Source organism: Polaromonas sp. (genome assembly GCF_035638815.1).
GTDB lineage: Bacteria > Pseudomonadota > Gammaproteobacteria > Burkholderiales > Burkholderiaceae_C > Polaromonas.
In genome coordinates this window covers 285,775-327,344 of record NZ_DASQZG010000016.1, presented here as the reverse complement: position 1 = coordinate 327,344, position 41,570 = coordinate 285,775, and the positions used below count along the sequence as shown (strand labels likewise).

General features: G+C 59.5%; 46 protein-coding genes. 23 read left to right on the top strand and 23 right to left on the bottom strand.

What is annotated here, in order from left to right; translation table 11 throughout:
• The first annotated feature begins 37 nt into the window (after positions 1 to 37).
• Complete coding sequence (gene msrA / locus VE934_RS11800; protein ID WP_324887676.1) at positions 38 to 559, top strand: peptide-methionine (S)-S-oxide reductase MsrA; 522 nt, start codon at positions 38 to 40, stop codon at positions 557 to 559.
• A 169-nt stretch (positions 560 to 728) separates the two neighbouring features.
• Positions 729 to 1,142: a VOC family protein gene (locus VE934_RS11795; RefSeq protein ID WP_324887650.1), complete on the top strand. Its 414-nt coding sequence runs from the start codon at positions 729 to 731 to the stop codon at positions 1,140 to 1,142.
• A 193-nt stretch (positions 1,143 to 1,335) separates the two neighbouring features.
• Here VE934_RS11795 and VE934_RS11790 read toward each other — a convergent pair whose 3' ends face one another.
• From VE934_RS11790 to aztA, 4 genes are all read right to left on the bottom strand, one after another.
• Entirely contained in the window at positions 1,336 to 2,343 is a 1,008-nt protein-coding gene (locus VE934_RS11790; RefSeq protein WP_324887648.1) for a GTP-binding protein, read from the bottom strand.
• Positions 2,344 to 2,467: 124 nt separating this feature from the next.
• The gene (locus VE934_RS11785; protein WP_324887646.1) at positions 2,468 to 3,382 is read right to left on the bottom strand and encodes a metal ABC transporter substrate-binding protein; all 915 of its coding nucleotides are present in this window, start codon (positions 3,380 to 3,382) and stop codon (positions 2,468 to 2,470) included.
• Positions 3,383 to 3,410: 28 nt separating this feature from the next.
• The gene (locus VE934_RS11780; RefSeq protein WP_324887644.1) at positions 3,411 to 4,325 is read right to left on the bottom strand and encodes a metal ABC transporter permease; all 915 of its coding nucleotides are present in this window, start codon (positions 4,323 to 4,325) and stop codon (positions 3,411 to 3,413) included.
• A complete protein-coding gene (gene aztA / locus VE934_RS11775) occupies positions 4,325 to 5,101 on the bottom strand; it encodes a zinc ABC transporter ATP-binding protein AztA (protein WP_324887674.1) in 777 nt (258 codons plus the stop codon). Before aztA ends, VE934_RS11780 begins: the two co-directional genes overlap by 1 nt.
• Positions 5,102 to 5,376: 275 nt before the next feature.
• Between aztA and VE934_RS11770 the strand changes: the two genes are divergently transcribed.
• The 7 genes from VE934_RS11770 (at position 5,377) to VE934_RS11740 (ending at position 9,422) form a co-directional block, all read left to right on the top strand.
• Entirely contained in the window at positions 5,377 to 5,892 is a 516-nt protein-coding gene (locus VE934_RS11770; protein WP_324887642.1) for a Fur family transcriptional regulator, read from the top strand.
• Entirely contained in the window at positions 5,889 to 6,545 is a 657-nt protein-coding gene (locus VE934_RS11765) for an ABC transporter ATP-binding protein (protein ID WP_324887640.1), read from the top strand. The genes VE934_RS11770 and VE934_RS11765 overlap by 4 nt, the downstream gene beginning before the upstream one ends.
• On the top strand, positions 6,542 to 7,744 hold the full coding sequence (locus VE934_RS11760; protein WP_324887638.1) for an ABC transporter permease: 1,203 nt from the start codon (positions 6,542 to 6,544) through the stop codon (positions 7,742 to 7,744). Before VE934_RS11765 ends, VE934_RS11760 begins: the two co-directional genes overlap by 4 nt.
• Before the next feature lie 15 nt (positions 7,745 to 7,759).
• The gene (locus tag VE934_RS11755) at positions 7,760 to 8,008 is read left to right on the top strand and encodes a hypothetical protein (protein ID WP_324887672.1); all 249 of its coding nucleotides are present in this window, start codon (positions 7,760 to 7,762) and stop codon (positions 8,006 to 8,008) included.
• Positions 8,009 to 8,058: 50 nt separating this feature from the next.
• A complete protein-coding gene (locus tag VE934_RS11750; RefSeq protein ID WP_324887636.1) occupies positions 8,059 to 8,691 on the top strand; it encodes a DUF3299 domain-containing protein in 633 nt (210 codons plus the stop codon).
• 9 nt (positions 8,692 to 8,700) lie between these two features.
• The gene (locus VE934_RS11745) at positions 8,701 to 8,859 is read left to right on the top strand and encodes a hypothetical protein (RefSeq protein ID WP_324887634.1); all 159 of its coding nucleotides are present in this window, start codon (positions 8,701 to 8,703) and stop codon (positions 8,857 to 8,859) included.
• Positions 8,860 to 9,059: 200 nt separating this feature from the next.
• Positions 9,060 to 9,422, top strand: a complete 363-nt coding sequence (locus tag VE934_RS11740; RefSeq protein WP_324887632.1) for a DMT family protein — start codon at positions 9,060 to 9,062, stop codon at positions 9,420 to 9,422.
• Positions 9,423 to 9,447: 25 nt separating this feature from the next.
• Here VE934_RS11740 and VE934_RS11735 read toward each other — a convergent pair whose 3' ends face one another.
• Positions 9,448 to 10,617, bottom strand: a complete 1,170-nt coding sequence (locus VE934_RS11735; protein WP_324887630.1) for a dipeptidase — start codon at positions 10,615 to 10,617, stop codon at positions 9,448 to 9,450.
• A 182-nt stretch (positions 10,618 to 10,799) separates the two neighbouring features.
• Here VE934_RS11735 and VE934_RS11730 point away from each other — a divergent pair, with 182 nt between their 5' ends.
• Positions 10,800 to 11,447, top strand: coding sequence for a DUF47 domain-containing protein (locus VE934_RS11730; protein WP_324887628.1), 648 nt, complete (start codon positions 10,800 to 10,802; stop codon positions 11,445 to 11,447).
• 2 nt (positions 11,448 to 11,449) lie between these two features.
• Positions 11,450 to 12,460, top strand: coding sequence for an inorganic phosphate transporter (locus VE934_RS11725; protein ID WP_324887626.1), 1,011 nt, complete (start codon positions 11,450 to 11,452; stop codon positions 12,458 to 12,460).
• A gap of 14 nt (positions 12,461 to 12,474) precedes the next feature.
• Here the strand turns inward: VE934_RS11725 and VE934_RS11720 are convergent, their stop codons facing one another.
• The 3 genes from VE934_RS11720 to VE934_RS11710 are packed head-to-tail and all read right to left on the bottom strand — an operon-like array spanning position 12,475 to position 14,036.
• Positions 12,475 to 13,008 (bottom strand): GNAT family N-acetyltransferase, encoded by a 534-nt coding sequence (locus VE934_RS11720; RefSeq protein WP_324887624.1) that lies wholly within the window; start codon positions 13,006 to 13,008, stop codon positions 12,475 to 12,477.
• Positions 13,009 to 13,020: 12 nt separating this feature from the next.
• Entirely contained in the window at positions 13,021 to 13,476 is a 456-nt protein-coding gene (locus tag VE934_RS11715) for a TM2 domain-containing protein (RefSeq protein ID WP_324887623.1), read from the bottom strand.
• Between the two features lie 8 nt (positions 13,477 to 13,484).
• Positions 13,485 to 14,036, bottom strand: coding sequence for a GNAT family N-acetyltransferase (locus VE934_RS11710; RefSeq protein ID WP_324887670.1), 552 nt, complete (start codon positions 14,034 to 14,036; stop codon positions 13,485 to 13,487).
• Between the two features lie 159 nt (positions 14,037 to 14,195).
• Here VE934_RS11710 and rpsP point away from each other — a divergent pair, with 159 nt between their 5' ends.
• The 6 genes from rpsP (at position 14,196) to VE934_RS11680 (ending at position 18,375) form a co-directional block, all read left to right on the top strand.
• Positions 14,196 to 14,456, top strand: a complete 261-nt coding sequence (gene rpsP / locus VE934_RS11705) for a 30S ribosomal protein S16 (protein ID WP_324887622.1) — start codon at positions 14,196 to 14,198, stop codon at positions 14,454 to 14,456.
• 6 nt (positions 14,457 to 14,462) lie between these two features.
• Positions 14,463 to 15,038: a ribosome maturation factor RimM gene (rimM, locus tag VE934_RS11700; RefSeq protein ID WP_324887620.1), complete on the top strand. Its 576-nt coding sequence runs from the start codon at positions 14,463 to 14,465 to the stop codon at positions 15,036 to 15,038.
• A gap of 39 nt (positions 15,039 to 15,077) precedes the next feature.
• Positions 15,078 to 15,857 carry a tRNA (guanosine(37)-N1)-methyltransferase TrmD gene (gene trmD, locus VE934_RS11695; RefSeq protein WP_324887618.1) on the top strand — a complete coding sequence of 260 codons (780 nt, stop codon included), beginning with the start codon at positions 15,078 to 15,080 and terminating at the stop codon, positions 15,855 to 15,857.
• A gap of 132 nt (positions 15,858 to 15,989) precedes the next feature.
• Entirely contained in the window at positions 15,990 to 16,355 is a 366-nt protein-coding gene (gene rplS, locus VE934_RS11690) for a 50S ribosomal protein L19 (protein WP_096668567.1), read from the top strand.
• A gap of 76 nt (positions 16,356 to 16,431) precedes the next feature.
• On the top strand, positions 16,432 to 17,127 hold the full coding sequence (locus VE934_RS11685; protein ID WP_324887614.1) for a CoA pyrophosphatase: 696 nt from the start codon (positions 16,432 to 16,434) through the stop codon (positions 17,125 to 17,127).
• 237 nt (positions 17,128 to 17,364) lie between these two features.
• On the top strand, positions 17,365 to 18,375 hold the full coding sequence (locus tag VE934_RS11680; RefSeq protein ID WP_324887612.1) for a CobD/CbiB family protein: 1,011 nt from the start codon (positions 17,365 to 17,367) through the stop codon (positions 18,373 to 18,375).
• A gap of 9 nt (positions 18,376 to 18,384) precedes the next feature.
• Here VE934_RS11680 and rsgA read toward each other — a convergent pair whose 3' ends face one another.
• From rsgA to VE934_RS11665, 3 genes are read right to left on the bottom strand one after another with little or no spacing between them, the layout of a single operon-like run.
• Entirely contained in the window at positions 18,385 to 19,419 is a 1,035-nt protein-coding gene (gene rsgA, locus VE934_RS11675; protein ID WP_414693839.1) for a ribosome small subunit-dependent GTPase A, read from the bottom strand.
• Positions 19,329 to 19,649 (bottom strand): 4a-hydroxytetrahydrobiopterin dehydratase, encoded by a 321-nt coding sequence (locus VE934_RS11670; RefSeq protein WP_324887608.1) that lies wholly within the window; start codon positions 19,647 to 19,649, stop codon positions 19,329 to 19,331. The genes rsgA and VE934_RS11670 overlap by 91 nt, the downstream gene beginning before the upstream one ends.
• On the bottom strand, positions 19,646 to 20,932 hold the full coding sequence (locus VE934_RS11665) for a M48 family metallopeptidase (RefSeq protein WP_324887606.1): 1,287 nt from the start codon (positions 20,930 to 20,932) through the stop codon (positions 19,646 to 19,648). Before VE934_RS11665 ends, VE934_RS11670 begins: the two co-directional genes overlap by 4 nt.
• A gap of 35 nt (positions 20,933 to 20,967) precedes the next feature.
• On the opposite strand from VE934_RS11665, the gene orn reads away from it, so the two are divergent.
• Positions 20,968 to 21,531: an oligoribonuclease gene (gene orn, locus VE934_RS11660; RefSeq protein ID WP_324887604.1), complete on the top strand. Its 564-nt coding sequence runs from the start codon at positions 20,968 to 20,970 to the stop codon at positions 21,529 to 21,531.
• Between the two features lie 389 nt (positions 21,532 to 21,920).
• Positions 21,921 to 23,858, top strand: coding sequence for a DEAD/DEAH box helicase (locus VE934_RS11655; RefSeq protein ID WP_324887602.1), 1,938 nt, complete (start codon positions 21,921 to 21,923; stop codon positions 23,856 to 23,858).
• A gap of 77 nt (positions 23,859 to 23,935) precedes the next feature.
• Here the strand turns inward: VE934_RS11655 and VE934_RS11650 are convergent, their stop codons facing one another.
• The 4 genes from VE934_RS11650 to VE934_RS11635 all read right to left on the bottom strand — a co-directional run bounded on the left by VE934_RS11650 (position 23,936) and on the right by VE934_RS11635 (position 27,924).
• Entirely contained in the window at positions 23,936 to 24,832 is an 897-nt protein-coding gene (locus tag VE934_RS11650; protein ID WP_324887600.1) for an NAD(P)-dependent oxidoreductase, read from the bottom strand.
• A 60-nt stretch (positions 24,833 to 24,892) separates the two neighbouring features.
• Entirely contained in the window at positions 24,893 to 26,260 is a 1,368-nt protein-coding gene (locus VE934_RS11645) for an NAD(P)H-dependent oxidoreductase (RefSeq protein WP_324887598.1), read from the bottom strand.
• A gap of 100 nt (positions 26,261 to 26,360) precedes the next feature.
• Positions 26,361 to 27,242, bottom strand: coding sequence for a phytanoyl-CoA dioxygenase family protein (locus VE934_RS11640; protein ID WP_324887596.1), 882 nt, complete (start codon positions 27,240 to 27,242; stop codon positions 26,361 to 26,363).
• Positions 27,226 to 27,924 carry a GntR family transcriptional regulator gene (locus tag VE934_RS11635; RefSeq protein WP_324887668.1) on the bottom strand — a complete coding sequence of 233 codons (699 nt, stop codon included), beginning with the start codon at positions 27,922 to 27,924 and terminating at the stop codon, positions 27,226 to 27,228. The genes VE934_RS11640 and VE934_RS11635 overlap by 17 nt, the downstream gene beginning before the upstream one ends.
• Positions 27,925 to 28,048: 124 nt before the next feature.
• On the opposite strand from VE934_RS11635, the gene VE934_RS11630 reads away from it, so the two are divergent.
• Positions 28,049 to 28,909 carry an alpha/beta hydrolase gene (locus VE934_RS11630; RefSeq protein WP_324887594.1) on the top strand — a complete coding sequence of 287 codons (861 nt, stop codon included), beginning with the start codon at positions 28,049 to 28,051 and terminating at the stop codon, positions 28,907 to 28,909.
• Between the two features lie 89 nt (positions 28,910 to 28,998).
• Here VE934_RS11630 and VE934_RS11625 read toward each other — a convergent pair whose 3' ends face one another.
• The 3 genes from VE934_RS11625 to VE934_RS11615 form a co-directional block, all read right to left on the bottom strand.
• A complete protein-coding gene (locus tag VE934_RS11625) occupies positions 28,999 to 29,388 on the bottom strand; it encodes a tautomerase family protein (RefSeq protein ID WP_324887592.1) in 390 nt (129 codons plus the stop codon).
• Positions 29,389 to 29,450: 62 nt separating this feature from the next.
• Complete coding sequence (locus VE934_RS11620; RefSeq protein WP_324887590.1) at positions 29,451 to 30,428, bottom strand: GMP reductase; 978 nt, start codon at positions 30,426 to 30,428, stop codon at positions 29,451 to 29,453.
• A gap of 196 nt (positions 30,429 to 30,624) precedes the next feature.
• A complete protein-coding gene (locus VE934_RS11615; RefSeq protein ID WP_324887589.1) occupies positions 30,625 to 31,335 on the bottom strand; it encodes a hypothetical protein in 711 nt (236 codons plus the stop codon).
• A gap of 23 nt (positions 31,336 to 31,358) precedes the next feature.
• Here VE934_RS11615 and VE934_RS11610 point away from each other — a divergent pair, with 23 nt between their 5' ends.
• The gene (locus VE934_RS11610; protein WP_324887587.1) at positions 31,359 to 33,803 is read left to right on the top strand and encodes a UvrD-helicase domain-containing protein; all 2,445 of its coding nucleotides are present in this window, start codon (positions 31,359 to 31,361) and stop codon (positions 33,801 to 33,803) included.
• Between the two features lie 8 nt (positions 33,804 to 33,811).
• Here VE934_RS11610 and VE934_RS11605 read toward each other — a convergent pair whose 3' ends face one another.
• The 4 genes from VE934_RS11605 to VE934_RS11590 all read right to left on the bottom strand — a co-directional run bounded on the left by VE934_RS11605 (position 33,812) and on the right by VE934_RS11590 (position 36,836).
• Positions 33,812 to 34,531, bottom strand: coding sequence for an iron dicitrate transport regulator FecR (locus tag VE934_RS11605; RefSeq protein ID WP_324887585.1), 720 nt, complete (start codon positions 34,529 to 34,531; stop codon positions 33,812 to 33,814).
• Entirely contained in the window at positions 34,528 to 35,307 is a 780-nt protein-coding gene (locus VE934_RS11600; protein WP_324887583.1) for a BPSS1780 family membrane protein, read from the bottom strand. The genes VE934_RS11605 and VE934_RS11600 overlap by 4 nt, the downstream gene beginning before the upstream one ends.
• 152 nt (positions 35,308 to 35,459) lie before the next feature.
• Positions 35,460 to 36,446, bottom strand: a complete 987-nt coding sequence (locus tag VE934_RS11595) for a homoserine kinase (protein ID WP_324887581.1) — start codon at positions 36,444 to 36,446, stop codon at positions 35,460 to 35,462.
• Between the two features lie 27 nt (positions 36,447 to 36,473).
• The gene (locus VE934_RS11590) at positions 36,474 to 36,836 is read right to left on the bottom strand and encodes a hypothetical protein (RefSeq protein WP_324887579.1); all 363 of its coding nucleotides are present in this window, start codon (positions 36,834 to 36,836) and stop codon (positions 36,474 to 36,476) included.
• Between the two features lie 330 nt (positions 36,837 to 37,166).
• Here VE934_RS11590 and polA point away from each other — a divergent pair, with 330 nt between their 5' ends.
• Positions 37,167 to 39,989, top strand: coding sequence for a DNA polymerase I (polA, locus tag VE934_RS11585; RefSeq protein WP_324887577.1), 2,823 nt, complete (start codon positions 37,167 to 37,169; stop codon positions 39,987 to 39,989).
• A gap of 83 nt (positions 39,990 to 40,072) precedes the next feature.
• On the opposite strand, the gene VE934_RS11580 is transcribed toward polA, so the two are convergent.
• Positions 40,073 to 40,330 carry a WGxxGxxG family protein gene (locus VE934_RS11580; RefSeq protein WP_324887575.1) on the bottom strand — a complete coding sequence of 86 codons (258 nt, stop codon included), beginning with the start codon at positions 40,328 to 40,330 and terminating at the stop codon, positions 40,073 to 40,075.
• A 321-nt stretch (positions 40,331 to 40,651) separates the two neighbouring features.
• On the opposite strand from VE934_RS11580, the gene VE934_RS11575 reads away from it, so the two are divergent.
• Positions 40,652 to 41,563, top strand: a complete 912-nt coding sequence (locus VE934_RS11575) for a dienelactone hydrolase family protein (RefSeq protein WP_324887573.1) — start codon at positions 40,652 to 40,654, stop codon at positions 41,561 to 41,563.
• Positions 41,564 to 41,570 lie beyond the last annotated feature (7 nt).

The window sequence follows — 41,570 nt, the reverse complement described above, 5'->3', positions numbered from 1 at the left end:
GACACAGCAGGAGTTTACGGGCACAGCAACGCAAACCATCACCCTAGGCGGCGGCTGCTTCTGGTGCACCGAGGCGGTATTTGTGCAGGTGCGCGGCATCACGGATGTGGAATCCGGCTACAGCAATGGCCATACGCAGCGGCCCAGCTATGAGCAGGTGTGCACCGGTACGACGGGCCATAACGAAGTCGTCAAGCTGGTGTATGACCCTGCGCAGATCAGCCTTCGCGTGATTCTTGAAATTTTCTTCATCATCCATGACCCGACCACACTGAACCGGCAGGGCAACGACAGCGGCACGCAATACCGCAGCGGGATTTACTACTCCACACCAGAGCAAAAGCAGATCGCCGAAGACATGGTGAGTGACATGAACCAGCAAAAGCTGTTTGGCAACCCCGTGGTTACCGAGGTGTTGCCGCTGTCCAACTACTCGGCGGCAGAGGCTTACCACCAGGACTTCTTTGAGAAAAACCCGGACCAGGGTTATTGTGTGGCGGTAGCGGGTCCGAAGGTCGCCAAGTTTCTCAAGACGTTTTCAGAATACGCCAAGGCCTGAGCACCGGCACGGTCGTCATCCCGGACTCGATCCGCGATCCACGATTTCTTTCAGCCGGCGTTACTCACCACCTGCTTGACTGGGCAGCATCTCTTGCCAAAAGTACTGTATCTATGTACAGTCTTTGGGTGCTGCAGCCGCACTCTACATCAACTCAGGAGCCATCCCCATGCTTGACCACATGACCTTCCGCGTGACCGATATCGGTCGCGCCAAGGCTTTTTATTCCGCCGCACTGGCACCTTTGGGCTACAGCCTGTCTTTTGAAGGCAACTACGGCATGAACATCCTTGGGTTTGCCTACCCCGATGCCGCTGAGCCCGATGGCAAAAAGGCGGATGTCTGGTTTGTTGACGGCCCTTCGCCTTACGGGGGACCACCGGCGACGACGGGTTGCCACCTGTGCTGGCGTGCAGAGAACCATGCACAGGTAGATGCTTTTTACCGCGCTGCGATCAACGCCGGCGGAAAAGACAACGGCGCCCCCGGTCTTCGCCCCGACTATCACGCCAACTACTACGGCGCTTTTGTCATTGACCCGGAAGGCAACAACATCGAAGCGGTGTGCCATCGGCCCGAGTAAGCGGGTGTAGTCGCAGCGGGCTTCGCCGCGGGCCCGCTGGGCTCACGTCCGTTCGGCGCCCATGCTTCAATTTTGATAGCAAACTTTCCCCATTCTTGAAGGGCGGATAGCTGGTTTCGCCATTAACGGGATTGCGATGCTGCCCCCGGCGGCTCGGGGCGTAGTGTTGGCCAGCGGGCCAGGGAAGGGCTTATCACGCTGGTTGACTAGCCGCTTGCTTTCGCTTTCCCGTAAATACGCAGTCGGCCAGGCCGTCTTCAATCAACTGGCGCGGAAGGTCTCGTCCTATAAAAACCATCTTGGAATCGCGGGTGTCGGCCGGTTTCCACTTGGCACCGCGGTCGGAGCCCATCAGCATGTGCACGCCCTGAAAGACGATACGGCTGTCTTCGCCGCGCACGTTGAGGACGCCTTTGTAGCGCATCATCTGCGCGCCGTACAACTGCACCAGGCCGCTGAGAAAGTTTTCCAGCTTTTCAAGGTCGAGCGCCCGCTTTTCCCGAAAGACGAAAGATGTGACGTCGTCATCATGTTCGTGGTCCACGTCAGTCAGAAAGGCTGGCTCTATTTCCAGAATCGCATTGAGGTTAAAACCGCGGATATCCAGCACCTCGGCGATGTTGGTCACGCCGTGACGTGACTCGGCCACCTTGGCGCGCGGGTTGATGCGCACCAGCCGGTTGCGGAGTGCGGTCAGCGCTTCGGGTGTCACGAGATCGGTCTTGCTGAGTAGCAAGCGGTCGGCAAAACCGACTTGCTCCTGCGCCTCATGGTGTTCGTCAAGCTGCTGCGGCGCGTGCACGGCATCAACCAGCGTGACGATCGCGTCAAGCAGATAGTGCATCTGCACATCTTCATCGACAAAAAAGGTCTGAGCCACCGGGGCCGGGTCAGCCAGGCCGGTGGTTTCGATCACCACATGGTCAAATTTCAGCGCGCCGGCTTTCCGCTTGGCTGCCAGCTCATTGAGTATGCGCACCAGGTCGCCGCGAACGGTGCAGCAGATGCAGCCGTTGTTCATCTCGACGATCTGTTCGTTGGTGTCTTGCACCAGCAGCTCGTTGTCGATACCGGCTTCGCCAAACTCGTTTTCAATCACGGCGATGCGGTGGCCATGGTCTGCCTTCAGTATCTGGTTGAGCAGCGTTGTTTTACCACTGCCCAGAAAGCCGGTCAGGATGGTGACGGGGATGAGGCTCATGAGAATGCTCCTGAAATTTTTTTAAACAAAAAAGGCTGTTGGCCCAATGAACACGGGCGCAAAGTGCTATAAAAGCCATAGCATGGTAGATGCGCAAGTAGCGGCTGTTCGGGATCCGGTGATCTCAGTTCTGCTTCATGCCAGCAACGAGCTGCGCCATGTTGTGGCGCATCATCTTCAGATAGGTGTCCGCAGGCCCGCCGGCTTTTGACAGTGCATCGGCGTACAGTTCGGGGCCTGGAGTTACCCCGGCATCTTTGGACAGTTGAGCCAGAAGCTTCGAGTTGCTCATGTTCTCGACGAACACGGCCTTGATCTTTTCTTTTTGAATCTGCTTGATCAGCTTGGCGACGTCCCTGGCGCTGGGCTCCGCCTCGGTAGACATGCCTTGTGGTGCCAAAAATTTGATACCGTAGTGGGTGCCGAGGTAACCAAAGGCGTCGTGCGAGGTGATGACCTTGCGTTTGTCCGCAGGTATTGCGGCGATCTGGGTTTTGGCGTCGGCGTCCAGCGTTTGCAACTCCTTGACATAAGCCTCGGTGTTGGCCTCGTACTGGCTTTTTCCTTGCGGGTCCAGCTTGCCCAATGCCGCTGCGATGTTGCGTACATAGATCGCTACATTGGTCGGGTCCTGCCAGGCGTGCGGGTCACTCTCGGCGCCTTTGCCTTTTTCTGCCTGCATGCTGCGCGGTTGGATACCTTGGCTGGCGATGGCGACGGGCCCTTTGTAGCCTGCCGACTTCACCAGCTTTTGTGTCCAGTGTTCAAAACCCAGTCCGTTCGTAACCAGCAGCCTGGTCTGCAGCAGGTTTTTGGCATCCGCCGCTTTGGGCTCGAAGACATGTGCATCTTCGTTGGGCCCGACCAGGCTGGTCACTGCCACGCGGTCTTTGCCGACCACCTGCACCAAATCGCCCAGGATGCTGAAGCTGACCAGTACCGGGATCTTGTCGGCCGCGACGGCCGGTGGACTGGCAGCGCTGGCCGCAAACAAAGCAAGCAAAGCCAGCGGTTTGGCGATCGTTTGAAACAGTTTCATCAATGGCATCCTTGGGTTAAAAAAAAGATCAGGCAACGCGGTGCGGCGGCGCAAAAAGGCGAGGGAGCCAGCCGTTGGGCGCGGCCAGTAACGATATGAAGTAAAGGACGCCGGCGCAGCCAATGATGGTGGGGCCCGAAGGGGTGCCTGCGTGGTAAGACAGCAGCAAGCCGGCGTAGCCAGACAGCAGGGCTTGGGCGCTGGCATTGACAAGTTGCTTGGGCAGGGTCTCGTGCCACAGCTTGGCGGATACCGCCGGCAGCATCATCAGCCCCACCGCCATCAGCGTGCCCAGGGTCTGGAAACCCGCAACCAGGTTGACCACCACCAGCATCAGAAACCCCTGCTGCCACAACCACGGTGCGATGCCTCCACGGCTGCGTCGCGCGGAGGCGCTTAAAAACACCGGGTCAAAACTTTCCAGCACCAGACCGCGGTAAGCAGCGGCGAGGGTCAGCACGCTGACGCTGGCCACACTGGCCACCAGCAGCAGACCGGGGGTGTCCACGCCGAGTGCGCTGCCAAAGAGAATGTGCAACAGGTCGAGCTGGGTGCCGTTGCCGGATATGAGCGTCACGCCCATCGCCAGCGCCACCAGATAGATGGCAGCCAGGCTGGCGTCTTCCTTGAGCGCGGTTGTTCGGCTGATGAAGCCTGCAATGGCCGCGACCACCATGCCGGCCAGTACGCCGCCCGCCACCATGGCCGAAAGCGACAGGCCGAACAGCATGAAGCCGATGGCCACCCCCGGCAGGATCGCGTGGCTGAGCGCATCGCCGAGCAAGCTCATGCGGCGCAGCGTCAAAAACACGCCCAGCGGCGCAGCGCTCAGCGACAGGGCGAAGGTGGCAACCAGTGCCCTCCGCATGAAAGCAAACTCGGCAAATGGAGCCCACAGCAAGCTCCAGGCGCTGTCGAAAAAGTATGCAAATACGCCTGGCATCAGACACCCACTCGCAGGAGATCCCGAGGAGCGCCCTTGCTGGCGGAGCTGGCGTCGATGGCGCACAGTTCAGCGTCCTCGTCCCAGGCCTCGGCCATGGCGCGAGCGGTGCTCAGATGCGCTTCAGTCATGACCTGTGCCGTCGGCCCCCAGGCAACCAGTTCACGCGCCAGCAACAATGTCTGGGGAAAATGCCTGCGCACTTGAGCATCGTCGTGCAGCACCGCCATCACGGTGCGCCCTTGCTGTTGCCACTGGGCAATGATGCCTAACAAGGCCGCGGTGGTTTTGCTGTCGATGGCGTTGAAGGGCTCGTCAAGAAGAATTAAATCTGCATCCTGAACCAGCATGCGGGCAAACAGCACCCGCTGCAGTTGCCCGCTGGATAGCGAACTGATGGGACGCTGCTCAAAACCGTTCAGACCAACCGCGTCAATGGCCGCACTGACGCGTGCATGCTGCCCATCATCAACGCAGCCCCAGGGCCCCTGTTGCTGCCAGCAACCCAGCAGGACACAGTCATGCACGCTGATGGGGAAACTGCGGTCGATTTCGGCCACTTGGGGCAGGTAGGCCATACGCGCGCCCGGTACAGATACCTTGATGTTGCCGCCCGAGGTGGGCAGCAGGCCCATGATGGATTTGAGCAGGGTGCTTTTGCCTGAACCGTTCGGGCCGACCACTGCCGTCAGCGAGCCAGATAAAAACTCGCCGCTGATATGGTGCAGCGCCGGGTGCTGGTGGTAGCTGACCGTGAGGTTGTCCAGGCTCACCACGGAGCGGCCTCCAGGTTGCTCCACCACACAGCCGCCCACAACGCGGCAAGCACCGGCAGCATCATCAGCACTCGCCACCAGGCGGGCCGCGCCAAGGGGCTCTGTGCGGTTTTTTTCTGGGGAGTTGGGAATGTCACGGACGATCTTTACGAAAGGAGGGGTGTGGAATTGCACCCTTTTGGGTCGATAATGCAACACGATTGCGATACAGTTTAACGCAACACGATTGCGTTATTGGATTTGCTGCTTTTTTTTGGCAAACATTTCATCTGCTCATGACCAAACCGCCAATTGCCGACCCCGCTATCGCGCCCATCGACGCCTTGTTGACAGCCCACGGCCTGCGCCGAACCAGTGCGGCCCGATTGGTACTTGGGTGGCTGCTGGCTCACCCCGACACCAGCTACACCCACGCCCAGTTGCAGGTGGCTCTGGCTGGTGATGCGGACGTGTCAGTCAAGGCGGACACACCGGCACTAGACCGCGTCACGCTATACCGTCTGATTGACCGCCTCACCCAGGTCGGGCTGCTGCTGTGCCGGGTGGACTCAAGCCGGGTGCGCCGTTACCAGGCCATGCCAACCAGCGTGCATGCCATCCCGCATTTCGAGTGCCAAACCTGCCACCGCGACAGTCCGCTGGCCGGGGCGCTGAAGGCCAACGCCGACGACCTGGAGCGCGCCGCTCAAACGGCGCTTGAAGCCCTGCGTGCATTGGGCTACCAAGGACTGAGCATGGATGTCGCCGTGCGAGGGTTGTGTGTGGAGTGCGCATCGGATGCCGCAGCGTGATTGATTCGCAGCAGCTCGCTTACGCGTACCAACAAGGGTCGCTTTTGCGGTTTGACAATGTGAATGTGCCGCAGGGTGGTGTTTTGGTGCTGCGCGGCGCATCGGGCTCGGGCAAGTCGACCTGGCTCGCATTGGCGGCAGGGTTGCTGGCGCCCAGCGAAGGCGATATCACCATAGCCGGCCAATCGGTCAAAGCCCTCGGCAAAGCGGCGGGCGATGCATGGCGGGCAAGGACCATTGGTTTTCTGCCGCAAAAACTTCATTTGAGCGCCGCCCTCACCGTGCATGACAACCTGGCCATGGCGCAGTGGGCTGCTGGCCAACCGCAAGACGAAAAGCGCATCGCCGAGGCTTTGGCGGCGCTGGGTGTGCAGGACCTGACTCGCCGCAAGCCAGCCCAGCTATCGGGCGGGCAGGCACAGCGTGTGGCGCTGGCCCGGGCGGTGCTGCTCAAACCGCTGGTGATTCTGGCCGACGAGCCGACAGCCAGTCTGGACGATGACTCGGCGGGGGCAGCATTGGCGCTGCTGCAGGCCTGCGCGGCGCGCGAGGGCGCCACCTTGGTGATTGCAACGCATGATTCGCGCGTCTTGAACGGTCTTGAGGGCGAAATCATCACTTTGCCCATTAATAACGGGCATAGTTTGCTATGAATATAGTAGCAATTTCCTGGCGCTACCTGTGGGCCCGGCCTCTGGCTGCGGGGCTTAATGTGTTGCTGCTCAGCCTGGGTCTGGCGTCCATGGCTTTTGTGCTGCTGGTCAGTCACCAGATCGAGCGCGCTTTTGAGCGCGACCTGGCGGGTATTGACGTGGTAGTGGGCGCGAAGGGCAGTCCGATGCAACTGATTTTGTCGGGCGTCTTTCATCTTGACGTGCCAACCGGCAACGTGCCACTGGCTGCCGTCCAGGAACTGGAAGAACACCCCCACGTCGCCAAGCTCATCCCCATCAGCCTGGGAGACAGTTTTGGCGGGTTCCGGATCGTGGGCAGCACGCCGGACTACATCGCCCACTACCGCGCGACGCTGGCGCAGGGCAAGCCATGGACAGCCCCCATGCAGGCGGTGTTGGGCGCGCAGGTGGCGCAGCAAAGCGGGCTTAAAGTGGGCGATCAGTTTGCCGGCAGCCACGGCCTCAGCGGCGGTGGAGCAAGCCACGGCCAAACGCCTTATGTGGTTAGTGGGGTGCTGGCACCCAGTGGCTCGGTGCTCGACAGGCTGGTGCTCACCGCGCTGGAGTCGGTCTGGCAGGTCCATGAAACCGACACCGCGCTGGATGCCGAAGACCGCAAGATTCTGGAAAGTGAGCGCGAGCTGACGCTGGCGTTGATTCAGTACCGCACGCCCCTGGCGGCCGTGACCTTTCCTCGCTTTATCAACACCACCACCGACATGCAGGCGGCTGCCCCGGCACTGGAAATCACGCGTCTGCTCAACATGATTGGTGTGGGGACCGACATGCTGCGCGCCCTGGCCGGGGTCCTGCTGCTCACCGCAGGCTTGAGTGTATTTATTGCCCTGTGGAGCGCCGTGCGTGAGCGCCGGGCGGACCTGGCCTTGCTGCGCATGCTGGGCGCGCCGCCCGCCAAGGTGGCCGGGCTCTTGCTGTGCGAGGCGCTGTGGCTGGCGCTACTGGCAACCGTACTGGGTCTGCTCGTCGGGCAGGGCTTGACAGCTCTGATAGGCTGGTCTTTGCAGGTGGAAAAGTCCTTGCTGGTCGCTGCCTGGGCCTGGCCGGTCGAGTTGTGGCTGGTGCCGCTGCTGGCCACGGTTGTGGCGCTGTTGTCTGCGCTGCTGCCAGCGGTGCAGGCCTATCGGATTAGTGTGTTTGAACTTCTTCAATCAAGGTAAATCATCATGAATATTATGAAAAATGTGCTTCTAGCCCTTTCATCGCTTGCGCTGGCTGCTACGTTTTCAGTAGCAAATGCGCAGCACAGCGGCAAGGAAGTCAAAGAGGACGTCCAGCGTCATCGCGCCATGGCGGCAGCCCACGAGGCTGCGGCCAAGTGTCTGGAATCAGGCAAGAAAGAGGAGATGTGCATGAAGGACCTTCAGGCCTCCTGCAAAGGCCTTGCAGTGGGAAAATACTGCGGCATGAAACACGCGCATTGAGCACATCGAGCGCACATTGAAGTTAAGCAAATTGGTTCAGGAGAGTTGCCATGAGTGGGTCTGATTTCACCGCTGTTAAAACCGGTTTGCTCGGGCTCCTGCTGGCCGTGGGTTCTGCCCATGCGCAATTAAGCTCGCCACTTCCGCCGGGCAGCAGCAAGCCAGTTGCCCCTGCAAGCACCAAGCCGGCCGCGCCCGCGGGCAGCAAATCCGCCGTGGGCAAGGCGGCGCCGGCGACTGCACCGTTGGGCACCATAGACCTGCCTGCAGGGCAGGGCGCTGGTGTGCACGGGGCCAACAGCCCTTATGCACCTCTGCCCTCGCGCACGGACGTGATTGCCTGGTCCATGCTGACCGATGTCAAAACGAAGAACGAAAAAAACCGCATCATGCCGGTGTTCAACGCCAGCCAGCTCGCGCTCAATGAAAAAACCCAGCGTATCCAGGGCTTCATGATGCCGCTGGAGCCGGGTAAAAAGCAGCGCCATTTTTTGCTGTCGTCGGTGCCACTGACCTGTTCTTTCTGCCTGCCCGGCGGGCCTGAAAGCATGATCGAGGTTAGAACCAAAACGCCCGTGGAGTACGGCATGGAAGCCGTGGTGGTGGAGGGGCGTTTTCTTGTTCTCAATGATGACGCCAATGGCCTCTATTACCGCATCACCGATGCGGTGGCTGTGAAGTAGTCACATCACATGAGCCTGGTTCAGGTGCTTGGCACGCTGCGGCACAGGTTGGCTGAGCGATTTTTCTCGGTACGCGTCCACGTTGCTGATTGCCGGGGTGTTTTGACCAGGCCGGTCAAGGTGGCGTACGCCGCCGTTCTGGCCACCCTGGCTCCGATCGTTTGTTGATTGCTATGGTTTTTATAGCGCGTCGCGCAGGCTGGATAAGGGTGGCAGCCAGAAAAGATATCTCAAATCCGATCTTTCCGCTGGTGACGCCGGCGCTGGTGTTTGGCGACTGCCCTGTCGGGCGAATTGGCGAATAGCCCGAATAGCCCGAATAGCCCGAATAGCCCGAATAACCTTATTGGCAATCGTACGGAGGTTTCATGCAGTTTTTACAGTCCCTTCCTGTCTCTGCCCAAGCCATTGGTTTGCTGATGCTGTCCAACGTTTTCATGACATTTGCCTGGTACGGCCATCTGAAGAACCTGGCCACTTCACCCTGGTATATCGCAGCGCTCGTCAGTTGGGGCATTGCCCTGTTTGAATACCTGCTGCAGGTGCCCGGCAATCGCATCGGTTTCACCGTCTACAGCATCGGGCAGCTCAAGATCATGCAGGAGGTGATCACGCTCGCGGTGTTTGTGCCGTTTGCGGTTTTTTATCTCAACGAGCCGCTCAAACTTGATTATTTGTGGGCGGCGCTTTGTATGGTGGGCGCGGTGTATTTCATCTTTCGCAGCAGTTAAGCCTACCGGCGCCGGCGGTTGCAGATCAGCTCACAGGCAGCTGCCCCTTCAACAGGCGGAGCACATTGCCTCCCATGATGCCAAGGATGTCTTCTTCGCTGAAGCCCGCTTCCAGCAGCCCCTGGGTCAGGAGCACGAGACCTGTGGTGTCGAAAGTGGCTTTGATCGCGCCGTTGTAGTCAGAGCCAAGCGCAACGTGTTTGGCGCCAGCAATGTTGGCGGTGTGACGCATGGCGCGGATGATGGACGCCACGTCCGTCCCGCAGACGGCGCCTTCAAAATAACCGATGCCGATCACACCACCGGTGGCTGCAATGGCCTTGATATGGGCGTCGCTGAGGTTGCGGGGGCCAGGGCAGGTGCCCTGTACGCCGGTATGTGATACCAGCACCGGCCGCTTGGCCATGGCCAGTACGTCGTTTATCACTTTGGGTGATGCATGGGCCAGGTCCACGATCATCTGCTTTTCTTCCAGGCGGCGGATGACGTCTTTCCCGAATGGGGTCAAGCCGCCTTTTTCCATGCCGTGGGCGGAGCCGCCCAGCTCGTTGTCAAAAAAGTGGGTCAGGCCGGTGATGCGAAAACCGGCGTCATACAGTTTGTCCACGTTTTCCAGCTTGCCTTCAAGCGGGTGCAGGCCTTCTGTTGCAAGTACCGCAGCCAGCCGTCCACCCTGCGGCGGCGCGCCGCTGAACACTGCGGCAAGGTCAGCCTGTGAGCGCACCACTCGCATGGCGCCTTGGCTGTCGCTGGCGGCCGCATGCAGCTTTTCGCCCTGATACAGGGCGCGCTCCAGCAGGCTGCCCCAGGCGCGCTGCGGCCAGCGCTGAGCCATCACAAGCATGGTGATGCTGTCGGTGTCGTCGGCGTTTCGCTCGAAGTTGAGATTTTTGGGCGACTTGGTGACGGTGGAGAAAACCTGCAGGCTCACGCGCCCCTCCAGTAAGCGCGGCAAATCGCTGTGGCCGTAGTCGTAACGACGCAGCAGATCGCGCGACCAGAGCAATGCGTCGTCGTGGAGATCGGCGACAAACAGTTTTTCATGCAGCGCTTTGGCCTTTTCGCTGGTGGTGTAGGGCGGCATCAGCGCCAGGGCATTCATGCGCTTGTCCACGATGGGTGGCAAGCTGAAGAACACAGCCAGACCGGCTACGGATAGCCCTGCGGCGGCGATCAGGAGTTTTTTGTATTTCATGCGGCATGGCGCAGTGACGCGCGCAGGGAGAAGTGAAGCAAACTTTACCGGCTAAAGGCAGAAAGCCCAACAGAGGGTGCATCCCTTGTCGTCAGGCGGGGTCGTCCCCCACGGCCGCGCGGTTAAACTCTCCGCTGTCACAAATTTGTCATATTCAATGACGAGATTACCTGGAGTCGAAGATGCTGTTTGGCAAACTCTTGCCCCGTGAGGGCAATTTTTTCGAGCTGTTCAACCAGCATGCGGATCGCATTGTGGAGGCCGCGCGTGCTTTTTCAAACCTGGTAGCCAACTACAGCGACGTGCAAAAGCGCGAGGCCTACAACCGCGAAGTCGACAACGCCGAACGTGCTGCCGACCGGATCACCCAAGAGGTGAACCGGATGTTGCACAAGACCTTTATCACGCCGATTGACCGTGAGCAGATTCACAAGCTCATCAATACCATGGATGACGTGTGCGACCTGATTCAGGATTCAGCCGAAACCATGGCCCTGTACGACGTGCGCCACATGACCGATGAGATCGTGCGGCTGACTGACCTCAGCGTCAAATGCTGTGAACGGCTCAAGGACGCGGTGGGCCTGATCGACAAGCTCAGCGATGCAGCAACCGCAGAGGCGGCGCTGAAAACCTGCGAGGAAATCGACAAACTGGAGTCGGACGCTGACCGCGTGATGCGCTCGGCCATGAGCAAGCTGTTTCGCGAGGAGCCCGATGTGCGGGAGGTGATCAAACTCAAGGCGATTTACGAGTTGCTGGAAACCATCACTGACAAGTGTGAGGACGTGGCCAACCTGATCGAGGGCATCGTCCTCGAAAACTCCTGAACATGGAAACCGCACAGGCCGCCCTCTGGGTGGTGATCATGCTGGTGTTTCTCGCGATTGCCTTCGATTTCATGAACGGCTTTCACGATGCGGCCAACTCCATCGCGACCGTCGTCTCGACCGGCGTGCTCAAACCGGGGCAGGCGGTGCTGTTTGCCGCGACTTTCAACTTCATTGCCATCTTCATTTTTCATCTCAGTGTGGCTGCCACCGTGGGCAAGGGAATTGTTCAACCCGGGGTGGTTGACACGCATGTCGTTTTTGGTGCGCTGGTCGGCGCCATCAGCTGGAACCTGGTTACCTGGTACTACGGCATTCCGAGCAGCTCGTCCCATGCGCTGATCGGCGGCATTGTTGGCGCGGTGATGGCCAAGGCTGGGGCGGGCGCGCTCATCTCAGCCGGCGTGCTGAAAACAGTCGCATTCATTTTTGTTTCGCCGATGCTCGGTTTTTTGTTGGGATCACTGATGATGGTTCTGGTGGCCTGGGTCTGCCGTCGCGCCACGCCATCGCGGGTAGACCGGTGGTTTCGTCGTCTGCAGCTGGTGTCTGCTGGCGCCTACAGTCTGGGTCACGGCGGCAATGATGCGCAAAAAACAATCGGCATTATCTGGATGCTCCTGATCGCTACCGGCTACACCTCGGCCGGCGATGCAGCCCCTCCGACCTGGGTCATCGTCAGTTGTTACATCGCCATTGCAGCGGGCACCCTGTTCGGCGGCTGGCGCATTGTCAAAACCATGGGCCAAAAGATTACCAAGCTCAAACCCGTGGGCGGATTTTGCGCCGAAACGGGTGGTGCCATTACCCTGTTTCTGGCAACGGGCCTGGGGATTCCGGTGTCTACCACGCACACCATCACAGGAGCCATCGTTGGTGTGGGTTCAGCGCAGCGCGCCTCTGCCGTGCGGTGGGGAGTGGCTGGCAACATTGTCTGGGCCTGGATATTCACCATACCAGCCAGTGCCTTTGTGGCAGCCGTTGCTTACTGGGTCAGCCTGCAAATTTTTTAGCAGCGGGCCTTTGTTCAGGCGTTGATGCGTGGCGGGTTCGGGTGCAGCCGCGCCATGGAAAGGCTGTCAATGTAGCAGCCGCCTTTGAGTGCGTAGCCTTTGTGCCGACCTTCCTCCACAAAGCCAAGACCGCGGTACAAGGCGATAGCGCGGTCGTTGTCAGCCTGCACCATCAGCTCTATGCGCAGCACGCCGCTCCAGTTGTCGGCCCAGTCAAGCGCGCGTGTCATTAGCATTTTGCCGATTCCGCGGCCCTGTCCTTGGGGCGAGAGCGCGATGGCCAGCGATCGGACATGGCTGCGGCGCAGGCTGGGGTGTTGAACATGCAAACCCGCAAAACCAATCACCTCGCCTGCACTGAGGGCCACGAGTCTGCAGCCTTGGGCATCGACACGCTGGTAAGCCTCCAGACGCGATGCCACTGGCATGTCGGGTAGTTGCAAGGTGCCTTCAAAGGTGCCGATCTGGCCTAGCAATGCAGAAATCGCCGTCGCGTCGCCGGGCTCGGCAGCACGGATCAGGATGTCCGCAGTCTCGGGGTATTCCATTTTCAGTAACTCCTACTGCGAAATTTTTCGGGCTTCCTCAACCTGGTATTCAAAGTAGCGCTGAAAGCTGAAGACGATGCTGGACATCAGTGAAATCGTGCCGAACAGCAAGGCCAGTACCACAGCGCCCATGGTCACCCAGTTGGTCTTGCCGGCGCTGGCATCCAGCGCGGTGCCCGGGTTGTGTTGCGCGTTCCATTTTTCAGGTGCCATTAAGCCGTAATAAATGGCAGTAAGAGCCGTCGCTGCGACCGTGAAGCCGAGCAGCGGAATCAGCACCCACGCCAACTGGTCGTCCTGGCCGTAAAGGCGAACCCGCGAAATGCCAGACCATCCCAGCGCAGCGGCCACGGGGAAGAGCCACGCCCACAGGTCGCGCCATCCGTGTAAATAAAAGCGATGCGCGCCCAGTTGTCCGCCTATCAGGGCCAGCCAGGATGCAAGGGTCTTGTTTTTTTTATGGGTCATGGTTGAGTTTATGTCGGGGAGGCTGCAGCAGGGGCGACATCCCTGGGTGGCTTGGTATCGCCCGCGCCCAGTGTCTTTTGCATGATGACAATGTCGCGCCAGGCACCCATTTTCCAGCCGCAGGAATCGATCACGCCGACCTGCGAAAACCCGAGCGAGCGGTGCACGCCCACGGACCCGGCATTGGCAGAATCGCCGATCACCGCCATGACCTTTCGAATGCCGACGGCCTCGCAACAGACCAGCAACTCGGACAGCAGCAGGCGTCCCAGCCCCTTGCCTTGCTGACCCGGAGCCAGATAAATCGAATCTTCCACCGAGTAGCGGTAAGCAGGGCGGGGCTTGAACCAGTTGCCGTAGGCAAAGCCGACGACGACGCCGGCGTCTTCAGCCACCAGATAGGGCAGGCCCTTGCCCAGCACGTCGGCCCGGCGCGATGTCATGTCGGCAAGGCTGGGAGGCTCTGTTTCAAAGGTGCCGGAGCCGTGAAGCACGTGGTGTGCGTAAATGTCGGTGACGGAGGGTAGATCGTCCTCGCGGCTGGCTCGTATCAGGGGCATGTTGATCTGCAAAAAGTGGGGAGTGGATGAATTCTGCATGCCGGGTTATAATCTGCGGCTTTGCAGCATTTCGCTGGCCGGGTGCCATGTCGTGTGTCTCAAGCGCTGCAGGAACATTTTGGGGTGAATTAATTCGCCCCACCACCCGAAGGATAAATCATGGTCGTCATTCGACTCTCGCGCGGCGGTTCTAAACACCGTCCATTTTTCAATATTGTTGTGGCTGACAAACGCGTTCGCCGCGATGGTCGTTTCATCGAGCGCATCGGTTTTTACAACCCGATTGCCAAAGGTGGCGAAGAAGGTCTGCGCATTGAGCAAGACCGCCTGACCCACTGGCTGGGCGTTGGCGCACAAGCCTCCCCCACCGTGGAGCGCCTGGTCAAGCAGGGCGCCACCAAAGCAGCGGCTACGGCTTAATTGCTCGTGCTGCCTGGCCTGGAAACGTCGGGCCTGCCCGACGACGCCGTCGAAGTCGGGCGCATTCTTGACGCCTGGGGCGTCAAGGGCTGGGTGAAAATCCTGGCACACAGCGCCTCTTCCGAGGCGCTTTTTTCTTCTGACCGCTGGTTTTTGCAGCCCCCCGATGCCAAACACCGGCCGGGCTTTGACGCCTTCGCCGGCACCGTGGCTCTGGCTGTCAGCGAGTCCAAAACCCACTCCGATTCCGTGGTTGCCAAATTTGCCGGCATCGACGACCGCACGCCCGCCGAAGCATTGCGTGGCGCGCGGATTTTCGTGCCGCGTAGCAGCTTTCCGAAAGCGGGCAAGGACGAGTATTACTGGGTCGATTTGCTGGGCCTGAATGTCGTGAATCGCGAAGGCATAGCTCTGGGCAGTGTGCGTGATCTGATGGCCACGGGCCCTCACTCGGTGCTGTGTGTCGAGTACACCGAAGGCGAGCAGACGCTGGAACGCATGATTCCATTTGTGGCCGCTTATGTTGATGCGGTGGACATGCCTGGTAAAACCATAACGGTCGACTGGCAGCCGGACTATTAGAGCTGTCGCGCTCGCCGCTTCGTGACGCAAAATACAAACATGCGTTTTGATGTCATCACCCTGTTCCCCGAGCTATTTGCGCCGTTTTTGATCAGTGGCGTGACGCGCCGCGCCTATGAGTCCGGTCTGGTCGAGGTCAAACTCTGGAACCTACGTGATTTTGCCGACGGCAATTACCGACGCGTCGATGACCGCTCCTTTGGGGGCGGACCGGGCATGGTGATGATGGCTGAACCGTTGGCCCGCTGCCTTGAAAAAATCCGGGAGGATCGCGCTGAGCTTCCAAGTCTGCGAGTCCCAGTAGTTCTGTTCTCCCCGATTGGCGGAACGCTGGACCATGCGGGAGTCGCGGGCTGGTCGGCGAGCGCCGGCGCGGTGCTGGTCTGTGGTCGGTATGAAGGCCTGGATCAACGCTTTATTGATACCTATGTAGACCAGCAAATCAGTCTGGGCGACTTTGTTCTGTCGGGCGGTGAGATTGCCGCCATGGCGCTGCTCGATGCGGTGGCGCGGCTGCAGCCCGGCGTGCTCAACGACGAGGGTAGCCACCAGTTGGACAGCTTCAACCCCGCGCTGGATGGCTTGCTGGACTGCCCGCACTTCACGCGGCCAGAGACCTGGCGCGATCAGTCGGTGCCCGACAAGCTCCTGTCCGGAAACCATGCTCAAATTGAGCGCTGGCGTCGGGACCAGCGACTGGCCCTGACCCAGCTCAAGCGCCCTGATTTGGTGCAAAAAGCGAGGGCGATTGGGAGTTTGACAACTCAGGACGAGGCATTTCTGGCTGATTTGATGGAAAACCCGGAACGCGACTCATAAACGCTATAATCAAAGGCTTTTCGGTCCTCTGGCGGCCACTGCAACCATCTTGACCATCACTGATGTGTCCATGGATTTGCGGTCTTTAGTGCAGCGCGTGTATGAACGAAAAAATAGCGAGATGGAATTTATATGAATCTGATCCAAACCCTTGAGCAGGAAGAAATTGCCCGCCTCAACAAGACCATTCCCGTGTACGCCCCTGGCGACACCGTGATCGTCAGCGTCAATGTGGTTGAAGGTACACGCAAGCGTATGCAGGCCTTTGAAGGCGTCGTGATTGCCAAGCGCAACCGCGGTCTCAACTCCAGCTTCATCGTGCGCAAAATCTCCAACGGCGAAGGTGTGGAGCGGACCTTTCAGGTCTACAGCCCCTTGATCGCCAAGATCGAAGTCAAACGCCGCGGTGATGTGCGTCGCGCCAAGCTGTACTACCTGCGTAGCCGCAGCGGCAAGTCGGCACGTATCAAGGAAAAACTGGGCGCCAAAGCTGCATAAGCTTTATGGCCTCCAAAAAGCCGCTCTCTGGAGCGGCTTTTTTTTGCCTGCTACGCTGTGCCCCGTATGACCCCATATGACAAATACCAAGCCTTTGCCGAAATTTGACCCGCGCAGCATTCCCGTGATCGGGGTGGATACGCATCTGGCCGACGTGCCCGAGCATGCCTTGATGCCAGAGGCTTTGCGTCAGCGTTTTAGGCACCCGCCGGTGTGGACCCCCGAGCACAGCGTCGAGAAAAAATTCTCCAATCGGGAGCCTGCATTGGCAGCCGTGTTGCTGCCGCTGGTCATGCGTGATGAATTGATGTTGCTGCTGACAGAGCGGGCCGACAACATGTCCACCCATTCTGGCCAGATCGCGCTACCGGGCGGCAAGACCGATGAGGCTGATCACGATGCGGTGGACACAGCCCTGCGCGAGGCGCATGAAGAAATCGGCCTGAGCCGCGAACATGTGGAAGTGCTGGGCATCTTGCCGACCTATGTCACCGGCACAGCCTTCATCATCACGCCGGTGGTGGCGCTGGTGCAACCCGGTTTTGCATTGCAAGCCAACCCGACTGAGGTGGCCGATATTTTTGAAGTGCCACTGCGCTACCTCATGAATCCGGCCAACCATCAGCGCCATGAATTCGAGTTTGAAGGCGTGGTGCGGCAGTGGTTGTCCATGCCGTACCCGGGCGCGGACAGCGAGGAAGCCAAAGAGCGATACATCTGGGGAGCGACGGCGGGGATGTTGCGAAATTTCTATCGCTTCTTAAGCGCTTGAGGTTTTACGCACCCCCCGTCCAGGCTCACTGCGTGTAGCCTGTTCCCCCCTCAAGGGGGCGGCGCCTGCGGTCTGGCAAAGCCAGTCCCGCGGCCCCCGAGGGGCTGGAGCCTGCGGCTCCAAACCTGCTTGAGCAGGTTGGACGGGCGACAGAGGTGAAGCGTCTCGCGAGCCGCGGCCTGCAAGGCCTCGGGAGCTACACGCAGTGAGCGACCGTGGGGGCTAGTATCATTCGGCATGAGCTTTTTCGCCGTTTTGTTTGCCCTCATCATTGAACAGGCCAGACCCATGGCGCGGGGCAACGCCATCCATGCCAGCCTGCGCCGGTGGGCGCGCTGGGCCAGCAAAAGTCTGGACGCAGGCAAGCCTCATCACGGCTGGGTTGCATGGACCATGGCCGTGATCGTTCCGGCGCTGGCCACTCTGGCCATTCACTGGCTCCTCTGGAGTGTTCATGGCGCGTTGGCATTTCTCTGGGGCGTGGCTGTTCTTTATGTCACCCTGGGCTTTCGCCAGTTCAGTCACTACTTCACCGATATCCGCGATGCACTGGATGACAGCGATGAAGCAACTGCGCGCGAGTTGCTGGCGCAGTGGCGCCAGGTCGATGCGAGCGAATTGCCACGCAGCGAGATCGTTCGCCATGTGATTGAGTATTCCGTCCTTGCGGCGCACCGCCATGTCTTTGGCGTGCTGGCCTGGTTCTCAGTGCTGGCTGCGTTGGGTTTTGGCCCTGCAGGGGCCGTGCTGTACCGCATGAGCGAGTTCGTTTCGCGCTATTGGGCACGCCGGAGCAAGCTGGCAGGCGACGAGGCCAGCCCTGCGTTGCAGGACGCAGCCACTCAGGCTTGGGGCGTGATTGATTTTGTTCCTGCGCGCCTGACTTCGCTGTGCTTCGCAGTGGTAGGTAGTTTTGAGGATGCGATAGATGGCTGGCGCAACTATGCCCAGCGTTGGCCCGTGGGGTCGCCCAATCGCAACGATGGTGTGATCCTGGCCGCCACTTCAGGCGCGGTCAATGTGCGTCTGGGTGGCGAGGCCTTGAAGGCTGCGTTTGCGCCCCATGCATCCCAGGGCTTTCAGGCCACCGGTGCGGATTCGGGTGAACCTGTCTCTGCGACTGAAACCACTCCCGGCCGGGAACCGGAAGTTGCGCACTTGCGCATCATCGTGGGGCTGGTCTGGCGTTCGGTTGTGCTCTGGATGGTGCTGCTTGCGCTACTGACCCTGGCACGCCTGCTGGGCTAAGCGCACTTTTCAGTAGCGTGGCGCCTCTGACAACTCGGCGAAAAGCTCGCTATATAAACGATAGCGGCTTGCGCTTATAACACCGGGGCCAGATGCCGATTTGACATTGGTGTTCACGCCGCAGCCTGGCTCGTGCAGGTGGGTGCAGTTGTAGAACTTGCAGTCCTGCGCATGCACCTTCAGATCCGGCATGTAGTTGGCAAGATGCATGGGGTCAATATGGTGCAGGCCGAATTCCTGAAACCCGGGTGAGTCAATCAGCGCACTGCTTCTGGCGGCATCAATCCAGTACAGCGTGGTGCTGGTGGTGGTGTGTTTGCCCGAATTCAGGGCCTGGGATATTTCTGCGGTCAACACCTGTGCATTGGGCACCAGCAGGTTGGTGAGGCTGCTCTTGCCAGCGCCGGAGGGCCCCAGTACCAGTGTTTTTTTTCCGCGAAGCAAATCCATCAGTTGTTCTGTCTGCGCGGTGTTGACCGCGGACCCGGCGAGTTTCGGTTTGATCGCCAGTGGCAGAACCTGATACCCCATGGCCCGGTAAGGTTCAAGCTTGGTCCAGGCGCGGCCAAACGGTTCTGCCAGATCGCTTTTGTTCAGCGCGATGATGGGGGTGATTCGTTCCGCCTCGGCGGCAATGAGTGCACGGGTGAGCTGGCTTTCGGAGAACTCGGGCTCCGCTGCAATCAATATCAGGACCTGATCGAGGTTGGCTGCGAATGATTTGGTTCGCATCTCGTCCTGCCTGTAAAACAGGTTGCTGCGCGGCTCTACCTTTTCAATGGTGCCTTCGTCTTCAGAAGGCAGCCAGAGAACCCGGTCCCCAACCAAAGCCTGGCTCTTTTTGCCGCGCGGGTGGCAGATCACGCGTTCGCCACTGGCCGTTTCCACCAGGCAATGCCTACCAAAACCGGCGACAACCAGGCCGGGCTGGCTCCCTGCCGACGAAACAGTGGTCAAGCCAGAAGGGCGTCGACTTTGGACGCGCAGAAAAAGTCGCTGACAGAAATGCCGTTCACGTCGTGCGTGTTGAAACGCACATTGCATTTGCCGTAGCTGAGCGTGAGATCGGGATGGTGATCTTCGGCATTGGCAATAAAAGCAACGGCATTGACGAAGCCCATGGTTTCGTGAAAGTTCTTGAAGGTAAATGTTTTATCCAGCGAGCCGTCGATCAGCCGCCAGCCCAGCGCTTGTTCTCCATTGAGCTGACTCAGCTGCGTGACGATTTCTGTGGCACTCAGTGCGCGGCGGTTCTGGTGAATGGGGTTGCTCATGCTGAAGCTCCAAGCCCTGCGTCCATGCGGGCCAGTCTTTCGGAGGCGGGGGGGTGCGAGTAATAAAACTTCACAAACACAGGGTCGGGTGTGAGGGTGCTGGCGTTGTCCTGGTACAACTTGAGCAGCGCAGTCTGCAAGTCGCGCGCTTGCGTTTGCGCCACGGCGTAAGCGTCCGCTTCAAACTCGTGCTTGCGCGAGAAGAGCGCAAACACCGGCGAGACAAAAAAGCTGAAGAGTGGCACCACCAGCATGAAGAGCAGCAGAGCCAGCGCATCGTTGCTTCCACCCATGTTCGGCCGTACGCCCAAGCCCGTATAAAACCAGACCTGCGTCGACAGCCAGCCCAGCAGCGCAAAGCCCGCCAGGCTCATGGCAAACATCGAGACAATCCGCTTGATGATGTGTTTGTGCTTGAAATGGCCCAGCTCGTGTGCGAGCACCGCGTCTACCTCGCCTGGATTCAACTGCTTGAGCAGGGTGTCGTAAAACACCACGCGTTTGGAGGCGCCAAATCCGGTGAAATAGGCGTTGGCATGTGCCGATCGCCTGCTGCCGTCCATTACAAACAAACCCTTGGCTGCAAAGCCGCAGCGTTGCATCAGTGCGGTCACGCGTGTCTTGAGTGCTTCGTCGTCCAGTGGCTGAAATTTGTTGAACAGTGGTGCGATGACGGTGGGGTAAAGAACAAGAATCAGCAGGTTAAAACCCATCCACGTACCCCAGGCCCACAGCCACCACCAGCTTCCGGTGCTGCCCATGATCCACAGAATCAAAGCCACGATTGGCAGGCCGATGAGAACGCCGACCAGCGTTGATTTCAGCAGGTCCATGACCCACAGGCGCAGCGTCATTTTGTTAAAGCCAAAACGCTCTTCAATCACAAAAGTGCTGTACAGGGTAAAGGGCAGGTCGAGCAAACCGCTGATGAGTCCAAATGCGCCCAGCAGCACCAACTGCGGCGCGAGGCTGCCGTAGCTGCCCAGGCCGCTCGCCATGATGGACTGATTCAGCGCATCGATGCCGCCCAGCAAGGTCCAGCCCAGCAGCACCGCTGTGCCAAATGCCAGTTCCAGCAGTCCAAAGCGCGCTTTGGCGATCGTGTAGCTGGCAGCTTTCTGATGGGCAGCGAGCGAGATGGTGTTGGCGAAAGCGGCAGGCACTTCATGGCGATGCTGTGCCACGTGGCGCATTTGACGCGAGGCCAGGTACAGCTTCAGCAGCACACCCAGCACCAGCGCGGCGGTGAAAACAAGGGTGAAAGAGAATGAATAGTCGCTCATGGCTGGCAGTTTAGGCGATCAGCGAGAATCGCAAGATGTCTGACCCCGATACCTCACTCAAAAAATCCGACCAAAACCTGATCTGGCTCGACTGCGAAATGTCCGGACTTGACCCGGATAAGGAGCGCCTTCTGGAAATTGCCGTTGTCATCACGGGGCCGCAACTGACGCCCCGTGTGGAGGGTCCGGTGCTGGTGATTTACCAGCCCGATGAGCTGCTCGACAAGATGGACAACTGGAACAAGGGCACACATGGCCGCAGCGGGCTGATTGACAAGGTCAAGGCAAGCACCGTCACGGAAGAAGACGCCGAGAAGCAACTGATTGCCTTCATGTCTCAGTACGTGCCTAAAGGGACGTCGCCGATGTGCGGCAACACCATTGGCCAGGACCGGCGCTTTCTGGTCAAGTACATGCCCAAACTCGAGGCGTTTTTTCACTACCGCAATATTGACGTGAGCACCTTCAAGGAGCTGGCCAAGCGCTGGCGCCCTGAGGTTTACAACGCGTTCAAGAAGCAGCAAAGCCACACTGCCCTGGCTGATGTGAATGAGTCGATTGACGAGCTGGAGCACTACCGCACTCACTTTTTGAAGTGATTTAGGCCTGTGGCCCGGTATCCGCGGGCGTTGTAGCTATCGAAACAAGAGCGGGATGCTGCGGCAAACGAGCACGCGCTGCTGGCGATCCGGTGTTTTGACGCCAATCACTGGTGTAAACCCGCAATCTGTGCCATAATCATTGGCTTGACGGATGCACGGGGTGCACCGCATTTGTACATCTACCTCACACTTTTACGGCTCTACCAACAGAGCCATCGCTTCAGGCACCGGTTTACCGGAAAAATCGCCCGAACCGACATATTCGTTTGTGGTTGATGTTTTATTAACCACAAACGAAGCCTTCCGCTACGCGGCAGGTGGTAGTTTCTTGTTCGCCTGCCCAAATCCACAAGTCGGGCGGTGAGCAAGTGCTTAGTGAGAAAAACATGACTGACTCTTTTGAGGCTCGCGGCGACTTTTTGGCCGAAGCAAATACCGACACCGTTTCCGATATGGAAATCAATGTGCTGCCCGATTTTTCCGATGCGCCTGCTGCTGCAGAAACATCGCTTGATGCTATTGCTGCGGAGCCCAACGGCTTCGTGAAGCTGGGCCTGGCCAAAGAACTCCTGCAAGCGGTTGCCGACATGGGTTTTACCCAGCCGACCGCCGTGCAGATGGCCACCATCCCCAAAGCCATGCAGGCTCTGGATGCTGACCCCAAGGCGAGCAAATTCACCGACTTGCTGGTCTCCAGCCAGACCGGCAGTGGCAAAACTGCTGCTTTCCTGTTGCCCGTGCTGCACACCCTGCTCAAGCAGCAGGAAGAGGCTGATCGCCACGAACGTGCGGAGTTTGAGCGCCTGAGCGCAGAGGCCGTCGCCCGTGGCGAGCCGCCCCTGAAAAAGCCCAAGCGCAAAGACCCGACCAATATGCGCAACTTCAAGGCCGCCACGCCCGGCGCGCTGATTTTGTGCCCGACCCGCGAGCTGGCCCAGCAAGTCTGCGCCGACGCGATCGACCTGGTGCGCCATTGCCGCGGCCTGCGTATTGCCAACGTCGTCGGCGGCATTCCTTACCAGTTGCAAATTGCCAAGCTGCAAAATGCCGACCTCGTGGTGGCCACGCCTGGCCGCCTGCTGGACCTGCAGCGCAGCATGCAGATCAAGCTGGACAAGGTGCAATTCCTCGTCGTTGACGAAGCCGACCGCATGCTGGACCTCGGCTTTGCCGATGACCTGACCGAAGTCAACCAGCTCACCATCGAGCGCAAGCAGACCATGATGTTCAGCGCCACCTTTGCGCCCCGCATCATGCAGCTGGCCACGCGCGTGATGCGCCAGCCACAGCGCGTGGAGATTGATTCCCCGCACGAAAAACATGCTTCCATCACGCAATCTTTGCTGTGGGCTGACAACATGACGCACAAGCGCAAGTTGCTGGATCACTGGCTGCGCGACACCACCATCAACCAGGCGATTGTGTTTGCCTGCACGCAGGTGGAATGTGATGGCTTGGCTAACGATCTGGTGCAAGAAGGCTTCAGCGCCGTGGCGCTGCATGGTGCTTTGGGCCAGGGCCTGCGCAATCGTCGCCTGATGGCTTTCCGTGATGGCCGTGTACAGATTCTGGTCGCTACTGACGTAGCTGCCCGTGGTCTGGACGTTCCAACCATTACACACGTCATCAACTACGGCCTGCCCATGAAAGCCGAAGATTATGTTCACCGCATTGGCCGTACCGGTCGTGCCGGCCGCGAAGGTCAGGCAATCACGATCGCCGAGTTCCGCGATCGTCGCAAGATTCAGGACATTGAGCACTACACCCAGCAAAACCTCAAGCCCAGCGTGATTGCTGGTCTGGAGCCACAGCAGCGTTTTGCACCCACCTCCGATCGCCCACGCGGCAATTTTGGTGGTGACCGTGGCGGACGCAGCTTTGGCGGCGGTGGCGGTGGACGCTTCAACAACGACCGTGCACCTTCGGGTGGTTTCGGTGGTGGTGGCGGCGGTTATGCCGGCAAGAAACCGGCATTCGGCGATCGTGGCGCGGACCGTGGTGGTTTTGGCGGCAACCGTGATGACCGTGGCGCTCCTTTCCAGGGACGTCCTGCGCCTCAAGGTCCTTCCTATGCTGATCGCTCAGGCTTCAATGACCGTGGCCCACGTCGTCAAGATGACCGCGGTTTTGGTAACAACAACAACGCCGGCTTCGCCCAGCGTGATGACCGCGGTGATCGCGGTTTTGGCGGCGGCCGTCCTGAAGGTTTTGCAGCCGCGCCACGTGGTGATTTTTCCGACCGTAAACCTGCCTTCACCAAAACAGCTGGCAAGGTGTTTGTCCCCCGTGACGCCCAAAAGCGTCCGGCACGCCCCGCACGTTGATTCGTATTCAGCACAAAAAAGGCCCGCGATGCGGGCCTTTTTTTATGTGCGGGTTTAGGTGGGCATGGGGTTGATTTTCAACTCATGCCGTTACGGCTTGCCAGTTCGACAAACAGGCCTGAGTGGTCCAAATCGCTCAAACCGTGTTTCATACCATCGGCATAAAGCTGCTCAAACAAGGCCGTGATCGGCGCTTCAAAGCCGATCTCGCGCGCGGTGGCCAATGCGTTGTCCATGTCCTTGTGCTGAATGGCCAGCCGGGCCTGCGTCACAAAGTCACGGTCCACCATGCGTTGCCCATGCACCTGCAGGACGCGGCTGTCGGCAAAACCTCCTGTGATGGCTTCTTTCACCTTCGCCATGTCGGCCCCGCCCTTGGCGGCAAAGAGCAGCGCTTCAGCCACGGCGCCAATGGTGATGCCCACAATCATCTGATTGGCCAGCTTGGTCAGCTGACCCGCGCCGTGCGAGCCCACCAGGGTAGGGCGCCCAAAGACCTGAAGCACGGGCAGCGCGCGCTCGAAGTCGGCAGGTTTCCCGCCTACCATGATGACCAGAGTACCCTCGGCGGCTCCGCTCGTACCACCCGACACCGGCGCATCCAGATGTGCGATCCCCAAGGCGCCCAGGCGGGCAGCATGATCGCGTGCCTCTCTGGGTTTGATGGATGCCATGTCTACAAACAGTGTGCCCGGCATCATGGCTGCGGCCACACCGCGCCTGAACAGGACGTCTTCGACCACGGTTCCGTTTTCCAGCATGCCAAACACGATGTCGGCATCGGCTACGGCCGCGCTGGCTTGCTCATGGACCGTCGCACCCAGCGTTACCAGCGATTCGGCTTTGCCCGGCGTGCGGTTCCACACCTGCGGGGCATGGCGCGCCTCGCACAGTCGCCTGGCCATGAGGAGACCCATGCTGCCGATGCCCAGAAAGGCCGTTTTCAGAGCGGGAGTTGCGCCGTTGTTGGTCATTGATTTTTCCGGTGGATGGCTCTACGCCCCATCATGAGTCATGCCGTCTGGAGAAGGCTGTCAGGCAGCTTGCTGCATGGCTGGAAGACCGGGCGAAAACACGGTTTCCATTTCGCGGCGCACCTTCCAGGCTGCTGTGGATGTGTCCATGGCTACGTCGGCCCAGCTGAGGCTTTGACCCTTTTTGACGGCACGCACCACCTTGACCTGGTGCGCCAATCCCAAAGGCAAGCCGCCCATCTTCACAGATGTCGCGGCTGGCAACAGCTTGCCCCAGACTGTGTAGCCTCCTTCACCGTCGAGCATGTCGCCAGGTTTGAGGTCGCGCTTGGCGGTTGCGACCACGTCCGCGTTCCAGCAGGCTGCTGCACCAGTGGGTTCACCCCGCAGCGCCACACTCGCCACCGATACGCCCACCTCCAGTCCGATCAGGTGCCAGCGTTTGTACAGCGTGAAGTAGCGGCCGCTTGGATCGGTGTGCGCGTTGTATTCTTCAAAACAATTCTTGATGTAGTCGGTTTCAGCCTCCACCGTCACCCAGACGCCCATGCGAATGTCATAGGGGATTTCCCGGCCATCGGTTTCCAGCGACGAAATCACTTCCACCATGCCCTTGCGCTCCAGCACACCGCCTTCGCTCATGGGACGCGTCACGTAGGGAATGTCTTCCACGCTCGCGGGTGGGTACAGCAGGCCATTACTCGGCACCGTCAATCCGGTAGCGTTGGCTACGGCGGTGCATTCAATGGAAGGCTTGGACCCGTCGAGGAAACTGTTGAACATCTTGGGGTTGAGTCCGCCACGCAGCGCCTGCTCGGGGCTCAAGCCGTAGTTGGCCCAAACCGTTTCGGGCGTGGATTCTGAAAAATGTGGCAACCACTTGTGTCCGCGGCCCGCGGCCACCACCGGAAATCCGCAGGTGCGGGCCCAGTCCACCAGATCGCAGATCAGGGCTGGCTGGTCGCCGAAGGCCAGTGAATACACCACGCCGGCATCAAGCGCCTTGCGCGCCAGCAGCGGGCCGCAAAAGGCATCGGCTTCCACCGTGACATTGACAACATGTTTGCCATGCGCAAATGCCTGCAGGCAATGCTCCACCGCAGCAATCGGGTTGCCGGTGCACTCCACAATGATGTCGATTTGCGGGTGTGAGACCACCGCCTGCCAGTCATCGGTGATCCAGGTCGCTCCTGTTTTGATAGCTATCTCCGCTGATTCTGCTTGGGCAGAACCCGGTTTCCATCCCACACGTGCAAGGTTCACCCTTGCCAGATCGGGCGCCAGGTCTGCGATGGCTACCAGGTGCACGCCGGGTGTTCTGGGTAGCTGCGCCAGGTACATGGATCCGAATTTGCCCGCGCCAATGAGACCGATGCGGACCGGATTGTTGGCGGCCGCACGTTGTTGGAGTTTTGTATAGAGGTTCATTGGACTGTGTTGTCGTTGCGGAGCTTGGGCCGCAATCCAGGGAGGGCGACAGTGGTTGATGAAGCATGGATGCCGGATCTAGTCCGGCATGACGTCCTGGTTATGCCGCCTTTTTCATTTCATCCAGGGGCACAGTGGACGTCTGCATGGCCGTCGCTGGCACGCCGTTTTTCCACGGCAGGTCAACCGGGTAGTCTTTGAGCAGGCAGTCGTCCGGCAGGCATTCGATGGGTGTGAAGTCCCGGTGCGCGATGTACTCAGGCCTTTTGTGCCGGCGAATGTGGTTGCTGACCGCGCACAGGCTCAGGTAGACACTGACGCGGTTGAACGGCGACAGATTGCTTCCCGACGCGTGAACCAGACAGGAGTGAAACAAAATCATGGAGCCTGCCGGTCCCTTGGGGCTGACGATGCCGCCTTGCTTGCCGCCCGCGCGCTGCACCAGCTGGCTGATCAGGGCGTTGTCCACGGTCCACAGCGGGTAACTGGTGGTGGTGAGGTCATGTTTCGCATCAACCACGCCTTTCTTGTGGCTGCCGGGGATGAACATCAGCGGTCCGTTGTGCTCGGTGACGTCATCCAGAAAAATGGCGACATTCATCGCACGCTCGGTGGGCATCATGTCGTCGTTGAGCCATGTGCCGTAGTCCTGGTGCCACTGCCAGACATCGCCTTCAAAAGCCATCTTGCCGTTGATCTTGAACTGGTGCATGTACAGCTCCTCGCCCAGCAGTTCCTGCACCGGCTCGATCATGCGCGGGTGGCGGCCCAGCTTGGCAAAAGGCTCGCTGTACATGTGCGCGGCAAAGTTGGTGCGCACTGCGTCTTTTCCTTTTTCCCTGACGTTGTACGCTTCGCGCCGGTTGTACAGCTCAGGGACCGCATCGTTGAGCACTTGCGTCTCTTTAGGCGTGAAGAGGCCGGGAAAAAAAAGGTAGCCGTCGCGCTCGAACTGTGCAAGCTGGTCAGGTCGTAATTTCATTTGAAATCTCCATGGTTTTGGCTTGAAGGACAGAGAACAGAAGGGCAGCCAGGTTCTGACTGGCTTCTGCCCCGTGCTCGCGAATCAGGGACTCCGCGGTTTTTTCGTCGCCGTTGGCGATGGCCTTCGCAATGGCTTCATGCTCGTCCCATATGGACTCGCGCATGGTTGTCACCTGCAGCACCGCACCCATGGCCCGGCGGATGTGGTGCCAGTGCAATTGCGCGCTCTGGGAGATCAAGGGGTTGCCCGATGCTGCGTAGATCGCCGCATGAAACCGCTCGTCTGCAGCCAGCATGGCTTTCACACTGTTGCTGCGCGTGGCCTGCCGCCCCTGGCTGATCAGTGCCGGGTCCATGGGGAAACGGGCACGTGCGGCGAGTCGTGCAGCCAGCGCATCCAGTGCGCTGCGCACCTGGTAAATCTGGACGAGCTGGTCTACGTCCAGGGGTGCCACCAGCACGCCACGCCCGGGGGCATCCAGCACAAAACCGTCTTTTTTCAGAAGCCGCAAAGCCTGCAACACGGGCTGGCGTGAAACCGCCAGTTGCGCGGCGATCTCTTCCTGTGTGATGCGCGCGCCCGGAGCCAGAGAGCCTTCGCTGATCGCGTCCAGCAGGCTGCGATAGACCTGATCCACAAGATCCGGTGCCGATTCAAGTTTGATAAGTTTTGCCATAATTTGTACTCTGTATACAGAATACCTTTAAGGCGGATCCTGCGTGGGTGGGTTTACCCTTGCCGCCATCCTCTAAACCATCTGTGCCAAGATGGCGGGCGATTTTTGATGATTTCCTGGAGTAAAGATGACCCGACCTGATTCCGCCTGGCTGGACCGTATGTACAACAACCGGGCTTTGGTGCCCGAGCATGCTGCCCATTTCACCCGCTGGAGCGAAGACTCTGCGAAGGCGAGAAAAACACAGGCCTGCACGCTCGATATTGCCTACGACTCCGGCAGTGGCGAAACGCTGGACGTGTTTCCCGGCGCTCAGCCCGGTGCGCCGGTGCTGGTGTTTATTCACGGTGGTTATTGGCGCTCATTGGACAAGGCCGACCATTCATTTGTCGCTGCCCCATTTCAGGCGGCAGGGGCTTGTGTCGTGATTCCCAATTACGCCCTGTGCCCCGCGGTGACCATTCCGCAGATCACCCTGCAAATGGTGGAGGCCCTGGCATGGACCTACCGCAACGTCGCCCGTTTTGGCGGAGACCCTGGCCGCATCACCGTGATCGGGCATTCAGCCGGCGGTCATCTTGCTGCCATGCTGCTGACCTGCTTTTGGGCAGCGCATGCCAAGGACCTGCCGCCCAATCTGGTGAAAAACGCGCTGTCGATTTCCGGCATTTACGAACTCGACTCCGTCATGCGCACGCCATTCCTGCAGGACTCGCTCAGGCTGACCCCCGCGCAGGTTATGCAGGCAAGCCCGGCATGGCTGCCGCCTCCGGCAAAGGCGCAGCTCTACACAGTTGCTGGTGCCGACGAAAGTGACGAATTTTTGCGCCACAACAAGCTGATGGAGCAGGCCTGGGGTTCAAAAATTGTCCCGGTGCGGGAGGCCCTGCTCGGACTGAATCATTTCAGTGTGCTCGAAGCATTGGCTGAGCCCTCGCATCGTTTGCAGCGGCTGGCACTGGAGCTGCTCGGGCTTTCGAAAAAATAATCACCTGGGCCGGCAGCCTTGCCGTCGAGGTCTGGTTGTTGAGGGTATGTTGCGGCCAGCGCGGACTAAAGTGACCCGTCTTCGCCGATCTAAATATCGACGTCGTACTCAAGCGCCACCTCGGAGGCGGGCGTTCCGCCGCGAATGGCCCAGTTCTCACGAGGAGCCTCCCTGAGCAGGATCTTGACGTGGTCGGCCGGAATGCCGCACTGGGTCAGGTTCTGCACGATCGCGTCGTAAAGGGCGCGCTTGGTCTGCACAGTGCGGCCCTCGAAGCAGTCGATGGTCACCAGCGTGTAACGGTCGCCCCTGTCAGGTCGCACAACAAAGCGGTGGGGCTCATGGACAAACAGCCGGATCATGGTGGTCCAAGACGGCACTTTCAACGCCTCGACCAACGCGGTTTGCACGGCCTCAATCAGCGCCGCTTCTTCCGCCCTGGAATATTGCCGGCGTACTTCAATAGCTGCGGTGGGCACGGGTTCTCTCTTTCATGGTCAGCCCGAGACTGTAACCTCCCTTGAGCCCCATCCCTGTAGGTCTACATCAGCAGATGTTCGCCGGCGTTGTCGCCACCCAGAATGACGTAGTTGACCTTGCGAATGTCCATGAGTTTGACGCCGCCGGCGTAACTGATGGCGCTTTGCACGTCTTCTTCCATCTCGCGCAGCGTGTCTTCCAATGAGCCCTTGACCGGCTCCAGAATCCGCTTGCCCTCAACGTGTTTGTACTCGCCCTTGTTGAAGTCGGAAGCGCTTCCGTAATACTCCTTGAAGAGCTTGCCCTCGACCTCCACGGTTTTGCCGGGGCTTTCCTCGAGCCCCGCCAGCATGGAGCCAATCATCACCATCGTCGCGCCAAAACGGATGGACTTGGCGATGTCGCCATGCTCACGTATCCCGCCGTCAGCAATGATGGGTTTGGTGGCTACACGGGCGCACCACTTCAGCGCCGAGAGCTGCCAGCCGCCTGTGCCAAAGCCGGTTTTCATTTTGGTGATGCAAACCTTGCCGGGGCCCACGCCCACCTTGGTCGCGTCAGCGCCCCAGGTTTCCAGGTCAATTACCGCCTCCGGGGTTGCCACATTGCCTGCAATCACAAACGAGGAGGGCAGCTTTTCCTTCAGGTAAGTGATCATGCGCTGTACGGTGTCTGCATGGCCATGGGCAATGTCGATGGTGATGTATTCAGGCGCCAAGCCCTCGGCAACAAGCTGGTCCACCGTGTCGTAATCAGGTTTTTTGACGCCCAGTGAAATCGAGGCATAGGCACCCTGTTGGGCCATGCTTTTGACAAACTGGACGTTATCCAGATCAAAGCGGTGCATCACGTAGAAGAAGCCGTTTTTGGCCATCCATACGCTAATGCCCTCGTTGATCACGGTCTTCATGTTGGCCGGTACCACCGGGATGCGAAAGCTGCGGCCGCCGAGCGTCACGCTGGCGTTGCATTCCGAGCGGCTCTCCACGCGGCATTTGCGGGGGAGCAGCAAAACATTGTCGTAGTCGAAGATTTCCATGGTGTCCAAGCCTTTAAAACCTGTTGAGGAACAGAAGGCACTTGGATTGGACCGGTGTTTGTCCGCGAGAGCGGAAACAAAAAACCGGGCGCAATTGCTTGGGCCCGGTGACTGATTCTATGCGCTTGGATCGAAGGAGGCCAGAGCCGCTGACGTATACCCGGTATACGCCAGGGTGGATGCTGCGCGGACTGCGCTAGGGCCTGGCGCAGCGCGACTGCGCCGCTCCAATGATGCGTCCTTCAGCATCCTGCACCCAGCCGATGATACGCAGCCTCTCTGTGTTCATGCCTTGCGGGATGTCCATGGAGCGGGCGTCGGAGAAACTCAGGCGCTCCTTTTTTGATAGCTTCTGATCCGCATTCCACCTGGACTGGAAGACGTTTCGAACAAGATTTCTGGCGACGGGTGATCCTTCCGTGCCGACGGGGATAGCTTCCACCAGCGCCAGCCAGGCCGTCCACGGCTGCGCGTTCGCAGTGCGGGCGGGGGACTTGAACTCGATAGAGGCACCTACATACCCGGAGACGGGAAGACCGTGGGCCACGCGCAGCACATTGTTTTGCATGCCGCGCAAGGAACTGGTGTTGTCCATTCGCGCCGGGGGAAGGCTTTGGCCGAGCGCCTGCAAGCGGCCCAGCGCGTCGCGAGTGGCGGCAACTGACAGGGGCGCGTCGTCGCCCCTGGTTCCAGGCGCAATCCAGTCCAGTGCAATCTCGCCGCGGCGCGCTCTGGCTGTAGCGGAGTCTGCCCAGCAGTTCGCGCAATCCGCATTGATGAAACGTTCCAGCAACGCGGTGGGCCTGGGTTGACCGTCACTGGAACAGGAAGATTGGCCGTGGGCGGCTGAGGCGAGACCAAGGGTGAGCGCAAGCAGGGCCAAGCGCAACGGAATCAACGAGGGCATCAAGGGCTTTCTACAATGAGGGGATGTATTTAGAAGTCGTACCAAGCTCCCCACTCTTGCAAAATCTTAACCCGGAGCAATTGGCCGCGGTCACCTTGCCCAATACCCATGCGCTGATCCTGGCCGGCGCCGGCTCCGGCAAGACCCGGGTGCTCACCACCCGCATCGCCTGGTTGCTGCAAACAGGGCAGGTGTCGTCCGGCGGCATCCTGGCCGTTACCTTTACCAACAAGGCTGCTAAGGAGATGTTGGCACGCCTTTCGGCCATGCTGCCCGTCAACGTGCGCGGCATGTGGATAGGGACTTTCCACGGCCTGTGCAACCGCTTTTTGCGCGCGCATTACAAGCTGGCCAATTTGCCCTCAACCTTCCAGATTCTGGATACTCAGGATCAGCTTTCCGCCATCAAGCGCCTGTGCAAACAGTTCAACATTGATGACGAGCGTTTTCCGCCCAAGCAATTGATGTGGTTTATCGCCGCCTGCAAAGAGGACGGACAACGTGCCAAAGACGTAGCGGTGCGTGATGAAGAAACCCGCAAGAAGGCCGAAATTTACGCGCTGTATGAAGAGCAGTGCCAGCGAGAAGGTGTCGTAGATTTCGGCGAGCTGATGCTGCGCAGCTACGAACTGCTGCGCGACAACGCACCTGTGCGCGAACACTACCAGCGGCGCTTTCGCCACATCCTGATTGACGAGTTTCAGGACACCAACAAGCTGCAATACGCCTGGATCAAGATGCTGGCGGGGCAGGGGGACGATTCTGCAGCGGGTGCCGTCGCCATGCCGGGCGGCTCTGTTATTGCGGTCGGTGACGACGACCAGAGCATTTATGCGTTTCGTGGTGCGCGGGTGGGCAACATGGCCGACTTTGTGCGAGAGTTTCAGGTCGCGCATCAGATCAAGCTTGAGCGCAATTACCGCAGCTTCGGCAATATTCTTGATTCGGCCAATGAGCTGATCAGCCACAACAGCAAGCGCCTGGGCAAAAACCTGCGCACCGAGGCCGGGCCGGGTGAACCGGTTCGGGTGTTTGAAGCGACTTCGGATTTTGCCGAGGCGCAGTGGTTTGTGGATGAAGTCCGCCAACTCGTGCGTGACGGCACGGACCGCAAGGAGATTGCGCTGCTGTACCGCAGCAATGCGCAAAGCCGGGTGATGGAAACTGCGCTCTTCAACAACGGGATTCCCTACCGCGTGTATGGCGGCCTGCGCTTTTTCGAGCGCGCCGAGATCAAACACGCGCTGGCTTATTTGCGCCTGCTCGAAAATCCCAACGACGACACCAGCTTCATGCGTGTCGTCAATTTTCCGCCGCGCGGCATAGGCGCGCGCAGCATTGAGCAGCTCCAGGATATCGCGCGCGTCTCGGGTTGCTCGCTGCACGACGCGGTCAGTGCTGTCACCGGCAAGGCGGGCGCCAACTTGGGCGCATTTGTTGCCAAGCTTGACGTTCTGCGCGAGCAAACGCCCGGCCTGAGTCTGCGAGAGATCATCGAACTGGTGCTGCAGCACAGCGGCCTGGAAGAGCACTACAAGCTGGAAAAAGAAGGCCAGGACAGGCTGGAAAACTTGGGCGAATTGGTGAATGCCGCTGAGTCTTTTGTCAGCATGGAGGGTTTTGGCCGTGACGCGGTCGCTTTGCCGGTTGATGAACTGGGCGCCAGTTTGAGCCAGTCGCCAGCCAGCCAGGGGATTGATCTGTCTTCGCCTTTGTCCAGCGAGCCGCTCCCTGAGCTTCTGGCCCCCGACGCAGAAACCGGCGAGACGCTGTCACCGCTGGCCGCGTTTTTAACCCACGCCGCGCTGGAGTCCGGTGACAACCAGGCGCATGCCGGACAGGACGCCGTGCAACTGATGACGGTGCATTCTTCCAAAGGTCTGGAGTTTGACTGCGTGTTTATCACGGGCATGGAAGAGGGACTGTTTCCGCATGAAAACTCCATGAGCGATCAGGACGGTCTGGAGGAAGAGCGGCGGCTGATGTATGTGGCCATCACACGGGCACGCCAGCGTTTGTACCTGAGCCATTCGCAAACCCGCATGTTGCATGGCCAAACCCGCTATCACCTGAAGAGCCGCTTCTTTGAAGAGTTGCCTGAGGCAGCGTTGAAATGGATCACGCCCAAACACCAGGGCTTTGCGTCAGCCTACGGCGGTCACTCGGGTGGCTGGTCAGGTGCTAGCAATTCAGGAGCAAACAGTGACCGTGGTGACTGGGCGAAGAACGCATATGCCTCAAGAGTTTCCACGGGGGAGCGTTTTGCCAATCCACCGGTGCCGGTGCAGCGCAATGCGCCCGCGCATGGCCTGAAAACCGGCATGGAGGTGTTTCACGCCAAGTTTGGCGAGGGCAAGGTGATGATGCTGGAAGGCAGCGGCGATGACGCACGTGCCCAAATCAATTTCACGCGTCACGGCGTCAAATGGCTGGCGCTGAGTGTGGCCAAGCTGACGCCGGTGAATTAGCTTTTTGCTCAGTAACCCATGGTCCCGCTGCCGTCCCGATTGCCTTTACGCCCGACAATCTGCCAGTACGTGCGCTGGTCAATCAGGCGAGCCAGAAACTCCAGCTCCTCATCACTGTGATTGATAGCCCCGGCGGGGCTCAGGAAGCGGCCATTCTGGGGATTTGCATCGGCCCAGAAGGCCTGGTGATACTGCGCCTCTGACACCACTTTTTCTGGGCCTGCGCCCACATCAACCGTGCCATAACAATTGCAAAAATAGTTGCGGTCGCCGCGATCAGCAAAAATTTCTGCATACACGCCTGTGCCGCGGATGCCGGCCGTCAGTGTGGGCATGACGATGCTGCGGTTGACGCCTTTGCCCCATACGCTGCCTACGGCGCCGGTCAAAAGCCGCAACACACTTACCACATTCAGCGTGCCGCCCCGCTCGACCGAGATACTGGAATTTTGCCGGACCTGAAACGAAGCGTTTCCAATCACAAACACCAGGTTGCTCCCCGGCCCCGTCTGGATGTCATCCCCCGACTGGATGGTCTGCTGCGCGCTCAGGCGGTTGCCGTTGACTGTGGCGTCGCCGGTCAGTTGAACAATGTTGCTGCGCTGCTGCGCCATGGCTGCGGGCAGGCCCCCCATCGCAATCCAGGCGGCAGCCGCCTTGAGCGTGTCGCGCCGTTGAAACCACAGTATTTCTTTTTCTTCTCGGCCTTGCAGCAGGTGCTGGGTCATGGAGTCTCTCCTGGGGTGGGGGTATCGTCGGTCGTGATCACAAGGGGCTCTTCAAAACTGTCGCGAAAGGTGAAGTACAGCGAGGTTGAAAACATGGCCGCCATCAACAAGGCGACCGGCATAAGCAGCGCGGCTGCGACCTTGGGCCCTCCGATGAGCCCAGCGGCCAGACTGACGACCACGCCCATGATCACCAGCACGACCATCCAGGCCAGGCCGAAGAGCGTGTAGGCGCCCGCATTTCGAAAGCAAACAACAGCGCTGAAAAACAGGCTTTTCACGGGCGGTACGCCGTGCCAGTGAACCAGCGCGGGGGCGTGCCAAAACAAAACCGAAATCGGCATATACAAAACCAGAATGGCGAGCATCACGCCCTGCATCTCGGGCGCCAGCGCATTTTCTGCGGTTACAGGCACGTCGAAAAACAGCGGAACAATCGATACAACCACTAGGCAAGCAGCGGCATAGAGGAACCCCAGCACCAGCATGGCGCGCGCGCGTTGCCGGCCGGCCCGAAAAGCACTGATCAAAACGGCTGGCATCGGAAAGCGGCCGCCGATGGCCACTTGGGTCGCCGCCATCAAACCCAATGTGGCGGCCGGCACAAGCGCCAGCGCAATCACCACACCCAGAAAGGGAATCATGGAGGCAAGTGTTGCCGCCGCCATGTACAGAAAAAACAGTCCGGTCAAGGCGAGCGGCTGCTTGAAAAAGGTTTGAATGCCGAGCTTGACCCATGTGATGCCAGTGCGTGCGGGGACGATGTTTAATTTCATTACAAAAGTTGCATGTTGGTGAAGTCAGGGCGGGGCAAGTTCAACCGGCCCTCCGAAAAATCGGCGCCGCAGTGAATAATTTAACGGTGTGGGCCCAGTTTGCTTGAAAAATGGGGGCCTCCGCTACCTTTGATCAGAGCTGAATGACTGGCTCAGGACTGCAAACTATAAGGGTGGGCCAGCCTTTGGCGCAGCACCCGCTCAAAATGCCCGGGATCATGCGCTTGCAAAACGGCGGCTTCGCGCGGCAAATGGAAGTCCCAGAGCCTCGAAGTCCAGAACCGCAGCGCGCCCGCCCGCTGCATGGCTGGGAGCAGTGTGCGCTCATGGGGGGTCAAGGCGCGCACGCCCTGGTACGCCGCCATGAACGCCTGCGAGCGATCCGCATCCTGTGCGCCGGTGTCCAGCTCAATACACCAGTCGTTCAGCGCAACGCCGATATCAAACAGCCAGGTGTCACAGCCCGCAAAATAAAAATCAAAAAACCCGGTCAACTCCAATGCGCCATCCCTGGTTTCAAACATGACGTTGTCTCGAAAAAGATCGGCGTGCACAGGCCCGCGTGGCAGGGCCCGGTACGCGGACGAAGCCGCAATATGGTTCTGGTAGGCCAGCTCGGACAAAATCAGCCTGTTTTGCTCGGGGCTTAGATACGGCAGCACCACGGGCACGGTTTCGTTCCACCAGCTCAGGCCGCGCAGGTTCGGCTGCTGCCGCGGATAGTCCAGCCCTGCCAGGTGCATGCGTGCAAGCATTTCACCCACTTTGGCGCAGTGCGCCGGCGTGGGGGACAGCTCGCTACGGCCGCGCAACCGGTTGACCACAGCCGCGGGCTTGCCGTTCAGTGTCAGCAGAATATCGCCTGGCTTTGTGGCATCGCCGGTCATCAGCGCGTGTGGCTCTGGCACGGCTATGCCGCGCTGGGCCAGGTGTTTCATCAAGTGCAGATAAAACGGTAACTGCTCAAAGGTCAGTCGCTCAAACAGGGTGAGCACGTAGCGGCCCTGATCGGTATCGACAAAGTAGTTGGTGTTTTCGATTCCGCCACTGCAGGCGGTGATGGTTTGCAGTGCTCCCAATCCAAGAGACTGCAACAGGGGCGCGGCCTCGTCAAACGAGACCTCGGTATAAACGGCCATGCCTGAAACTGAAGCGCGAAGTGGAAGCTAGAACTTCAGCACGTTCCAGACGCGTTTGCCGGCGGCGCCAGCGCCTGACTGCGACGGGCCGCTACCGCCACCCTTGCTGGCCTCGGACGGCAACACCTCGTAGGCAGGCACGTTGAGTTTGGGTTGGACGGTGATGCTTTGTGTTTCGCCACCGACCCGCACCTCGTCAATGCGCGAACCAGCGTCTTCAACGGTGATGCGCTGAATCGTCTGCTCGGGCCGGTTGCTGGCCGGGTTGGTGCCCGGTTCCAGAATCGGCGCCTTTGCGGCGGCAGGCGCCGGGGTCTGGGCGAAGGCCGGAGCCAAAACCAGCACCGAAGCGGCACCGGCGAGCAAAAAAGAGCGAATGGGGTGTTGCATGGGTGCATTGTAGGGGGCTGGCCCTGTCATGGATACACCAGCCAAACCGGAGACAATCTAGGGCCTGCTCACACTATTTATACAAGATGCGTTGCGAGTCAAAAAGGCCATGCGTGAGGCGCAAAATGCAGCCGGGCTGAAGCCCGGCAAGGCTTTGCAACGCTGCGCATGGCCTTTTTGGCCGCAACCCGAAGGGAATATGGTTAAAACAGCTCCACTCGTTGTTGCACTCCTAGCTCAGCCGCCCAGGCTGAGCGTCGTCGCGCGCCTAGATTGGCGCTGTTTTAACCATATTCGCACTTGCATAAATAGTGTGAACAGGCCCTAGCCATGAGCACAGACAAAAAAACACTCTTGCTGGTGGACGGCTCCAGCTATCTGTACCGGGCGTTTCATGCCATGCCAGACCTTCGCGCCAACCCTGGCGATCCAGCCAGTCCGGCGACCGGGGCCATACGCGGCATGATCAACATGATGCAAAAGCTGCGCAAGGACGTGCGGTCTGACTACGCAGCCTGCGTGTTTGATGCCAAAGGGCCGACTTTTCGCGATGCCTTGTACCCCGACTACAAAGCCCAGCGCTCACCCATGCCCGACGATCTGCGCAGCCAGGTGGAGCCCATCCACGAGGTGGTGCAACTGCTGGGCTGGAAAATTTTGAACGTGCCGGGTGTTGAGGCCGACGATGTGATTGGGACGCTGGCCTGCATGGCCTCAAAGCAAGGCATCGAGGTGATCATTTCCAGCGGCGACAAGGACTTGAGCCAGTTGGTGGATGAAAACATCACGGTGATCGACACCATGAACGATCGCCGCCGCGACTTGGCTGGAGTGGAGGCCGAGTTCGGCGTGCCGCCCCGGCTGATGGTGGACTACCAGACGCTCGTCGGGGATGCAGTCGACAACGTACCGGGCGTTCCCAAAGTCGGGCCGAAGACGGCAGTGAAATGGCTGCTGGAATACGGCTCGCTGGATGCGCTGGTTGCGCGCGCCGGCGAGATCAAGGGTGTGGTCGGCGAGAACTTGCGCCAGAGCCTGGACTGGCTGCCCAGGGGGCGCGAGTTGCTCACCATCAAGAAAGACTGCGACCTGATCGACCATGTGGATGGTCTGCCCGCGCTGGATGCGATTGCCATGGGTGCGCAGCAGACCGAGGCGCTCAAAGATTTTTACGAGAAGTACGGCTTCAAGGGGCTGGTCAGGCAGATCGGAATAGAAACCACGCCGCCTGAGTTGCTCGGTGGGGCTGAAGGACGCCACGCGCCAACTGCCAGCAAAGGTACGGATGGCTCTCCTGGGCTGTTTGATGAGCCAGTGACGCCCGACGCGCCCTTGGCGCAACGCAACACCAACCTGGAGTACGACACCGTATTCACCTGGGAGGCGCTGGATCGGTGGCTGGCAAAAATTGACGCCGCAGAACTGGTCGCCGTGGATACCGAGACCACCTCGCTGGACGAAATGCGGGCCGAGATTGTGGGCGTGAGTTTCAGTGTGTTGCCCGGTGAGGCGGCTTATATCCCGCTGACGCACGACTACCCCGATGCGCCCGCGCAACTGCCGCGCGACGAAGTCCTGGCCCGCCTGAAACCCTGGCTGGAAAACCCCGCCAAGGCCAAGCTGGGACAACACGTCAAATACGACAGGCACGTGTTTGCGAATCACGGCATCGAAGTGCAGGGCTACGCGCACGACACCATGCTGCAGAGTTATGTGCTGGAAGTGCACAAGCCGCACGGACTGGCCAGCCTGGCGGAGCGTCACGTGGGGCGTAGCGGCATCAACTACGAAGACCTGTGCGGCAAGGGTGCGCACCAGATCAAGTTCAACCAGGTTGACATTGCCAAGGCGGCTGAATATTCATGCGAGGACTCGGACCAAACGCTGGACGTGCACCGCGTGTTGTGGCCGCAGATCCAGGCCAACGACAAGCTGCGTTTTATCTACGAGCTGGAGATGAAAAGCAGCGAGTCCCTGTACCGCATTGAGCGCAACGGTGTGCTGATTGACGCGCCCATGCTCGCCGCGCAAAGCCACGAGCTGGGGCAAAGGATCATTCAGCTTGAGACTGAGGCCTATGAGATTGCAGGCCAGCCCTTTAATTTAGGAAGCCCCAAGCAGCTCGGTGAGATTTTCTTTGACAAGCTGGGCATGCCAGTGATCAAGAAAACGCCGAGCGGCGCGCGCAGTACCGACGAGGAAGTGCTCGAAAAGCTGGCTGAAGATTACCCCTTGCCCGCCAAGCTGCTTGAGCACCGCTCGCTCAGCAAACTCAAAGGCACGTATACCGACAAATTGGCCCAGCTGGCTTTGCCGCGAACCGGGAGAGTGCACACCCATTACGCGCAGGCCGTGGCGGTGACAGGCCGCCTGTCGAGCAACGATCCGAATCTGCAAAACATCCCGGTGAAAACCGCCGAGGGGCGCCGGGTTCGTGAGGCATTTGTAGCGTCACCAGGCAACGTTATCGCAAGCGCCGACTACTCCCAGATCGAGTTGCGCATCATGGCCCACCTGAGTGGGGACGAAGCGCTGGTACGCGCCTTCACCGACGGCCTGGACGTGCACCGCGCCACCGCCGCCGAGGTGTTTGGCGTGGCAGTGGATCAGGTCAGCAGCGAGCAGCGCCGCTATGCCAAGGTCATCAACTTCGGCCTGATTTACGGCATGAGCAGTTTTGGCCTGGCGCGCAATCTGGGAATAGAGACCAAGGCTGCTGCCGCCTACATTGACAAATATTTTCAGCGTTACCCGGGTGTCAAAAACTATATGGATGAAACAAAACTCTCGGCCAAAAGCCTGGGTTATGTGGAGACTGTGTTTGGCCGGCGCCTGTATTTGCCCGAGATCAATTCCCCCAATGGCCCGCGCCGGGGCGGCGCAGAACGTGCCGCCATCAATGCCCCCATGCAGGGCACTGCGGCGGATTTGATCAAACTGAGCATGGTCAAGGTGCAGGACGTCCTCGACGTGGAAAAGCGCGGTACCAAGATGATCATGCAGGTGCATGACGAATTGGTGTTTGAGGTGCCTGAAGCGGAGGTTGAGTGGGTGCGCAGTGAGATTCCGCGCATCATGGCTGTGGTAGCCGAGCTGAAGGTGCCATTGTTGGCGGAGATCGGTATCGGACCGAATTGGGAAAGGGCGCATTAGCGCTCCTGCCCACGCTTGACAAGCACGGCCCCAGCGCGACCCGTAGGCCCGCCGGGACCGGACTTGTGAGGATTGTCAAAACATCAGGTGCGTGAGGTGCTTCCTGTGCGATGCATCTCGTCTGGTGCTTTCCGCTTCAGGCCCAGCAGGCCGACGAGGCCCAGCAGGCCCAGCCATCCCATATCGAAATCGTTGTCCCGCTGTTGGGTGGTATTGGTGCTGCCATTGTTTGCGGAGCCACTGCCACTTGTTTGCGCTATGGAAGGGAGAGTGCAAGCCGCACCCAAGGCGAGTGCCACCAGAGCGTTGCGAGCCGTACCCGCTTTTGTGAGTGTTGTCATATTGCTATCCTTGGTTTGGTTTTTGAATCACACTTGCTGCATAACCGCAGCTCGTGTAAAGAAAGTTTCTTGTGGGGCAGTTTGATCGATTGTGAGGATGAGGGACGCATCGAGGTAGTCATTGTCTTACGGCTGCATCGGTGGCCAAAACGCGTCATCTGGTTCTAATGTCGAGCTTCGTTACCAAATTTTGCATTCTGCGTGCGACGGCGCATATTCGCGGGATGAGCGAAAACTCAACAGTATTTCCCTGTACTGGCAAGAATTTCCGTGACCGAATAGACTCACGCTTTCGATCCACCAAACCCAGAAGGAAAAACCATGCTGAACAGTGACCAGAAATCCGAGCTTGATTCCCTGCTCCCCGGCCAAAGCACTGAAAACGGTGCAACCCGCCGTACCGCGCTTAAAGCCGCGCTGGGTGTGGGTTATGCCGCAACCGCCATGCCCATCATGGCGCAGACCGCCATCAAGACCTCTTCAGACGGCCTGAAGGCCGGGGAGACCACCTTCGAAGTGAATGGCTTCAAGGTGCCTGCCTATTACGCCGCCCCCGCTGGCAAAACCAATCTGCCCGTGATTCTGGTCATCCAGGAGATTTTTGGCGTGCACGAATACATTGCCGACACCGCCCGCCGATTTGCCAAGGCGGGCTACCTGGCGATCGCGCCCGAGCTCTATGCGCGCCAGGGTGACCCCAGCAAGTACAACGAAATTGCCAAACTCCAGGCCGAAGTGGTTACAAAAGTCCCTGACGAGCAAGTCATGGCCGACCTGGACGGCGCCGTGAAGTGGGCAGGGGCCAATGGCGGCAACGTCAGGAAAGTGGGCATCACCGGCTTTTGCTGGGGCGGCCGCATTACCTGGCTGTATGCCGCGCAAAGCAAAAACGTCAAAGCCGGTGTGGCCTGGTATGGCCGTCTGGTTGGCCAGCCATCGGCTCTGACACCCAAGCATCCGGTCGACCTGGCCGCGAGTTTGCAGGCGCCCGTGCTCGGCCTTTACGGCGGGCAGGATGGCGGCATTCCATTGACCACCGTCAACCAGATGAAAGATGCCATGGCTGAGGCCGGCGCCAAAGGCAACAAAGCCGCTGCCGCTTCCGAGTTTGTCGTCTACCCGCAAGCACCCCATGCCTTCCACGCCGACTACCGCCCCAGCTACCGCAAGGATGCCGCCGAGGACGGCTTCAAGCGGGCTCTGGATTGGTTCAAGGGCCACGGGGTGGCCTGATCCCTCG

Bases quoted from the DNA above. Each gene is read 5' to 3' on its own strand.
- VE934_RS11795 (WP_324887650.1), top strand. From the start codon at position 729: ATGCTTGACCACATGACCTTCCGCGTGACCGATATCGGTCGCGCCAAG.
- VE934_RS11790 (WP_324887648.1), bottom strand. From the start codon at position 2,343: ATGAGCCTCATCCCCGTCACCATCCTGACCGGCTTTCTGGGCAGTGGT.
- VE934_RS11785 (WP_324887646.1), bottom strand. From the start codon at position 3,382: ATGAAACTGTTTCAAACGATCGCCAAACCGCTGGCTTTGCTTGCTTTG.
- VE934_RS11780 (WP_324887644.1), bottom strand. From the start codon at position 4,325: ATGCCAGGCGTATTTGCATACTTTTTCGACAGCGCCTGGAGCTTGCTG.
- VE934_RS11770 (WP_324887642.1), top strand. From the start codon at position 5,377: ATGACCAAACCGCCAATTGCCGACCCCGCTATCGCGCCCATCGACGCC.
- VE934_RS11760 (WP_324887638.1), top strand. From the start codon at position 6,542: ATGAATATAGTAGCAATTTCCTGGCGCTACCTGTGGGCCCGGCCTCTG.
- VE934_RS11755 (WP_324887672.1), top strand. From the start codon at position 7,760: ATGAAAAATGTGCTTCTAGCCCTTTCATCGCTTGCGCTGGCTGCTACG.
- VE934_RS11750 (WP_324887636.1), top strand. From the start codon at position 8,059: ATGAGTGGGTCTGATTTCACCGCTGTTAAAACCGGTTTGCTCGGGCTC.
- VE934_RS11745 (WP_324887634.1), top strand. From the start codon at position 8,701: ATGAGCCTGGTTCAGGTGCTTGGCACGCTGCGGCACAGGTTGGCTGAG.
- VE934_RS11740 (WP_324887632.1), top strand. From the start codon at position 9,060: ATGCAGTTTTTACAGTCCCTTCCTGTCTCTGCCCAAGCCATTGGTTTG.
- VE934_RS11735 (WP_324887630.1), bottom strand. From the start codon at position 10,617: ATGAAATACAAAAAACTCCTGATCGCCGCCGCAGGGCTATCCGTAGCC.
- VE934_RS11730 (WP_324887628.1), top strand. From the start codon at position 10,800: ATGCTGTTTGGCAAACTCTTGCCCCGTGAGGGCAATTTTTTCGAGCTG.
- VE934_RS11725 (WP_324887626.1), top strand. From the start codon at position 11,450: ATGGAAACCGCACAGGCCGCCCTCTGGGTGGTGATCATGCTGGTGTTT.
- VE934_RS11720 (WP_324887624.1), bottom strand. From the start codon at position 13,008: ATGGAATACCCCGAGACTGCGGACATCCTGATCCGTGCTGCCGAGCCC.
- VE934_RS11715 (WP_324887623.1), bottom strand. From the start codon at position 13,476: ATGACCCATAAAAAAAACAAGACCCTTGCATCCTGGCTGGCCCTGATA.
- VE934_RS11710 (WP_324887670.1), bottom strand. From the start codon at position 14,036: ATGCCCCTGATACGAGCCAGCCGCGAGGACGATCTACCCTCCGTCACC.
- rpsP (WP_324887622.1), top strand. From the start codon at position 14,196: ATGGTCGTCATTCGACTCTCGCGCGGCGGTTCTAAACACCGTCCATTT.
- trmD (WP_324887618.1), top strand. From the start codon at position 15,078: ATGCGTTTTGATGTCATCACCCTGTTCCCCGAGCTATTTGCGCCGTTT.
- rplS (WP_096668567.1), top strand. From the start codon at position 15,990: ATGAATCTGATCCAAACCCTTGAGCAGGAAGAAATTGCCCGCCTCAAC.
- VE934_RS11685 (WP_324887614.1), top strand. From the start codon at position 16,432: ATGACAAATACCAAGCCTTTGCCGAAATTTGACCCGCGCAGCATTCCC.
- VE934_RS11680 (WP_324887612.1), top strand. From the start codon at position 17,365: ATGAGCTTTTTCGCCGTTTTGTTTGCCCTCATCATTGAACAGGCCAGA.
- rsgA (WP_414693839.1), bottom strand. From the start codon at position 19,419: ATGCAATGTGCGTTTCAACACGCACGACGTGAACGGCATTTCTGTCAG.
- VE934_RS11670 (WP_324887608.1), bottom strand. From the start codon at position 19,649: ATGAGCAACCCCATTCACCAGAACCGCCGCGCACTGAGTGCCACAGAA.
- VE934_RS11665 (WP_324887606.1), bottom strand. From the start codon at position 20,932: ATGAGCGACTATTCATTCTCTTTCACCCTTGTTTTCACCGCCGCGCTG.
- orn (WP_324887604.1), top strand. From the start codon at position 20,968: ATGTCTGACCCCGATACCTCACTCAAAAAATCCGACCAAAACCTGATC.
- VE934_RS11655 (WP_324887602.1), top strand. From the start codon at position 21,921: ATGACTGACTCTTTTGAGGCTCGCGGCGACTTTTTGGCCGAAGCAAAT.
- VE934_RS11650 (WP_324887600.1), bottom strand. From the start codon at position 24,832: ATGACCAACAACGGCGCAACTCCCGCTCTGAAAACGGCCTTTCTGGGC.
- VE934_RS11645 (WP_324887598.1), bottom strand. From the start codon at position 26,260: ATGAACCTCTATACAAAACTCCAACAACGTGCGGCCGCCAACAATCCG.
- VE934_RS11640 (WP_324887596.1), bottom strand. From the start codon at position 27,242: ATGAAATTACGACCTGACCAGCTTGCACAGTTCGAGCGCGACGGCTAC.
- VE934_RS11630 (WP_324887594.1), top strand. From the start codon at position 28,049: ATGACCCGACCTGATTCCGCCTGGCTGGACCGTATGTACAACAACCGG.
- VE934_RS11620 (WP_324887590.1), bottom strand. From the start codon at position 30,428: ATGGAAATCTTCGACTACGACAATGTTTTGCTGCTCCCCCGCAAATGC.
- VE934_RS11615 (WP_324887589.1), bottom strand. From the start codon at position 31,335: ATGCCCTCGTTGATTCCGTTGCGCTTGGCCCTGCTTGCGCTCACCCTT.
- VE934_RS11610 (WP_324887587.1), top strand. From the start codon at position 31,359: ATGTATTTAGAAGTCGTACCAAGCTCCCCACTCTTGCAAAATCTTAAC.
- VE934_RS11605 (WP_324887585.1), bottom strand. From the start codon at position 34,531: ATGACCCAGCACCTGCTGCAAGGCCGAGAAGAAAAAGAAATACTGTGG.
- VE934_RS11600 (WP_324887583.1), bottom strand. From the start codon at position 35,307: ATGAAATTAAACATCGTCCCCGCACGCACTGGCATCACATGGGTCAAG.
- VE934_RS11595 (WP_324887581.1), bottom strand. From the start codon at position 36,446: ATGGCCGTTTATACCGAGGTCTCGTTTGACGAGGCCGCGCCCCTGTTG.
- VE934_RS11590 (WP_324887579.1), bottom strand. From the start codon at position 36,836: ATGCAACACCCCATTCGCTCTTTTTTGCTCGCCGGTGCCGCTTCGGTG.
- polA (WP_324887577.1), top strand. From the start codon at position 37,167: ATGAGCACAGACAAAAAAACACTCTTGCTGGTGGACGGCTCCAGCTAT.
- VE934_RS11580 (WP_324887575.1), bottom strand. From the start codon at position 40,330: ATGACAACACTCACAAAAGCGGGTACGGCTCGCAACGCTCTGGTGGCA.
- VE934_RS11575 (WP_324887573.1), top strand. From the start codon at position 40,652: ATGCTGAACAGTGACCAGAAATCCGAGCTTGATTCCCTGCTCCCCGGC.